Below are 55,139 nucleotides of genomic sequence, written 5' to 3' on the forward strand. Positions count from 1 at the left end.
GTAATTCTGAACCTGCGCCATGAAATCCATAGTCACGACGACAATGATCAAAAGTGAAGTGCCGCCGAAGTAGAACGGTACGTTGTACTTCAGGATAAGGAACTCCGGCAGCAAGCACACCAGCGTGATATAGATTGCACCTGCAAACGTCAAGCGAAGCAGAATCTTGTCGATGTACTTGGCCGTTTGATCTCCCGGACGAATACCTGGGATAAACGCACCACTCTTCTTCAGGTTGTCTGCTGTTTCGCGGCTATTGAATACCAATGCGGTATAAAAAAAGCAGAAAAATATGATCGCAGCGGCGTAAAACATCACATAGATGGGTTGTCCTGGAGACAACGAACTGGCGATATCTTTCAACCAGCGCATCGACTCACCTGCACTGAACCACCCTACCACCGTCGCCGGTAACAAAATAATCGATGACGCAAAGATCGGAGGAATGACACCCGCCATGTTCAACTTCAAGGGAAGGTGCGACGACTGCCCACCATATACCTTGTTGCCAACCTGGCGCCTTGCATAATTCACCAGAATCTTTCGCTGTCCACGTTCGACAAACACGACAAAGAACGTGACGAGAGCTACCAGAACGACGATGAACAGGGCGATGATGATGCTCATCGCACCGGTACGGACCAATTCAAGCAATCCCCCGATCGCATTCGGCAAACCCGCCGCGATACCAGCAAAAATCAGGATCGAGATACCATTTCCCAAACCGCGCTCTGTAATCTGTTCACCCAACCACATCAGGAACAATGTTCCAGCAGTCAAAGTCACGACGGCGGTCATGCGAAATCCGAAACCCGGGTCAATCACCAGCCCTGCCGAACTTTCCAGCGCAATCGCGATACCCATCGACTGAAACAGGGCAAGACCAAGCGTCCCGTAGCGCGTGTACTGTGTAATCTTGCGCCGACCAGCCTCGCCCTCTTTCTTCAACTGCTCGAAAGCAGGAAGCACATAAGTCAGCAATTGCATGACGATCGAAGCCGAAATATACGGCATGATCCCCAACGCAAAAACAGTAAAGCGGGACAAAGCACCACCAGAGAACATGTTGAACATGCCCAGAATGCCACCTTGCTGACCTTTGAAGAACTGCGCCAACTGCGCGGGGTCAATACCTGGAACAGGAATGTGCGCGCCCACACGGTACACGACCAGCGCGAGCAGCAAGAAGACAAGCCGGCGCCGAAGGTCGCCGAATTTGCCAGTCTTTGCCAGTTGAGCCGCGTTAGTTGCCACTTGTGAAATCTTTCAATTACCGGCTTAAACCAAGCTTCCGCCGGCCGCTTCGATGGCGACCTTGGCAGCGGCTGTTGCCCCAATGCCCGTGAGTTTCACGGCCTTGGTCAACTCACCCGTCTTGATAATTTTGACGACCTTGGCCAGCTCACCCACCAAACCAGCCTGCTTCAGGGTCACCAAGTCCACCTCAGCGGCACCGAGCTGCTCCAGCGCACCCAGAGTCACTTCAGCATTGAACTTCAACAGATGGGATTTGAAACCGCGCTTTGGCAGACGGCGATGCATAGGCATTTGACCGCCTTCAAAACCAACCTTGTGATAGCCACCTGCGCGAGACTTCTGACCCTTGTGACCGCGACCTGCAGTCTTTCCGATGCCTGAGCCAATACCACGACCGACACGACGCTTGTAGTGCTTCGCACCGTCAGCGGGCTTGATGCCATTGAGTTCCATCATCAACCTCTTAGAGCACTTTGATCAGATAACTGATCTTGTTAATCATGCCACGGACCTCGGGCGTATCGACCAACTCGCTTGTGCTGCGAATTTTGCGAAGACCCAGTCCACGAACGGTGGCGCGGTGCGATTCCTGGCAGCCGATAGGGCTACGAACCAGTTGCACTTTGACTGTTTGTTTTGTTGTCATGTGTAAAACTCCTGATTAAACGAAGAGTTCTTCAATGGTCTTGCCGCGCTTGGCCGCCACTTGCGACGGGGTCGTCGCATGCGACAGGGCATCCAGCGTGGCGCGAACCATGTTGTACGGGTTAGTCGACCCATGGCTTTTCGCCACGATGTCAGTAATGCCGATAACTTCGAAGACCGCGCGCATAGGACCACCAGCAATGATGCCGGTACCCTTGGGGGCTGGCGCCATCATGACTGCAGCAGCACCGTGCTGACCCATCACCTTGTGGTGGATCGAACCGTTCTTGAGCGAGATCTTGGTCATGTTGCGACGGGCTTCTTCCATCGCTTTTTGCACAGCTGCAGGCACTTCCTTGGACTTGCCTTTACCCATGCCAACACGGCCTTCGCCATCACCGACCACGGTCAGAGCCGCGAAACCAAGAATACGGCCGCCTTTGACCACCTTGGTAACGCGATTGATCGCGATCATCTTCTCGCGCAGGCCATCTTCAGGCCCTTCAGCCCGACCCTGCATTTTCGCTTGAACTTTAGCCATCTTAATTTCCGATCTGCTTAGAACTGCAAGCCAGCTTCACGCGCTGCATCTGCCAACGCTTTCACGCGGCCATGGTACGCAAAGCCTGCACGATCAAACGCAACTTTCTCAACACCAACCGCCTTGGCTTTTTCAGCCAGACGCTTGCCAATAGCTTGGGCAGCGGCAACATTGCCACCTTTGCCCGAACCGCCCAATGCCTTGCGCACTTCAACCTCTGCAGTTGACGCGCTTGCCAACACCTTGCCGCCATCGCCAGAGATAACGCTGGCGTAAATATGCAAGTTGGTGCGATTTACCGTCAGACGTGCGACACCTTGAGTGGCGATACGAATGCGGGTTTGACGAGCTCTGCGCAGACGCTGTTCTTTTTTGGTCAACATGTTGCAGCTCCTTATTTCTTCTTGGTTTCTTTGATCGTGATCTTTTCGTCCGAATAACGGATACCCTTGCCTTTGTAGGGCTCGGGAGGACGAATTGCACGGATCTCGGCAGCCACTTGGCCCACCCGCTGACGATCCGCACCCTTGATCACGATTTCCGTGGGAGTGGGCGTTGCAACGGTGATGCCAGCTGGCATGTCTTTGTTAACCGGATGGGAGTAACCCACCGTCAGATTCAGCTTCGCGCCCTGGGCCTGAGCTTTGTAGCCCACACCAACGAGACTCAGCTTTTTCTCGAAACCCTTGGTCACACCGACCACCATGTTGTTCACCAGCTGACGCATGGTGCCGCTCATGGCATTTGCTTCACGGGAGTCGTTGGCAGGCTGAAAACTCAGCGCGCCAGCATCAGTGGTTACTTTGACCAAAGCATTCTGGGTCAAGAACAAGGTTCCACCAGAGCCTTTGACGCTGATCTGGTCTTGCTTGATTGACACATCCACACCGGCCGGAACGGCGACGGGCATTTTTCCTATACGGGACATCTTCTATTTCTCCTCAATGTCACGCTTTAGGCGACGTAGCAGAGCACTTCACCACCGACACCGGTAGCGCGCGCCTTGCGATCAGTCATGACGCCCTGAGGGGTTGTGACAATTGCCACACCCAGGCCGTTTTGAACTTGCGGAATGGCATCACTGCCACGGTAAACGCGCAGACCAGGACGACTGACGCGCTCAATGCGCTCAATCACAGGCCGTCCAGCGTAATATTTCAGGGCGATTTCCAATTCAGGCTTGCCATCCTTGGCATTCACCTTGAAACCGTCAATATAGCCTTCGTCTTTCAACACCTGTGCAATCGCCACCTTCACTTTGGAAGAGGGCACGCTGACAGTGGTTTTTGCCACCATCTGCGCATTGCGAATACGTGTCAACAGGTCGGCGATGGGATCACTCATGCTCATATCTATGTCTCCTACCGCTTACCAGCTGGCCTTGACCATGCCGGGGATTTCCCCTGCAAAAGCCATTTCACGAATCTTTGCACGCGCCAGACCAAAATGCTGGAACGTACCACGGGGACGTCCAGTGATGGCGCAACGATTGCGCTGACGTGTCGGGTTCGCGTTGCGTGGGAGCTTTTGCAGACCCAGGCGGGCTGCAGCACGCTCTTCATCGCTGCGCTTTGCGTCGTTTGCGATTGCCTTGAATTCCGCATGTTTTTTTGCGTACTTGGCAACCAGGTTGTCGCGCTTGATTTCGCGCTGTATTAAAGCCATCTTAGCCACAGGTCACCTCAGTTCTTGAACGGGAAACGGAAACCCGTGAGCAGTGCCTTGCACTCTTCATCGGTCTTGGCCGTTGTGGTGATACTGATATTGAGACCACGCAAGGCATCAACCTTGTCGTATTCAATTTCAGGAAAAATGATCTGCTCTTTGACGCCGATGTTGTAGTTACCGCGACCATCAAATGCCCGACCAGAGATACCACGGAAGTCGCGGACACGCGGCAGAGCCACCGTCACGAAGCGATCGAGGAACTCGAACATCTGGACGCCGCGCAGGGTAACCATGCAACCAATTGCCTGATTCTCGCGAATCTTGAAGCCAGCAATGGCCTTCTTGGACATGGTGACAACGGGCTTTTGGCCAGCGATCTTGGTCAGGTCACTGACTGCGTGGTCCATGACCTTCTTGTCGGCCACGGCCTCACTCACACCCATGTTCAGGGTGATCTTGGTGAGACGCGGGACCTGCATCGGAGATGTGTAGCCAAACTTGGCCATCAGCTCTGGCGCCAGTTTTTCGCGATAGTGTTGTTGCAGACGAGCCATGCTTATGCCACCTTGATTTCTTCGCCGCTAGACTTGTAAACGCGAACACGCTTACCGTCAGCCGCCAGCTTGATACCAACACGATCAGCCTTACCAGTAGCAGCATTGAAGATGGCTACGTTGGACTGATGAATTGGCATGGACTTTTCAACGATGCCACCAACCGCACCCTTGAGGGGATTTGGCTTGGTGTGCTTTTTCACTACATTGACGCCCTCGACGAGCACGTAGGAGTCGTCTTTGCGCAAGGCAATCTTGCCGCGCTTACCCTTGTCGCGCCCCGTGAGCACGATAATGTCGTCGCCTTTGCGAATCTTGTTCATGGCGCGTCCTTACAAAACTTCAGGAGCCAGGGACACGATCTTCATGAACTTCTCAGTGCGCAACTCACGCGTCACTGGGCCGAAGATACGGGTGCCAATTGGCTCCAATTTGGCATTCAGCAACACTGCCGCATTGCCATCGAATTTGACCAGTGAGCCGTCGCTACGACGAATACCCTTGGCCGTACGTACCACTACCGCACTGTAGATCTCGCCTTTTTTGACGCGACCGCGCGGAGCAGCCTCTTTAATACTAACTTTGATGACATCACCAACGCTTGCATAGCGACGCTTGGACCCGCCGAGCACCTTGATGCACAGAACGGATTTGGCGCCGGTATTGTCGGCAACTTCTAATCGAGATTCAGCTTGGATCATTTCAATTTTTCCCAACTTGCACCAGAAGCATCAAACACCAGCCTTGCAGCCAACGCCTAACAACTTTCCAGTCAGTCTTGGGCCCGTCGTCCGTAACATGAACCACTCACATTACATTCTTTGGGCAGACACTTCATACTTTTTCAAGCGAAGCCCACAATTATGCATGACTTTGGACCGACCGTCAACCGCATTTATTCGGGCAAGCGCAAATATTGTTGCGCCAGCTCCTGAAAGGCTTCGACTTGCGGGTCCAGACCTGTTTCCTGGCGCAGGATCTCGCCCACCCGAACAGCCAGGGAACTTGCCAGTCGTGCATCCAGAAAAAGGAGTCGGGATCGTCGCGCTAGGACGTCTTCCACGTGAATGGCGTACTCAAAACGGGCAGCGAATCGAACCATGGCTTCAGTCAGGCCATCAGCGAGCGTCGTACTGGCGCCCGGCAAATTCAGCACCACAGACTGCTCGTCACCATAAGAATGCAGGCCGGGTAACTGACAAATCGAATGTCCGTGTAGTTCTGATGAATCTGCCCCGATGAGCTTCAAGTGAACAGTCACACTGTCTTTAGGCCCGTCTAGCAGCGACTTTTCGAGGCATGTCGTCAGCACATCTTCGGCCATCGCGCGGTAAGTTGTCCACTTGCCGCCGGTGACCGTCACCAAGCCACTGCGACTGACCAGAACGGTGTGTTCGCGACTCAACCCCTTGGTGCCTTCCCCGTCATCGTCAGGGGGTTTGACCAGTGGGCGCAGTCCAACCCAGACACTCCTGACATCTGCGCGGACCGGCGCACGACGCAGGTAGCGGGCGGACTCATTCAGGATGAAATCCACCTCTTCCCGGAACGGCAGGGGTTCGCGCGGCAAGTCTTTGCGCGGGGTATCGGTGGTACCAAGGATGACTTTCCCCAGCCACGGCACAGCGAACAAAACGCGTCCATCCGCCGTGTTGGGCACCATCAGGCCGACATCAGACCCCAGAAATTCGCGGTCCACCACGACATGGACGCCCTGACTGGGTGCCACCATGGGTTTGACGAGGTCGCGGGCGCCCTCCCCATTGACCCTCCCGTCTTTTTGCCGGAGCTCATCCACCCAGACGCCGGCGGCGTTGACGATACACCGGGCATTGATCCGGTATTGCTTGCTGGTCTCCGTGTCTTCGCAGACAAGCCCCACGAGCCGCCCAGCCTCATGCACAAGATCGACCGCGCGGCAGTAGTTCACCAACAGGGCGCCGTGGGTTGCAGCAGTGCGGGCCAATGCCAGCGCCAGCCGCGCATCGTTGAACTGGCCGTCCCAATACCTGACCCCGCCCTTGAGCCCGTTCGGCTGCGCCGTTGGCAACAGGGCAAGGGTTTCGTCGCGAGTCAGGAATTCGGTCTTTCCCAGGCCGGCCTTGCCTGCCAGCGCGTCGTACATCTTGAGCCCCATCCCGTAGAAAGGCGTCTCCCACCATCGATAAGACGGCATGATGAACGACAAGGGCTGCGCGAGGTGCGGCGCATTGCGCAGCAACGTCGTGCGTTCATGCAGCGCCTCGCGCACCAGGCCGATATTGCCCTGTGCCAGATAGCGCACACCGCCGTGAACCAGCTTGGTGGAACGTGATGAGGTTCCCTTGGCAAAATCATGGGACTCCACCAACACCACACTGAGTCCCCGCGCCGCGGCGTCCAGCGCCACACCCAGGCCGGTAGCCCCGCCCCCCACAATCGCAATGTCATAGTGACGGTTCGCGGCCAGTCGCGCGATTAGCTCATTTCGTTCGGTGAGCAGAGGCGTCGGCAGTGTGGGCATAAGTCGGAATCATTGAATGTTTCTTTTAGCAGAGGCAAGTATTATTCGCCACTATATGAGGCATCCATGACTTACCTGCTCGCCCTGGACCAGGGCACCTCCAGCTCACGCAGCATTGTTTTTGATCCCGCCGGGCATATCGTGGCACAGGCGCAGCAGGAGCTGGCGCAGATCTACCCGCAACCCGGCTGGGTAGAACACGACCCGCAGGAAATATGGCGTACCCAGCTCGCCACCGCGCGCGACGCCCTGGCCAAGGCAGGCATCCAGGCCCGTGACGTACGCGCGATTGGGATCACCAACCAGCGTGAAACGACCATCGTCTGGAACCGGGCCACCGGCGTGCCGATTCACCATGCCATCGTCTGGCAGGACCGCCGCGCCGAGCCCACCTGCGTCACCTTGCGCGAACGCGGCCTGGCCGGCATGATCCAGGCCAAAACCGGGCTCCTGGTCGATGCCTACTTCTCCGGCACCAAGCTCAAATGGCTTCTGGACCACGTGCCTGGCGCCCGGCAGCAGGCAGCCAATGGCGAACTCGCCTTTGGCACGGTTGACAGCTGGCTGATCTGGCGCCTCACGGGGGGCGCAGTGCACGCCACCGACGTCAGCAACGCGTCACGCACCATGCTGTTCAATATCCACACCAACCAGTGGGACCCCGAGCTGCTGCAGGCGCTGGACATTCCGGCCAGCATGATGCCTTCTGTGAAGCCCTCCAGCGCGCTGTATGGCGAGATCCACCCCGACCTGCTGGGCCACGCCATTCCGATTGGCGGCGTGGCGGGTGACCAGCAAAGCGCCTTGTTCGGCCAGGCCTGCTTCAAGGCCGGCATGGTCAAGAACACCTATGGCACCGGTTGTTTCATGCTGATGCACACCGGGCAGAAGTGCGAAACCTCACACAACGGACTGATCACCACCAGCGCCGCGCAAGCCACGGCACAGACCGAATTCGCCCTGGAGGGCAGCGTGTTTGTCGGTGGCGCCGTGGTGCAATGGCTGCGCGATGGCCTGCACGCCATTCCGAACAGCGGCGAGGTGCAGGCACTGGCCCAAAGCGTGCCTGACTCCGGCGGCGTGATCGTGGTGCCGGCCTTCACCGGACTGGGTGCGCCTTATTGGAAGCCGGACGCCCGCGGCAGCATCACCGGCCTGACCCGCGGCAGCACCGTGGCGCACATCGCTAGGGCCGCGCTGGAAAGCATTGCTTTTCAGAGCGCCGCCCTGCTGCAGGCCATGAGCCGTGACGCAGTGGCAGCTGGCGGCGCCACCGTGGCCGAACTCCGGGTCGATGGCGGCGCCAGTATCAATGACCTTCTGATGCAGTTCCAGGCGGATCTGCTCGGCATTCCGGTGGTCCGGCCAGCAGTCACAGAAACCACCGCGCTTGGCGCCGCCTACCTGGCCGGCCTGGCAACCGGGGTCTATCACAGCACGGATGAACTCACTCATCTGTGGCGATCCGAGCGGCGCTTCCTGCCCACGCTCGCCACCGAGCGCGCCCGGGAACTGATGGAACGGTGGGAGCACGCAGTCAGGCAGACGGTGCTGTAGCACCAGCGGTGTCGCTTTGCGCCGTCGCGGTTTGCCTGCCCCGGTACGGCGTGGGTCAGACGTTTGATTAGACTCAAGGGCTTGGCCACATTGTTGTTGGCGACCTACCTGCGGGAACATTCATGAGCAAGCGCATTGCATTTATTGGCGGCGGAAACATGGCCAGCGCCATCATCGGCGGCTTGATTGGCCAGGGCTTCGCGCCGGACCACATCGACGTCGTGGAGCCGTTTGCCGAGGCCCAGGAAAAGCTGAAGAACCTCTATGGCATCGTGGCGCAGGCCCAGTCCGGTGCATTTCTGGCCGGGGCAGCCATGGTGATTTGGGCCGTCAAGCCCCAGACCTTCAAGGAAGCCGCGCTGCAAGTGCGACCTCACACCAAAGATGCCCTGCATTTGAGCGTCGCCGCCGGCATCCGAAGCGACAGCATTGCACGCTGGGTGGGCACCGAGCGGGTGGTGCGCGCCATGCCCAACACGCCAGCCCTGATTGGCAAAGGCATCACCGGCCTCTTTGCGCGACCCGCAGTGACGGCCGAAGACCGGGAATGGGTGAGCCAGGTGGTCGCCACCACCGGCGAGTCTCTTTGGCTGGAAACAGAAGACCAGCTGGATGCGGTCACCGCCCTGTCCGGCTCGGGCCCGGCCTATATGTTCTATTTCATGGAAGCGATGATGGACGCGGGCACCGACATGGGCCTGTCCCGCGCGCAAGCCTGCCAACTGGCGGTGGCCACCTTCATTGGCGCCGGCGAGTTGGCACGCAGTTCCGGCGAGGCGCCCGAAATACTGCGCCAGCGCGTCACATCCAAGGGCGGCACCACACACGCCGCCATCTCAAGCATGGAAGACGACAACATCAAGGCCCAGTTTGTCCGGGCCATGCACGCGGCGCGCCGCCGGGCGCAAGAACTGGGCGATGAATTCGGCGACGCCTGAAAGTCAGCCGATCACCAGCAGGCCGTCAACGGGCGCCGGCAGCAGCGCGTTGAAAAACGGCAGATCTGCGGCCATCCGCCAGCGAGCATGCGACACGTCGTCACCCCAAAGGACTCATTGATGAAGAAACTGTTTTCCGCGCTGATCAGCGCCGCCCTGATCGCCATGCCCCTGGCCGTGATCTCCACCCCCGTTGCCGCCAAGACCGCAACGCAGGTCAAGAGTGAGAAAAAAGCCACTCATGCCAAAGGTGCAGTCAAGGCCAAGGCGGTTGCCAAGTCAAAGTCAACGTCCAAGGCGAAGGCGAAGCCCAAAAAGAGAGCGAAAGCGAAAGCAAAGCCCAGGACCACGAAGAAAGCGGTCAAAAAGAAAATCTGACCGCCGGGTCGCCAATGCAGCATCCAGGAATTGCTGCCTGGACCAACACAAGCCGCCCGTCCACAGGCGGCTTTTTCATTTCAGGGCATAACTTGCGGCAATGCCCGCAAAAAGGGTGAACCCGAGCCAGTGGTTGAGGCGGAACGCCTTGAAACAACCCGCGCGCGCACGCGTGCGGATCAGGGTGTAATGCCACACCACCTGCGCCGCCGCGAGTACAAGCGCTATATAAAACATAGCATCAAGCGCATATTCTGCGAGGGCTACAGCCCAAATAGCCATATAAACAAGATAGCAGAGCATGATCACCGGCACGTCCAGCCGCCCCAGCGTGATGGCCGATGTTTTCATGCCGATGGCCAGGTCGTCGTCCCGGTCCACCATGGCGTACTCGGTGTCGTAGGCCAGCACCCAAAACAGATTGCCCAGCAACAGCACCCAGGCCAGCAGCGGCACCCTGGACTGCACAGCGGCAAAGGCCATCGGAATACCAAAGCTGAACGCCACGCCCAGCACCGCCTGTGGCATGGAGACAAAACGTTTGGCATACGGGTAGACCAGCGTGACCGCCAGCGCGGCGAATGACCAGCCGATGGCGGCGGCGTTGGTGGTGAGCACCAGCGCAAACGCCAGCAGCGCCAGCACCGCACCAAGCAGCAGCGCCTCCTTCACCGACACCGCGCCGGTGGTCACCGGGCGACCGGCCGTGCGTTTGACGTGCCGATCGAACTCACGGTCGGCCACGTCGTTGACGCAACAGCCCGCGCTTCGCATCAGGATCGTACCCAGCACGAACACGGCCAGCAAATGCCAGCCGGGGAAACCGTGCGCGGCGATCCACAGCGCACTCAAGGTCGGCCACAGCAGCAGCAGCCACCCGGCCGGGCGGCTCCAGCGAATGAGATCAAGGTACAGCGCGACGCGAGGTCGAAGTGCGCTCACGGCCCACCCCCTCAGGACAGGCGAATCACGCCAGGCAACTCGCAGGCGTAGATGGCATTGCGCAGTGCCGCAATGGCCTCGTAACGGGTGAAACTGCGGCGCCACACCAGCACCACCCGGCGGGTCGGCGGGTCCCCCACAAACGGCAGGTATTTGACATAGGGATCTTCATCGCGCTTGCGCCGGGGCTTGGCCTGCAGCGCTTCTTTGGGAACGCTCAGGCGCGGCACCAAAGTGACACCCATGCCGGCGGCAACCATGTGCTTGATGGTCTCCAGGGAGGAGCCTTCAAAGCTCTTGCGGATGCCCTCGGCATTGCTGGAAAACCGCGAGAACTCCGGGCAAACCTCCAGCACGTGGTCGCGGAAACAATGACCGCTGCCCAGCAGCAGCATGGTCTCGCGCTTGAGTTCTTCGGTCGTGACCGAGTCTTGCGCCGCCAGCGGATGATTGATCGGCACCGCGGCAAGGAAAGGTTCGTCATACAGGGCGGCGACGGCCAGCCCGGCATCCGGAAAAGGCTCGGCCAGGATGGCGCAGTCAATTTCACCGGTGCGCAGCATCTCAAGGAGCTTGACGGTGAAGTTTTCCTGCAGCATCAGCGGCATTTGCGGCGTGTGCGCAATCATCTGGCGCACCAGATCGGGCAGCAGATAGGGGCCAATGGTGTAGATCACGCCCAGCGTGAGCGGCCCGGCCAGCGGGTCTTTGCCGCGTTTGGCGATTTCCTTGATGTTGGCTGCCTGCTCCAGCACGCTCTGGGCCTGGCGCACGATTTCTTCCCCCAGCGGCGTCACCGTAATTTCAGCTGCATTGCGCTCGAACAGCTTGACGTCCAGCTCTTCTTCCAGCTTCTTGACGGCGACCGACAGCGTCGGCTGCGACACATAGCAGGCGTCAGCCGCCTTGCCAAAATGCCGCTCACGGGCGACGGCGACGATGTATTTGAGTTCGGTCAGTGTCATGGTGTCATTGTGGCATTCAACGCCGCAGAAAAACAGCTTACGGCGCCAATACCCGAAGCTGAATCAGCTGCCGTGACTCACTTACCGCCGCGCTGCTGTAGACCCCGGGTTGCGCGCTGCCGCCAGTCGTCGCAATCGTGACCCATTGCCCCAGAGGCGCGCTGACCGTGGTGGCCAGCTGGCTGCGTGACTGGGTCGGCAGCTCGCTGCCGGTGCGATCACCAACCGCGGCCGACTGCACCTCGATCTCCACCGTGACAGGTTGTTTCGCGCCGGGCCAGCGTGGTTGGACCGTAAGGCCCTGACCGGCATCCATCCACGTCACCGCATTGACCACCGTGCCCCTGGCGCTGGCGGCCTGCACCCACTGCATCGGCATCGACTGCCCCAGGCGCAGGCTGGCCTTGGCGCCATTGCGCACCCGGATCTGCTGCGGCGCGAGCATGGGCTCGCGTGACTGCGTGCTGACCGTGAGGCCCGTCGCGTCTTGCACCTGCCGCAATTCGACCGTCAGGTCACGCTGGGGCAACTCCGCGAGGACGGGCTGCGCCAACAGCACCGAAAGGGCGGCAAGACCAAGGAGCTTTGAAGCAAGGTGTTTCATGATGCTGCCCATTGTTCCACGGTTGAGTTTGGCGGCCAGATTCGAGCCCCTACTGACGTGACACAATTTGACTGCTCGCTGACCAAGACACCAGAGACACATGCCCACACCTTGAGGAAACCCACCGTGAGTCAACTGTTTTCCCCTTTGAAGTTATCGTCCCCGCGCGGTGGCCTGGCGCTGGCCAGCCGGATTGTCATCGCCCCCATGTGCCAGTACTCCGCCGTCAACGGCGAGGCGACCGACTGGCATCTGGCGCACTGGACCAGCCTGCTCAACAGCGGGGCGGCCCTGTTCACCATCGAGGCCACGGCCGTGACGGCCGAGGGTCGCATCACACCCGGCTGTCTGGGCCTGTGGGACGACCGTACCGAAAAGGCGCTGGGCGACACCCTGAAGCGCGCCCGCAAGCTGGCGCCCCCCATGCCGGTGTGCATCCAGCTCGCGCATGCCGGGCGCAAGGCGTCAAGCGCGGCGCCCTGGCACGGCGGGCAATTGCTGTCCGCCGAGCAGGGCGGATGGCAGCCGCTGGGCCCTTCGGCCTTGCCGCAGCTGCCAAGCGAGCCGCCGCCCACCGAGTTGACCGTTGCGCAGATGGTGCAGATTCGCCATGCCTTTGTCCTCGCCGCGCAGCGGGCTGACCGCCTGGGCATTGATGCCATCGAACTGCACGCCGCGCACGGCTATCTGCTGCACCAGTTCCTCTCGCCCCTGGCCAACCAGCGCAGCGACAACTACGGCGGCAGCTTCGACAACCGCGTGCGCTTTCCGCTGGAAGTATTTGCCGCTGTGCGCCAGGTCTTTGACGGTGTGCTGGGGATGCGGGTATCGGCCACCGACTGGGTTGATGGCGGCTGGGACCTCGACCAGACAGTGGAACTTTCGCGTCGCCTGAAAGCCATGGGCTGTGACTTCATCCATGTGTCATCGGGCGGGGTGTCGCCGCAGCAAAAGATAGCCATCGGCCCGGCTTATCAGGTGCCCTTTGCGCGTCAGATCCGCCAGGCATCCGGCCTGACCACGATGGCCGTGGGCCTGATCACCAACCCCCAGCAGGCAGAGGCCATCCTGCAGGCCGGCGACGCCGACCTGATCGCCGTGGCCCGGGCGATTCTCTACAAGCCGCGCTGGCCCTGGGAAGCGGCTGCCGCGCTGGACGGCACAGTGACGGCCAGCCCGCCGTACTGGCGCTGCCTGCCGCGGGAAGCGGCAACCATTTTTGGCGACGTGCGAATCGGCCAGCGCTGAAGAATTGAAGAGTTGAAGCCGGCGACGCCTACTGCCTGACCAATACCGCCGGCAATTCCAGCGCCTTGATCTGAAGGGCAGCCTTCTCGGCCTCGCCCTTGCTGTCAAACGGCCCCGCCCGGACCCGGATCAGCCGCCCGGCCGGCGTGTCAGACGGTTCTGCCGCTGACGGCAGACCTATCGCTTCAACTTTCGTCCGCACGTTCTGCGCATTCACATCCTTGGCAAAGGCTCCCACCTGGACGAACCATTTGTGCGTGGCATTGGTTGCCTTTGGTTTTTCATCTGTGCCGGCACTGGCTACCGAGACAACGGGTTTGTCTTGCGCAGTGGTACTGACGGGTTTGTCGGTGTTGGTGACTGCCATCCGAACTGGCTCGGGAGGCATGGGCGTCAGAGACGCTGGCGACAGCGCCACCTTCGTCGTCAACTCTTCAGTGACTGCCGGACTGGCGGCGCTGGCCGATGCGCTGATCCCCGTAACAGGCGCCGAGGCCGGCTGGGTCTGTACCTCGGGCACAGCCATGCTGACCACTGCCAGCGCCGGCTGCGCCGCAACCGCCAGATCGCCGGCTGCCGGCGCGTCCAGCTTCGTCTGCGCCAGAGGAACACCCCCCTGACCGAAGTCCTGTACAAAGTTCACCCCGCCCGCAACCAGCGCCAGGGCCGCTGCGTTGACCGCGGCCACACCGGCCATCCGCCGCCTCGTGCTGGCCTGCCCGGACAGCGCCTCACAGGCCTCCTTCACCGTGGCGGCGTTGCGCAGGGCGGCAGAAATCTTCTTGCTGCAATCGGTGTAGTACCAGGCATTGGCATACAGGCCGGGCAGCACAAATGCAACCGTGAGAAACAGCAGGAACAGCATCAGCGCCGTGGCATCGGAATAGCTGAACGCCAGCTTGCCGACGCCAAAAATCATCAGGGCCAGCCCCAGCAAGGCCACCGCATAGACCAGCGCCCTGCTCCACATCTTGCGGAAAACAAGCCAGCCAAACGTGGCCCAATAGGCGGGCCAGTGCCAGGTTGCGCTCGTCTTGCCGTCGGCATCGAACTTGAGAAAATGACGCAGGTAGTAGTCCTGACCTTCGGGGCCAATGGCGGCCTTGTACAGCTCGGCGGTCACGCCAGTTGCAAGGGGATTCACGGGTTCGGAGGCCATCAGGGTTGCAGTGCTTGGCTGCCAGTAGCTACGACAGCGACAGTCTAATTCACCTTGGCGGCCGGCAGCCGCACTAATCCTTCAGACCATCCGTTTTGCCACTGATGGCGTTTGTCTGCCTCTTCTCAAGGATGACCAGGGCAATGCCGCCAAGAATGGCGCCGGACGCCAACGCCATGCGCCAGCTGATGGGCTCACCCAGCAAGACAATACCGCCCACGGCGGCGAGCACCGGCACACTGAGCTGCACGATCGCCGCCTGCGTGGCTTTCAGGGCGGGCAAGGCCTGGTACCAGATGGCGTAACCCAGGCCGGAAGTCAGCGCGCCCGACAAGACCGCATACCCCACCCCGGCACGGTCGATTGATAGCTCGTTGACCATGAGCAGGCTCAAAGCCGCCGTGATCGGGACGGCGCGCAGGAAATTCCCCGCCGTCACCTGCGTCGGATCGCCCGCGCCCTTGCCGCGCAGGGAGTAAATGCCCCAGGCGAGGCCCGCACCCAGCATCAACAAGGCACTGACCAGTGGCGGCGCCGCCAGACCCGGCAGCATCAGGCCCACCAGCCCGCCCAGTGCCAGCAAAAAACCAGCGAGCTGTAGCCGGGCCAAACGCTCACCTCGCCACACGCCATAACCGATCATCGTGGCCTGTACCGCACCAAACAACAGCAGCGCACCGGTGGCCGCCGACAGACGGACATAAGCAAAGGAAAAGCCCGCCGTATAGACGAACAAGGCGAACGCCGACGGCCAGTTGCCGCCAACGACCGCGCTGCGGCCGCGCCATCGCAGCAGCAGCCCCAGCATCAACGCGCCCGAAATCAGGCGGATCGTGGTGAAGCTGGCGGCGTCAATAGCGGTCTGCTTCAGCGCGATGCGGCAGAGCAGCGAATTGCCGGCAAACGCCAGCATCGCCAGCGCGGTCAGGAGAACAATGCGTGCCGGGGACATGGAGTTATTTTTGGTCATTCAGCCTGTGAAGCGTGCGGGCCGTCAGAGATCACCGCGGCATCCAGGCCGCACAGTTCCAGCACTGCTCGAAGCCGCCTTCCACCAGTTCACCGCAAGTACAGAGCCAGCGATGTTGCGGCACATGCTGCAAGTGATGCAGCAGTTCGCGCGCCCGTGCCTCCTGGGCCGGATGATGAATCCAGACCTCCGGCAGGCACTGGTCCGGCGGCAATTGGCCTGCCACGCCAGCCAGATACTGGCGTTGCACACTGGCGGCGATGCCTTCCACCACGAGCGCGTCAGCCCACAGCGTGGCAATCGCCAGGTTGGAGGCTTGGGTCAGGCGCAGCATGGGGAACGAGCATACGCCGCTTTGTGGTTCTGGGGCGATAGCGGTCAATGCGAAACGCTCAAAAATAGGTGGCACGCTCACCTCGTTTTTGGGCGTCAACAATACAACCGTTTCGGAATAGCCTGCATTTTCTCTGCCAATGAATAAACGTAGTTTCTATTCAATCTACTGCTTTTGAATCATCTTCGCCAGTCCACGCGCGATAAAAAGCGAGCCTTGCACGGATAAATGGTTATTGTCACGATACAACATCTGATTGTCCTTCATGGCCCAGCACCACTGGAGATCGCACAGTTCCGTGGCAGCATCGAACACCTTGATCTGTGGATATTTTTCTAGAATGGAACGAACTAGGCTCCGATAGTCGCGGTTGCGATCATCGAACTCTTGTCGCGGTACTGCGCAGGGTTGCTTAATTCGGTTAGTCAAGCGCGCAGGTCGGTTGTCGACGCACGACTTGGGATCAAAATCAAGTTCAGGCACATCAAGTACAAAAATAATCGTTTTATTTTTTGCTAACAATCGCTCAATGGTTGCCTTCATCGCTATTTCAAAAACAGCCGACGAGTTGGTAATTTCAGAATTGCCTGTTAGATTGATAGCTAAGTGCTTTTTAACTTCCACGTGAGGGCTGTAATCCTTTCCGGAAATGTAGATGGGCCATCTGGCTGCAAGGATCACAGTACGAACAGACTCGATGTTCTCCGCCAATTCCAGTGCACGATTGCGAAGTTGAGTGCAAAAAACAGGCTGCCCCTGTATCGCTGTGGTTACATCAAAAAATGGCACGCATGAATGCTCCGAAAGATGCAAAACAGTGTCTCTGGTTGGAAGGGTTACTTCCGCCAATCCCGGGTACAAGTGATTACTGTGTGAATCACCCACTAAGAAAATTGTGGGTTCTGTTGGTTTCGATTTTGCGCAGTAAGACGTTGAAAAATCTGGATAGGATTCTTTGCAGCCAGCGTTTCCATTGTTCGATCCCCAATCAAACTGAGCATTGTTGGCCGTCAATTGCTGATAACGAAACCTGAATCCATCATGTTTAAAGGTCATGTAACCCACACATCCGACGAGGGAGATTAAGGCGCACAAAACAGCGGTTGTTCGCCAAGTTTTTTCGCCCCTGCGTAGCGGTCGCTCAAGCATTCGGTAAGTCAGCCAGGCCAACACAAAACTCAACGCGACCACTGCCATCCGGATGTTGCGCGAAGGCGTTTCGCCTTCCATGAGGCGGGCAAATGACAGCAGCGGCCAGTGCCACAGGTAGAGCGGGTAACTGATCAGCCCGACAAAAACAACCCATCGATTGGCCAAAATCTTGCGGTTCACCCAGGCGCCCGACCCGGCCAGAATGAGCAGGCAGGCGCCTAGCACCGGAAACAAGGCCCATCCGCCCGGATACAGCTTGCCTTTGTGCAAGCCAAAAACGGCTGCCACGATCAGCAATAGGCCGCCAAACGCGAGCAAATTGTTCAGGATCGCGTCACGGCGTTCGGCAGCAGGCGGGTGCCGAAAAACAAGGGGATGGAAGACACAGCGTTGCAGCCAATAGGCCAACGGCGCGCTCTTGAACAGCTGCACATACGCCAGCACCGACCCCGCCAGCAACTCCCAAAACCGGGTATGCGGCATGAAAAACACCTTGGTCGCGTTTCTTTCGATGCCGCCGAGGTTCAAGCCGAACGACAGAAGGATCAACAGGAGCGCCACGCTCAGGGCGTTCAAACCCAGTCGCCAGGCACCCCAGATCAGCAGGGGGAAGACCAGATAAAACTGCTCTTCAATTGACAAAGACCAGAGGTGCATTAGCGGCTTTAGTTCGGAGGCCGTATCGAAGTACCCTGCCTCCTGGTGCAGCACAATGTTCTGGACGAAGCCGGCGCCAGCGGCCATGTGCTTGCCCAATTGCTTGAATTCGTCTGGCAACAGCACGAACCAGCCGATGGTGTACGACGCTGCCAGTACGAGGATCAGGGCCGGGAAGATGCGCCTGACGCGGCGGGCGTAGAACTCGCCAAAACTGAAGTCGCCTCGCTGCAGGCTCCGGAAAATGATGCTGGAAATCAGGAAGCCGGAAATGACGAAAAAGACGTCAACCCCGACGAAGCCGCCACGGAGGTGGGTGGGGAATGCGTGATAAATGACGACCGACAAAATGGCGATGGCGCGCAAGCCGTCAATGTCGGGCCGGTAAACAGGATGGGCGTTGTGCATGGATGATGTGCTGTGCTCCCTCTGCCGCAGCAGAATCCATCAGCGAAAAATACTTAAAAAAAGCAGCCATTATCAGTTGTAAACGGGTGTTGGGAAACGCTGAATTCCTGGCTTGACTGCGCGGTTTGAAGTCGGCTGTGCGAAGCAATGCGTGACTGCCAAGCGCTTGGGCTGTAATAGCCCCACCCCAAAGTAGGCGGGCACAGCGGCGGTTCCCACTGGCAAAGTTTGTTCCGACCGCTGTGACCGTCACCGTGTTGATAACGAGTGCAGCGTGATTGATGCAATCTTGGGCGACTCACGTCCAGCACACCTTTGGTTTGCCAGAGGTGCTAATGCAAGTCCATTTCGCCCGACAACCAACTTTCACCCTCCGTCTTCTTCCAGAAGGAAACGCAACAAGTTTTGCCGTTGAGAAAGTGTATGTAAACGAATCCTTTGTTGAACAGCAAGCAACCCGCCACCCCTTTACTTAACGCCTGTATCAATCAAGTGGGAAACCGTAGCACCCAATGTCGGCAATCTGGCAGGCAGATCAGCATCTCTAATGATCGCCAAGCTTTTAAGCAGCCCATCACCGAGGCGTGGTTGGGCTTCAGCGACCATCCAGCCCTGCGCAATCGATTCCACTCTCGCGACAAGATATACAGGGCAGCGGTTCATCGGCGCGATGCCAAAGGGCCGGCACAGGGTCCTGCATCAGGAATAGCAACCGCCTGAATTGCTATCAATTAAATCGCGAAAGGCGCAATATCGACGTGGGCTACAGCCCAGTTCTTCATATTAAATAGGCAAGCCTTCGGCTGCTATGCCTTCAAAAACTCCGCCTTGCCGCCCAGCCAGCGCTGCACGTGTTTCTCGGCCAGCGCCGGATGCTGATCGAGCATCACCGGCGCCCAGCGGCGCGCCCAGGCCAGCAGCGCGGTGTCGGTTGCCAGATCAGCAAAGCGCAACATCGCCGCACCCGACTGGCGTGCGCCCAGAAACTCGCCGGGGCCGCGAATCTCCAGGTCGCGCCGGGCGACAGAACCGACCTCCGGTTTGAAAGGGCAGAAAACTCAACAGATGCTGGGAAAGACGGTCATTCCAGCCGAGCCACTGACGTTTCAGAGAATAGCGACGGCCGGAACAGTTGCTCTGCGTCGCCAGGATCCCGCGCTGCCCACAAGCCCAGGTCATGGGCACGCATCGGTTTGGCGAACAAATACCCCTGCAACTCATCGCAGCCCATACTGACCAGCATATCTCTTTGCTTTTGGGTTTCAACCCCTTCGGCGACTACCTTCAGGTTAAGGGCATGTGCCATTTCCACGATCATATTGGCAATGAACTCCGCGTGTTCACTGACGCCGAGGTCAGTGACAAAGGCGCGGTCAATCTTCAACTCCCCAGCCGGTAGTCGCTTAAGCGAAGCGAGACTGGAATGGCCAGTACCGAAATCATCAATGGATACATGAACGCCTAGCATGCCAAGGCGACGAAAGGTCTGCACCGTCGCCAATGTGTCCTCCATTGCGATTGATTCGGTGATCTCACAGGTAAATCGTGACGGCGGCGTTTGGGTACGTATCAGCACCGCTTCAAGGTGCTCTATGAAGTCATCCTGATGCATCTGATGACCTGAGATGTTGACGGCAATTCTCATGCGCAAACCTTGATCTCGCCACGTTTTTGCCTGCCGGCATGCCTCTTCGATCACCCAACGCCCAATGCTTTGAATCACCCCATAACGCTCTGCCAGACCAATAAACCGATCTGGGCTGATCATGCCAAGCTGTGGGTGGCACCATCGCACTAGCGCCTCAACGGCAGTGATCTGAAGTGTATGGGCATCGACTTTAGGCTGGTAAAAAAGCTCCAGCTCGTCTCGTTCGACGGCACAACGCAAATCATGCAACAACCGTGCGGACTCGCGTCTCCCATCAGCGGCCTGTTGGTCGTACTCGGCAAACCCATCTCCACCTTGCAGCTTGACAGTGCGCATGGCTGCCGAAGCTTTTTCAACGATGTTGCGTCTCGACCCTTGGCTTGGATAGGCAGCAATACCAATCGAGCAGGTCAGTCTGACCTTGCCCACCCGGAGTGCAATTGGCATCGCAAGCCTCGCCAGTAGACTTGCTGCCACCGCTTTGGCACCTTCTAGTGGCAGCTCGACCAGCACTGCAAATTCATTGCCAACAAGCCGTGTTACCGAGCCTCCTGTTTTGAGGGCCGATGTGATGCGCCTCGCTACTTCTTTGAGAACCACATCACCGGCAACTCGCCCGTAAGCATCATTGGTCGAACGGAAATGATCGATATCCAAGTACAACACGCACGCTGGATTGCCTGATGCGTCGCATCGCAAGCATGCTTTTTCAAGTTCCTCGTCAAACCATTTAGGTGTGAAGACACCGGTAACCGGGTCACTTGCCTGGACGCTGCGTAATGCCAAGGAAACCTGATCCAGTTTGGCGCCAATGGAGATTGAACGCTGCCTCAGACGCCAATAGGCTGCCGATGCTACGAAGGCGACAACAGTGCTGATAGCGGTCGCAAACAATAGCAAAGAGGAGTCAAAATTCATTACCAGGCAATTCTGGCATAAAGCCACTCCCTTCAAGGCGCATATTTTCGTGATCGACAACCCGATGCAAATGGCGTACAACGCATTGAAATTCTCGATTTTGGTGAAGGCTGGGTACGACAGCTATCGAGTAACGCGAGTGCAAGATGTCAGTCTTCAAAAGCCCGTCACCGCCGCGTGGTTGAGGATCAGCAACTATTCCACCATGCGCAAACGATCCCACCCCCGCAACAGGATATACGGGGCGATGGGTCATCGGTGCCATACCAAAGGGCTGACAGCGGGGTCCTACGTCGGGAATGATCGTGGCGCGATTTGCTATCATTTAAGTAGCAAGCGGCACAATAACGACGTGAGCTACAGCCCAATTTCTCATATGCAATAGCCAACCATTCGGCTGCTACGCCTTCAAAAATTCTGCCTTGCCGCCCAGCCAGCGCTGCACGTGTTTCTCGGCCAGCGCCGGATGCTGATCGAGCATCACCGGCGCCCAGCGGCGCGCCCAGGCCAGCAGTGCGGCGTCCGTCGCCAGATCGGCAAAGCGCAGCATCGCCGCACCCGACTGGCGAGCGCCCAGAAACTCTCCGGGGCCACGAATCTCCAGGTCGCGCCGGGCGATCTCAAAACCGTCATTGGTCTCGGCCATGGCTTTCAGGCGCGCGCGGGCCGTTTCGCCCAGGCGCGGGGCGTCGCCGGTGGAGTAAAGCAGCACGCAGGCAGAAGCCGCCGCGCCGCGCCCGACCCGGCCGCGCAACTGGTGCAGTTGCGACAGGCCAAAGCGTTCGGCGTGCTCGATCACCATCAGCGAGGCATTGGGCACATCCACGCCGACTTCAATCACCGTGGTGCTGACCAGAACCCCCATCTGGCCGCTGGTGAACAAGGCCATCACCGCCTTCTTCTCGGCCACCGGCATGCGCGAGTGCAGCAGGCCGACCATGACGCCGGGCAAGGCGGCGCTCAGCTGCGCGTGGGTCTCGGTGGCGTTGGTCAGGTCCAGTGCCTCGCTCTCTTCAATCAGGGGGCAGACCCAGTAGATTTGCCGGCCCTGCGTCAACTGGGCGCGGATGCGCTCGATCACTTCATCCCGCCGCGTATCGCTCACCACCTTGGTGATGATGGGCGTGCGCCCCGGCGGCAATTCGTCAATGGTGGAGACATCCAGATCCGCGTAGTAGCTCATGGCCAGCGTGCGGGGAATCGGGGTGGCCGTCATCATGAGCAAGTGCGGCTCCTGCTCGCCATCGGTCAGCTTGCTGCGCAGGGCCAGGCGCTGGGCCACGCCAAAACGGTGCTGCTCGTCAATGATGGCCAGCGCCAGATTCTTGAACACCACTTTGTCCTGAATGATGGCGTGCGTGCCCACCACCAGCGCGGCCTCGCCACTTTCAATCAGCGCCAGCATCTCGCGCCGCTCGTTGGTCTTCTGGCTGCCGGTGAGCCAGGCGGTTTTCACCCCCAGGGGCTCCAGCCAGCTCACCAACTTGGCGAAATGCTGGGTCGCCAGGATCTCGGTCGGCGCCATCAGGGCGCACTGCCAGCCCGCATCCATGCAAATCGCGGCGGCCAGCGCGGCGACGACGGTTTTGCCGGAGCCCACATCGCCTTGCAGCAGGCGGTGCATCGGCACCGGCCGGGCCAGGTCGTGCGTGATCTCCATGCAAACCCGGTGCTGCGCCGCCGTGAGCTGGAAGGGCAAGGCATCGCGCAGCCGGTGGTGCAGGCTGTGCGTGGCGGGGCGCAGGGCGGGCGCGCGCAGGCGGGCGCGCTCGCGCTTGGCCTGCAGTTGCGACAGTTGCTGCGCCAGCAGCTCCTCGGCCTTGAGCCGCTGCCAGGCCGGGTGGCTGTGGTCTTCCAGCGTGGCCAGCGACACGTCCGGCGTCGGATGATGCAAAAATGATAGCGCCTCACGCAGATTCCACGAGGGCTGCAGGCCAATTTCATGCAAAGACTCTGGCACCAGGGTGTCGGTCAGATCAGCGCGGGCCAGCCCACTCTGCACCGCCCGGCGCAAGTACGACTGCGGCAGACCGGCGACCGTCGGATAGACGGGCGTGAGCGCGGTGGGCAGGTCGCCACCGGCGGCATGGAACGCAGGATGCATCATCTGCCGCCCCAGGAAACCACCTCTCATCTCGCCGCGCGCCCGGATGCGATTGCCCACTGCCAGCGCCTTTTGTTGTGAGGGATAAAAACTGAAGAAACGCAACGTGCAGGTGTCCGAGCCATCGTCCACCGTCACCAGCAGCTGGCGCCGGCCACCCAGGGTGACTTCACAGTGGGTCACGGTGGCCTCGATTTGTGCCACTTCGCCCTCGCGCGTGTCGGCCAGGCGGGTGATGCGGGTTTCGTCCTCGTAGCGCAGCGGCAGGTGCAGCGCCAGGTCGATGTCGCGTGTCAGGCCCAGCTTGCGCAAAGCCTTCTGCGGTGCAGACAGGGGTTTGTCGGCTTTCGTCTTGGCGTTATCGGAGGACATGGGCTGATTGTGCTGCCCGGCAAGACGCTGCCGGGCCGGACCGGCAAGGTCTTGCTGCCAGAGTCGACTTACTGCGGCTCAATCTTGGCGTCGCGGATGGCCTTCGCCCACTTGGCAGTTTCCAGGCGGCTGCGCTGGGCCAGTGCGTCGGGCGTTCCGGGGTCGACGGCAAAACCAATCGGCGCGAACTTGTCCTGGATGTCCTTGCTCTGGGCCGCGGCATTGATGGCCTGGTTGAGCTTGGCAATGATGTCAGGCGGCGTTCCGGCCGGTGCAAACACGGCGAAGTAGGCAATCAGTTCATAGTCCTTGAGGCCCAGCGCCTCGTTGACCGTCGGCAGTTCGGGAACCGCAGGTGAGCGCTTGGCCGATGTCACGGCCAGGCCGCGGATCTTGCCGCCCTTGACCTGGGGCAACATGACGGCAAAGTCGGCGCTGAACATCATCACCTGACCGCCGATGAGGTCGGTCATGGCAGCAGGGCCGCTCTTGTAGGGCACATTGGTCATCTGGATGCCGGTCATGCCGGCCATCATTTCCGAGGACACCAGTTGCGAGGTACTGGCGCTGGCGAAGGTGACATGGTTCGGCTTGGCCTTGGCCAAGTCAACGAATTCGCGCAGGGTCTTGGCCGGCACATCGTTGTTGACGGCAACGATCAGCGGCACCGAACCCATGTAGCCCACCGGCGCGAAGGCGGTGTCCTGGTCGTAGGGGAGCTTTTTCATCAGGCTCTTGAGCGCGGCGTTGGTGCTGTTGGTGCCTATCAGGATGGTATAGCCGTCAGGTGCCGACTTGGCCACCGCGTCGGCGCCCAGCATGCCGTTGACGCCTGCCTTGTTCTCCACCACGATGGTCTGGCCCAGCGTTTCCGACATTTTGGCGGCGAACGCGCGTCCGATCTGGTCGGTGGCGCTGCCCGCGGCAAAAGGCACGATGGCCTTGATGGGCTTGCTCGGATAGGGCTGGGCCAAGGCCGCAGAGCTGCAGAGCACGGCACCGGACAGCACGGCGAACCAACGGAAAGTAAAACGCATGGGAGTCTCCTTCAAAGTTTTTGTCAGACAAGTTTAGGGCAGATCAAGGTCGAGCGAGACGTCAAGAATGGCGGCACTCAAGGTCTTGCCATGCGCATCCAGCGCCAGTGAGCGGGTCACGCCACCGCCCAGCGCGTCGTTCATGACGAAGTGCACAGCCCCCAGATGGTGCAGCGTGTAGCGCTGCACCGAACCGCGGACGATGTCGCGGTAATGCGCCTGCACGCGCTCTGGCGTGAGGGTGCGTTCCAGCAAGGGGTAATCCGCCAGGTCGTGCGCGATCACGCTGAGCGTGGCCCGGTTACCCTTGTCGCCCGAACGGGCCAATGCAATGTCGCGCACTTTCATGTCACAACTCCAGGATCTGGCATTCAGGGCGAACAGCATCACGGGGAATCAGCGCCGAGGCTACCGCGATCACCTCGCGCACCGACTGCGTCACGCCACCGCCGCCCGCCGGACCATTGAGGTACAGCGCCTCCACCTCCTGGCCCACCTGCCCGGCCTGCGTGCGGGTTGCCGTTCGCACGGCCAGCCGCACCCGCACCTCATACGGTTCCCGGTCCGCGCCCAGCAAGGGGCCGTGCATCGCATTGACGCCAATCAGCTCGGCGCGGTAGTCCAGGGCCGCCAGGCCCCGCCGCTGAAGACGGCGCTCAAGCACGGCCAGCGCCAGCTCGCCGCGCGCGCGGGCACCGGGGCCGGCATAGGAAATCTGCCCCTCGCCGATGAAACCTTCGCGGTAGCCCAGCGTCACCTTCAACTGGTCGGGCCGGGCGTGTCCGCTGGCGCCTTCAATCGATACCCGGTCGGGGCCGACTTCCTGCAGACGCACAGCGGAAAAATCGGCCACCACATCCGGCTGCAGATAGCGGCTTGGGTCTTCCAGTTCATAGAGCAGCTGGGCGGTGCAAGTGAGGCGATCGACGCGCCCGCCGGTTCCCGCCAGCTTGGTGATCACGGCCCGGCCGTCGGCCTGCACCTCGGCCAGCGGAAAGCCCACTTCGGCCAGCCCGGGCACGTCCACATACCCCGGGTCGGCGATGTAGCCACCACTGACCTGGGCCGCGCATTCGAGCAGATGGCCAACCACGATGCCTTGCCCCAGGCGCTGCCAGTCGCCGGCGTCCCAGCCGAAGTGGTGCATGAGCGGCGCCAGGAACAGCGCCGGATCAGCCACCCGCCCCGTGATCACAACATTGGCGCCAGACTGCAGCGCGAGCAGCAGCGCATCCGCGCCGAGGTAGGCATTGGCCGATATCAGCCGGCCATCAAGGCTGCGCACGGTTTGATCGGAGTCCATCAGGGGCACGTCGTGCGCCAGCATCCAGGGCAACACGTCGTCACCCAGCACGACCGCCACGCGCAAACGGGGAAGCTGCAACTCGCGTGCAACCTCCAGCACCGCCTCGCCGGCGGCGCGCGGGTTGGCTGCGCCCATGTTGGTGATGATGGTGACGCCCTGTTGGACGCAGGCCGGCAGCACCGCACGCATGCGTTCTTTCAACAACAGGTCGTAGCCCTGCTGCGGATCGAGGCTGCGTCGCAGCTGCGCCAGGGCAATCGTGCGTTCGGCCAGGCACTCGAAAACCAACACATCGAGTTCGCCGCGCTCGGCCAAATCCTGCGCAGGATCGATCCGGTCGCCGGAATAGCCAGCCCCTGATCCGATGCGAAATGCTTTCATGTCAATGATTATTTCACCCCCATCCCGCCAGCAGCATAGGACCAACCCGTAGCCATGCGAAAATTCAGGCCCATCCCACTTGGCACGGGTCTGTCCGACCCTCAAGCACCATGCAATCTGTATCTTCGAGCGCCCCGCGCGCATTCACCTTAAGCGATTTCGATTTCGTCCTGCCCCCTGAGTTGATCGCCCAGCACCCCGCGCCCGAGCGCAGCGGCTCGCGCCTGCTGGACGGCACAGGCGCCACCCCAACCGACCGGATTTTTCGCGATCTGCCGTCCCTGCTGCGCACCGGCGACCTGCTGGTGTTCAACGACACCAAGGTCATCAACGCCCGCCTGTTTGGCGAAAAAGCGACCGGCGGCAAGCTGGAGCTGCTGGTTGAGCGGGTATTGAGCGGCAACCAGGTGGCGGCCCACATGCGCGTGAGCAAGAAGCCAGAGATTGGCGCCACGGTCGCCCTGGTGGGCGCGCCCGGCATGCATGACAACCTGCGCGCCACGCTGCTGGGCCGATGGCCCGATGCGGATGGGCCGCTGTTCCGCTTTGTGCTGTCCAACGACGCGGGCGACGACCCCTACACGCTGATGGAACGCCACGGCCATGTGCCGCTGCCGCCCTACATCACGCACGCCGATTCTGCGGAAGACGCCGCGCGCTACCAGACCGTGTTCGCCAAAAACCCCGGTGCGGTGGCCGCCCCCACCGCCGCACTGCATTTTGACGAAGCCCTGCTCGCCGCCATTGACGCCATGGGCGTGCAGCGCGCCCATGTCACGCTGCATGTGGGCGCGGGCACCTTTCAGCCGGTCAAGACCGAAAACCTGGCGGAGCACCAGATGCACAGCGAGTGGTACGACGTGCCCGCAGCGACACAGCAGGCGATTGCCGACTGCCGCGCGCGCGGCGGCCGCATCGTCGCGGTGGGCACTACCACCGTGCGCACACTGGAGTCCTGGGCCCAGACCGGCCTGGCGTCGGGCGACACCCGGATCTTCATCACGCCGGGGTTTCATTTCAAGCTGGTGGACCTGCTGGTGACCAACTTTCACCTGCCCAAGTCGAGTCTCATGATGCTGGTGAGTGCCTTTGCGGGCTACGAGCACATCATGGCCTTGTACCGCCACGCGATCGCTGGGCAATACCGATTTTTCAGCTATGGCGACGCCATGCTCCTGACGCGCCAGACCGCAGCAACAACCACTGGGTCCATCCAGACGCCCTGATTTCCGGGTCTTGCCAGGGACTCAGGGTTCCGTATTGGGTGAAAACTTTGATATACCGCAACTCCTGCGCCCGGGGGCGAACCATACTTACGTTGCGGTGCGCCTGTGGACTTCAGGCCAGCTGTGGTTCGAGTCTGCCGTCTGTCCGGTTGCGCTGCCAAACGTCATCAACTGAAGGAAACCGACTCATGAAACAAGGAAAAATCACCCGTGCCATCGTCCTGTCCGCTTTGGCCGCAAGCACAGTACTTGGCGCGGGTTGTAGTTCCATTCCACCCGTGGCAACCAGTATGGCAGCGACGCCGGCAGGTACCCAGATGGCATTCCATCGGAAGAGTTCCGGTAGCTTGGGAAACTTTGACGGCCAGGTGGCCTGGACTTTCAGCAATACCACGTGGCAGGGCCAGCCGGCAGTCGTTATGAGTTCGGCCGAAGGTGGCGCAACCGTATTCGACCCCACAACGCACGCCACGATCGCCACACTGGATCGTGCCGGCAAGCCCTTGATGTCATTTGAACCCCCGGTCGGGTACCAGTGGCCACTCGAAGTGGGCAAGACCTGGACTTCGACCCACACAGTCACCATGCATGCCAGCGGGAAAAAGGTGCCCCTGAACATTGGCTGGAAGGTGGAATCCTATGATGATGTTACCGTGCCAGCCGGGACTTTCAAGGCCTACAAAGTGGTGTCAACCACCGCTGAAGGCGAGGTGGAAGCCCGCTGGGTGAGTCCGAGAGACGGGTTGGCTACCGTCAAGCGCAACACGGTCAGACCAGCGACCCATCCTCAGGGTCCCGGCGTTCTGGATGGTGAATTGCTCTCTCACACGCTGCCTGCGAAGTAAGTCCTTGCGCGGTGTGCTGGTGGCTGGAAGGTGAGAGGCTCATAAAATGCCGCACCTTCTGGAACTTTCATGCTGCAATTCGACCTCCTCACCACCGATCCCACCAGCCACGCCCGCCGTGGCCGCCTCACGCTCAACCACGGCGTGGTCGAAACACCGATCTTCATGCCGGTCGGCACCTACGGCACGGTCAAGGGCGTGACGCCCCGCTCGCTGGAAGACATGGGTGCGCAAATCATCCTGGGCAACACCTTTCACCTGTGGATGCGCCCGGGCCTGGACGTGATGGCGCAATTTGGCGGCCTGCACCAGTTTGAAAAATGGGACAAGCCGATCCTCACCGACTCGGGCGGTTTTCAGGTCTGGAGCCTGGGCGAGATGCGCAAGATTGCGGAGGAAGGCGTCAAGTTTTCCTCACCCGTGAACGGCGACAAGCTGTTTTTGACACCCGAGATCTCGATGCAGATCCAGACCGTGCTCAACAGCGACATCGTCATGCAGTTTGACGAATGCACGCCCTATATCTCGGTCGAGCCCAAGACCAAGGGCCAGCTCACCACCGAGGCCGAGGCACGCAGTTCCATGGAACTCAGCCTGCGCTGGGCCAGGCGCTGCCAGACGGAATGTGACCGGCTGGAGAACCCGAACGCGCTGTTTGGCATCGTGCAGGGCGGCATGTTCGAGCACCTGCGGCAAGAGTCGCTGGAGCAGCTGGTGGCAATGGACTTTCCCGGCTACGCCGTGGGTGGCGTGAGTGTGGGCGAGCCCAAGGACGAGATGCTGCGCATCATGACGCACACGCCGCACCGCCTGCCTGCCCACAAGCCGCGCTACCTGATGGGTGTCGGTACGCCGGAAGACCTGGTGGAGGGCGTAGCGCAAGGCGTGGACATGTTCGACTGCGTCATGCCCACGCGCAATGCGCGCAACGGCACGTTCTTCACCCGCTTTGGCGACCTGAAAATTCGCAACGCCCGTCACAAGACGGATGAACGGCCGCTGGATGAGACCTGCACCTGCTACGCCTGCGCCGGCAATCCCGCCGGGCCGGCAGGCACTGACGCAGCGGTGTCATATGCCAACGGTGGCCGCGGGGGCTTCAGCCGTGCCTACCTGCACCACCTGGACCGCTGCGGCGAGATGCTGGGCCCGATGCTGGCCAGCATCCACAACCTGCACTACTACCTGAACCTGATGCGCGAGGTGCGCGAGGCACTGGACGCCGGCAGCTTCGGTGAATTCCGGGCGAAGTTCAAGGCGGAGCGCGCGCGCGGGGTGTGAAACCGTCCGCTATTAAATTAATAGCTGCCTACGCATATCCGGCGATGGCCAGCGGTCATTTTGACGTATGAAGCACCTTGGCCACCGGGTTGTTGCGCAGCCTGAAGGCATCGGGCATGTCCGAACCCAATAGCGGACGGAGGTACATCCGGAAAGCGTCGGTCACATCGGTACCGCTCGCAGTGATGAATTCGTCTTCCATCACGCGCGTCTTGCCGGCCACGGCGTCAAGTGGCAGCAACTCATAGTCCACCGAATAGAAGCCGGTGCGCTTGATGGCGACCGAGCCGTCGCGCGCGCCCCACATCGCAAACTGCACCGCCTTCTCGCCCACTTCGCGCGCCTCGCGCTGGTCCACGTCGGAGACGCAGCCGATGAACGAGCGCTGCAGGTAGCCAAAGGTGTCGCCGCGCACCCGCTTGATCTTGAGTTTGGACTTGATCTCTTCGCACAGCAAATCGGCCAGCGCGCCATTGCCCGAGAGCTGCACATTGCCGTGCGCGTCGTGCTCCAGGTCTTTCGCCAGCAAGGTGGCAATCGGTGCGCCGCTTGCGTCGTGAATGCCCTCCGAGACCGCGATGACGCAACGGCCATATCGCTCGTACATGCTCTTGACGTCAGCCAGGAATTTCTCCAGCACAAAGGTGCGCTCCGGCAAGTAGATCAGGTGCGGCCCATCGTCAGGAAATTTTTTGCCCAGGGCCGATGCGGCCGTCAAAAAGCCGGCATGGCGGCCCATCACCACGCCCACATAGACGCCGGGCAGGGCCGCGTTGTCCAGATTGGCGCCGGCAAAAGCCTGCGCCACAAAGCGTGCGGCTGACGGGAAGCCCGGTGTGTGGTCGTTTCCCACCAGGTCGTTGTCGATGGTCTTGGGGATATGGATGCAGCGCAACGGATAGCCGGCTTTTTGCGCCTCCAGGCTGACGATGCGCACGGTGTCTGAAGAATCGTTGCCGCCAATGTAGAAGAAGTGCTCGATCTCGTGCGCCTGCAAGACCTTGAAGATCTCCTGGCAGTAATGCATGTCCGGCTTGTCGCGCGTCGAGCCCAGCGCCGAGGACGGTGTCTTGGCCACCAGCTCCAGGTTGTGACTGGTCTCCTGCGTGAGGTCGACAAAATCTTCATCCACGATGCCGCGGACACCGTGGCGCGCGCCGTAAATGTGCTCCACCTGGCCAAAACGCCGCGCCTCCAGGGCCACGCCCACCAGTGACTGGTTGATCACCGCGGTCGGGCCACCGCCCTGGGCCACGAGTATTTTTCCGGATGCCATGACACTTCTCCCTGGTTCTGCAACGTAGCCCCATTGTGGCTTCGGATCAGGCCTGCGGTTTGTTGCGGATCAAGGCATCAATCGGCGAGGTTGTCGGCCACGAGTTCGAGCAGGCTCTCGGCTGGTTTGTCCCAGTTGGCATGTTTGGAGCCCATCTCGAGCGTGATGCGGCACTGGCCGCAGCTTGTGACGAAGCGCTTGGCGCCGGTTGCCTCCACCTGCTGCTTCTTCATCTCGAACACCTGGTAGCGCAAGGGCGTCGCACGCTGGTTCGACACCACGCCGCCGCCGCCGCCACAACAGTAACCCGTCACCCCATGGTCCTTGAGCTCGATCAGCTCGAAGCCGAGTGCCGCCAGCACGCGGCGCGCCGCTGCCTCCAGCCCGCCGCGGCGCACGATCTGGCAGGGGTCGTGGAAGGTCACGGTCTCACCAATCCGGTTGACGCGAATCTGCTGGCTCGCGATCAGCTCGTCCAGGAACTCGGTCATGTGGATGACGCGCACCGGCAGTGCCTCGCCATACCACTTGGCCGCCTCCCAGCGCGCCGCGCCGTAGGCATGACCGCATTCGGGCAAGATCACCGTCTTGGCGCCGATCTTCACCGCGGTATCGATCAGCGCGCGGGTGAGCTTCTCCTGCAGCTCCAGGTCGCCGTTATTGAAACCGATGTTGGAGGCGTCGAAGCCGCCCTGGTGCATGGTCCAGCTGGCACCAATGCGGTTGAGAATCTTGGCGGCGTCCGCCAGCGCCTTGGTGTGTTCGCCCAGCTCGGCCGGCGCGGCGGTGACCAGGATGTCCGCGGCCGCCAGGTCGCAGGGAATCGCGACGCCATGCTCGGCGGACACCTCGGCCAGGATGTCGGGCAGGTCTTCGCCCGGCGTTGCGGTGCTGCCCCACTGCCGCGCCGCGCGGTCCATCAGCGCGAGCCGATCCGGCACCAGCCCGGCCTTGAACATGCCGTGGCGGGCTTCCTTCACCAGTTCGGCGATATCAATACCCATCGGGCAGACCACGGTGCAGCGGCCGCACATATTGCAGGAGTCGTAGAGCAGTTCCTGCCAATGCTGCAGGTCGGTGATGCTTGGCTTCTTGACCAGGCCGAGCGCGCGCACCAGTGGCGCAAACGGACTGGCCTCACGCAGGTAGGCGCGGCGAAAGGGCTCCAGCTTGTAGATCGGCGTGTACTTGGCGTCGCCAGTGGCCACATGGAAGTGGCAGGCCTGCGCGCACAGGCCGCAGCGTACGCAGGACTCCATGTGCAGCGCGGCGGTGACGCCGAACTCGGACACGAAGCTGCGCATGGCGGCATCGACCCGCACTTCGTCGCTTTGCTCGCCCTGCTGGTCGAAGGCGGGCGCAGTGGTGGTCACGGTGTTCATAACTTGACTCCCCGATGGCTGAAGCGCATGCCGGTGGCGCCGCGCGAGAAGGCGAACAGGAAGGCATGCATCAGCTTGCCGAACGGAAACCAGATCAGCAGCAGTTCCAGCGTCAGCAGGTGCACGGCCAGCGGGCCACCGTAGATCACGTGGTCGCGCGCCAGAATGATCGCAGAGGGCTCACCCACCACCGCCATGCCGGTGACAAGGGGCAGGAAGGTGACGGTCCAGGTGATCATGTCGTCGGCGTTTGAGATTTTCTTCAGCACCGGGTCGGTCAGGCGGAACAACAGGGCCAGCAGCAGCGAGACGATGGTGGCGCCAGCAGCGAGGTACATCACCATGTCAGGCAAGGCCGGCCACGACAGGCCGGTGAGGCGATGCATGAACGCGATATGCGGCGCGTAACCGAAAAACACCAGTGCCAGTCCGATGTGGAAGACGTAGCCGTTGATGCTCGTGACCATCGCCGCCTGACCAAACTCCTTGCGCGGCCACATGCCGCGCACGATCGCACGCAAGGCGCCCATCCCCTTCGACGGCGCGCCGGCGCGTGGCGGCGAGAGGTCCCGCATGCGCGGTCGTCGAAAAATGCCGACCAGACGCCACAGCGTCCCCAGCACAAAGACAACGAGGGCGACGGTGAGCGCCGGGCCGCGGGCAAATTCCAGCAGTGTCATGGTTCGATCCTTCTTCGTGTCTGTCGCATTGAAACTATGCCGCGCGCATCAGAGCGAACAACCCAGGGCAGCCAGCCTGTCCCGATCGCCCAGCAGCTCGAACGCCGCGCGGTGTGCCGAGTGCAGCTCGCGACGGGAGCCGTCGGCAAAGGTCACCGTTACCTCGCATTGTGCGATCTTGGAGTTCAGGCAGATTTTCACGCCGCCCGGCGGGTTCCGGTATTCGAGCGGCGCAAACGCCCACGCCGGTGCCGTCATCCTGCCTTTGACGCGCACGTGCTCATCGTGCCCCTCGAAGTGCCACTCGAAGTTGTCGAAAGAACCGCGTGCGGCCCAGAGATGCGACGGCGTATTGAGCGCAAACACGTCGCTGCCCAGGCGCAATACGATCGGGGTCATCGGCGGCGCCAGCCATGGCCCGAGCTTCACCCGCGCCGTCGCCACTTCCAGGAATGCCCGGGGCTCATTGTCAAAGCCGCTCACCTGACCCCAGGCATACAGATCGGTGTGCTTGCTGCCCCAGTTGTGGTTCTGGCTGCCGGGCCATTCGGAGATGTCATGGGTTGTTCCGTCAACGGCGACGGTGCCGGAGTAAAGGGCATGCGGGCTGCCAACCAGGACTTTCGCCTTGGGGAACGCGCGTTCATAAAAGCTCTCCGGAAACAGCAGCAGCGGCTCGACCGGACTGGTGTACTGCAGGTCCCAGCTGATGCCCTCGGCGCTTCCCTGCAACGCACCCTCGGTCAGATGGGCGTGGCCGATGTGCATCCGCAATGGCCCGCCAGCGCCGGCACACTGGGCCCATGGAATCGCCCGATAAGCCTTGTGCACGCGCTTTTGCTCGCCATCGAACCACATGGCCCACAGCTCCCCCTGGGCTTGCTCCGGATGGCCCTTGGGAGAAAAGACGGTGTAGCGAATCCAGAATGCCAGCGGTCGCTGCGGGTGGTTGGCGCGCTGAAAGTAGCTTTCATAGTGCCCCGCCGGGCTGTCTGGCACAAATCGCAGGTCGTTGCATTCGAGTCTGTTCATGGTTGGCAGACCTGTTGACCGAGCGACCCGACTGCTACTTGACGCATTGCATGAGGTTCGCGTTTTTTCCTTTTCCGGTGTGCTCGCTGATGACACAGGAGATGCCGCCGCACAGGCAATGAACGACATTGGTGGACAGACTGGCGATGGCGGTCGGGGCCGAGCACTGGCACGCCGGAGCCGACATGACGCCCTGCGCCTGCACCTGCCCCCCGCGCAGGCCCAGCAGACCGAGGAGAACTACGGCCACGGAGCCGAGAACGATGACGGCAAGGCGTGTATGGCGTGCTGAACGTATGTGCATAGAGCCTCCTTTGGGGGACGAGCGGGTAAACCTGTTCCAGCTTAGCGTTTATCGAAAACAAAGTACAGGGCGGGCACCGGGGTGCCGGCCCTTTGGGTCGCAGCGCGGGCAATCGTCAAGCCGACTTCTTTCGACGATCAATTGTCAATTGACACAAACATGTCAGAATATGTCGGATGAGTGAACCCACAGACCCTTGGCACTTTTCCCGCCCGGACTTGGCGCAGGCCTACCTGCAGGGTTTTGACCTCGGATTGACCTCCGCGCGCGGTCTGTTTGCGCGCCGGCGCATGGGCAAGAGCGAGTTTCTGAAGCACGACCTGCTTCCTGCGGCGCTACGCGCTGGCTACCTGGCGGCCTACACCAATCTCTGGGATGACACGGACCACCCGGGACAGGCCCTCGCAACCGCGATTGCGCAGGCAACCCAGCCCAAAGGATTGGGCAAGTTCTGGGAAGACCTGAACACCCCGATTCGCAAACTCAAAGGCGGCGGCAAGCTGCCGCTGGGCATCGAAGGCTCCCTCGAGCTGGACCTGGCTGACAAGGAGAAGGCGGCGGTACCCGCCATCCAGGCGGCCTTGCAGGCGGCCGACAAGGCACGGACACGGTTGCTGCTGGTCATCGACGAGGCGCAGGTGCTCGCAGCCCCTCAACACAAGGCGGTGGCGCACTCGCTGCGCGCCGGTCTGGACATTCGCAAGCCCGGCATCAAGGTGCTGTTTGCCGGGTCATCGGAGGCGGCCTTGCGCGAAATGTTCTCGCGGGCCGCCGCGCCTTTTTATAACTGGGCGCCGCTGGAGCCGTTTCCGTTGCTCGGGCGCGAGTTCGTTGAGGCCATGGTCAAACAGCTGGCCGCCGTGGCCCGCCAACCCTTGAAGCTGGACGACGCCCTGGCGGCGTTTGCCGCGCTGAAGGAAACACCCGAGTTCTTTCGCTGGTACATCGAACGCTACCTGATGTACCAGCAGCAGGGGTCTGAGCAAGCGCTCAAGTACACGCAAGCGCGTGTGCACGACGACTCAAGCTACGCCAGAGTCTGGAAGGAGCTCAGCCGTGCCGACCGGGCGGTATTGTTGTTGGCGGCCCGCGGAGTGCAGGACCTTTACGGCGCCCAGGCACTCAGGCAGCTGCAGGAGCTGCTGGACTCTGCCGACGTGACGGCCAGCGCGCCAAGAACGTCCATCCGCAGGCTCACCGGCGCCAGGCTGCAGCTGATGGCGCGCGTGGACCACGGCGCCTACCGCTTTGAGGACCCCGAATTCCAGACCTGGGTCGCCGCGCGGCGCACCATCGACTGACGGGCCATGCCGCCTTCGGCGACGACGACCCGGATTGCGTCAAACTGCTATTGACTGGTAAACACCGTCAACACCCCGGTGTAACCATAAAGGTGGTGCCGTGCGATTTCGCCCCCGGCGAAGAAGCCCACCAGCGGCACGTCGCCCAGTGCCCGGCGCACGATCTGCAGTTCGGCACTGGGCCCGCCAAAGTGCGGACCACCGCGCCCGGAACAGCTGACGTAGATGGCGCCGGCAATGCCGCGCGCCGGATGCGGCGCTGACTCGGCCTCGGACGCCGCCAGTGCGGTGGCGGTCTCCACCGGCAACTCCTGCGGCTCCAGCTCTTCGCGGATCTCGGCGCAGACACGGATCAAATCGGCCTTGGCCGCCTGCACATTGCGCTGGCAAAAGGCCAGTTGCATGCCCACTTCCAGCTGGTCAGACACGGCCACGCCACGCCGGGCCGGGTCCAGTCCGATGATGTGGCGCACGAGCACATCGCTGCCAAAGTTGCCGGTACGCCCGACGGCCACCGCGTCGCCGGACGGGCCGCCGCTGTCCGCCGGGTGCATCAGGCCCACCAGCGTGGCGCGCACGGCTGCGAGCGCTGTTTCAGGCTGCTCCAGCGACACATGGAGTTCGCGCAACATCACATCCAGCGCCGGCTCGCCATCGAGCCGGGTCACCACATTGGTCTCGGCCGCGGTCACGTGATGTGCCCGGGCCAGCGGCAAACAGCCCTGCGTGACGCGTGACACCAGATTCACCCCAGCCCCAAATGCCACGCCACTCAAGCCGCCACTGAACACACCACTGGCCGCTCCGTGGCCGCTGATGTTGCCATTGCCTGCGACGGCAAACTGCACCGCTTTTGAACGGCTTGACGACAAACCGCCGAACAGGTAACCCGACGCCGTGCGCGACGCCATCTCGACAAGGAGTTCAGGCAGGTCCGGCGTTTCGGCATCGGCATGAATCAGGGCCGTGTGGGCCTCGAAACCCAAGCTGAGGGGCGCCACGCCGGAGAACACCCGGTACTGGTCGCTCGGCAGCTCGCACAGCATCACCGCCAGCGCCGGCTCATCAAAATACTCCACGTTATTGGCCGCGATCCCCACCCCGACCGTGCCCGACCAATCGGTGATTTCGGGCAACTCGGCGCTCAGGTGCTCCAGAATATCCTGGGCCTGGTCTGCGTAGTGGTCGGTGATGTAGAGCAGCGCCAGCGTGGGTGCACTTGCATAGCCATGCAATGCCATCTGGGCCCGCAGCTGCGCCAGCACCAGGCCGGCCGCCATGCGCCACTGCGGGTGCGTGGCGTGACCATAGGGAAACAGCTTCATCGCCGGACTCGCAGGTGCCGCATCAGCCGTTTCGACCGGTCGTCTTGTGTGCTGGTTTTTTCACCGTTTTTTTCGCGGCTGCCCTGGACCTGACTGCGTTGCCTGCGGCTTTTTTGGTCGCCTTGACCGCTTCTTTGGCGAATCCAGCGGCCATGTTTTTGGTGACATCCATGGCCGTGTTCTTGCCCGCTTCCTTCATGGCGCCCGCGGCGATTTGCTGAAACTGCTGCGTCAACGCGCCCCACAACTGCATCGGATCAACCAGGCCCACGGCGGCCGTCGTGGCGGGCTTGGCCGCCTTGCGCACTTTTTCAGCCACAGACTCGGCGCCGGTTGCCACATCGGAGATGGTCTTGGCGGTGGACGCTGCTGTTTCAGTGACCCGCTGCACGCCGGAGTAAACCGAATCGGCGGCCTTGAGCTTGAGCGCGTTGGCCACGTCGCCCATGTTGAAATTCATGCCCTTGAGTGTGGCCAGGGTCATCTTCTGCACCTCAAGCGCCTGCACGGTGGCGCCCAGTGCCCTGGAGTTTTGCTCCAGCCAGAAATGCACCGCCTTGAGTTCATCAATCCGTTTCTCCAACTCTTCCACGTTGAGGGTGGGCGCAATCCAGTTGGCCAGATTGGGCATCTGCGGAATGCTGTGTGTTGCCCCTTTGGCCAGGTTCTGGAGAAAATCAAAGCCGGGGACATATTTGCCGAAACCAGTGCTCTCTGAATCACTCATGTTCGCTCCTAAGGGGTTGTCAACATTGAACTGCCGACAGCTTACCCCAATGTGGCGCGGATGGCGATGCCTGTCTGCCGGCGTTCAGGTCACAGGATCGCGCGTGGCGGACCGCGCGGTGGCGGCGCTGGCGCGAAGTCGGTGAAGAAGAAAAACGCCTGCCGGACCGTGGGTGCCTCGTGTTCGCCCAACCGGACAAAGAGGTGAACCAATGCGTGAGGCGCAGGCGCCGCACGGTCCGTGAATGGCAGGCAAAACGGGCAATGAACCAACGAAGGAGCGGATTCCTGCCCGTCAGGGGAATCCGCCGCAAAACGGGTGGCCACCCAGCGTGGCCCGGCGCTGGTACACACCTCCACCACCGGCACCGCGCCACCCTGCGACCACACGAGTGCGTGGGACAGCGTGGGCACGAGGGCACCAAACATTGCAATCAACACGGCGAGCCACAGCGCCAACGGGCGACGCAGCGAGGCAAAGTGCAGTTTCGGTGACATCAGCAATCTCAGGGGGTGCGGGGTGGCTTGCGCCAGCGGTCAACTGGCGCGGCTCAGGGTTTGTGTTTGCCGTGGTCCATGGCGGGCATGTCGCCGGCCTTGGCCGCGGGGGCACCAGGGGCGACTGCAGCCACCGGCACTTTCAGTTCGACTTTGCTCTCCACGCCCTTGGCGTCCTTGAACACCAGGGTCAGCGGCACCGTGCTGTCTTTGGCCAGCGGCGCCTTCAGGTCCATCAGCATCACGTGGTAGCCGCCGGGTTTGAGTTCCACCGTTTTGCCAGCCGGCAGATCCAGACCACCGGCCACAGCACGCATCTTCATGACGTCGCCGTCCATCTTCATCTCGTGCACCTCGGTCACACCAGCGACGGGCGACGAGGCGCCCACCAGTTTGGCGCCGTCCTTGGCGGTGACTTTCATGAAGGCGCCGGTGGCCTTCTGGCCCGGCACCGTGGTGCGGACCCAGGCGTCCTTGACCTCGACAGTTTGGGCATACAAGGTGCCGCAGGCCAGTGCAGCGATAACGGCCAGTGCTTTCAGTTTCATGGTTTTTCCTCGGTTAAAAAAAGTGAATCAAATCAGGACAGCCAGGCCTTGAGCATGGCGGCGTCGGGGGGGCCGATGGTGCGCTGCACGGTGCCGCGGCGCCCAATCAACACGACATATGGGGTGACGTTGCGCCATTTCGGGTCCACCGCCTGGCGAATCTCCGGCTCGAAGCCGTCGAACGCGTAAATCCGGGTCGCACCCTGGTAATGGCGCGCATGGGTCAGGGCATGCTCTCCCTGCACGTCCATCACCACGGCTGCCAGCACCACCTGCTGGCGCGAGGCCACGACGGCTGCATGCAGCTTGTCAAACGCATCGGGGCAGGTGGAGCAGTAGGTGGTGGTGAACACATAGGCCGCCGGCCGCGGGCCCTGGCGCAGCAGGCTGGCCCAGGTGGAGGCATCGAATGGTGCTACTGTTTTGATAGCTACCCGCGCTTTATGAACGAGGGCCAGGGCCCGATTTGGCATATAAAGCCAGGCGGCGACAGCAGCCACCAGCACGGCGCGGCGTCGCGCCGGCGGGCCGCCAACGCGGGGCATCGCGGGTTTAGAAACGGATTTCATGGACTTGCACCTCTTTTGCGTTACGCCAGACGGCGACCATGCGCCCGCCCTGCTGTGCCAGGCGCGGGTGGTCGTTGTCACCCATCACGCTCCCCAGCACCGCCAGGCGGAACGTCTGGCCGCTGTCGGTGGACAGCCAGGCCTTGAGGGTGCTGTGTGCGCCGTCCACACTACGCCAGACCACGGCGACACGATCACCCCAGGCCAGCACATCGGCATGTTCGGCACGCTCGTCGGGCAGCATCCGCACGGTGTCAAGCTGCGGGTTGCCGTCCGGGCGCAGCCGCGCATAGCGCACGGCCGCCACATCTTCTGCGCCCTGCTTTCGGATGCCAAACCACACGGCATGAAAACCGTCGTCGGCTGCCAGCGCCAGGCCCGGCCCGTGGTGCGGACAGGCGTCGATGTGCCAGTCATCAAAGGTGGCGCGCACCACCTGGCCCGACCCTTGAGGCGCCAGCACCGCAAAGCCGTGGTCGCGCACATTGGGCTCGAACACATGGCGCCACATGGCGCGCAACACACCGTCCCGCCCTGGCGCCAGCGCAATGCGGCAGCACTCGCAGGAGTGGTCGGCGACCCTGAGGTCGGGGCCAAAGCTGGCACCACCGTCGCGCGATTCGTTGCGGTAAATCGCTGCGCCTGCATAGCTCGATTTTTTGCCGACTTTGGGGGCGCGTTCCATGTCGCGCTTGTCGATCCAGACGGTGTGCAGCACGCCCTGCGCGTCAAAGGCAACCGAGTCAAAGCGGTGCGTGATCTCCTGCCGGTCGGCGTGCACGGTGAAAGGGGCCGAGAAAGTCTGTCCGCCATCTGTCGAGCGCAACATACGGATCATGCCGGTGTAAGGCTTGGCCAGCGGCTGGGTGTAGCTGATGACGGCCCAGCCCGTTGGGCCGAATGCCAGCTTGGGACGGTTCTCGCCATCGGCCGACAGCGCATCACCCGCCGTGGCGATGACGCGCGGCGCGTCCCAGCGACGCAGGTCACTGGCCGGGGCGGATTGCACAAACAACTGGCCATGCTCATTGAGGCCGGCCAGCCACAGGCGGCCATCGGGCGCAAAGGCGACACCGCTGGCCAGATGAGCACGCCCGTGACGCGGCGACACCGGCGCCTGCTGGGCCCAGAGACTGGCCGCCGCCAGGGCCAGCCCCGCGAGGGCCAGGATCCGCCTCAGACGGATCACCATGTCGCGTCCATTCCGACATAGAGCGCCCGCGGCAAGGCCGGTGAGAAAACCGGCGTGCTGGACGACACGGATGCGCTGTCGGCATAGCGCCGGTCGGTCAGGTTCATGAGCCGGGCAAACACATTGACACCCTTGCTGACCGACTGACTGACGCGCAGGTTGAACACCTCATGCCCCGGGTACTTGCCATAGGTGGCCGAGTTGCCGGCTTCCAGCCAGTAGTCACCCAGGCGCACCCACTCCAGCTGCGCCATGGTGCCGGCGCGCGGGGTCCAGCGGATGCGGGTGTTGGCCATGACGCGTGGGGCGTTTTCCATTTCATTGCCCGAATAGTTGGCGGTGGCCGTGACCCAGTCCACGTAGCGGTGCCTGGCGTACGACAGGGCCGTGTCCAGCCGCCATTGGGGGCTGAGTGCCTTGCCCAGCGCCAGCTCGATGCCCTGGTGCTCCGTCCTGCCGGCATTGACGCTGGTACTGACATTCGTTGCCAAATCCCTCTGGCTCACCAGGTCATCCTGCTTGACCAGCTGGTACAGCGCCAGGTCATACGACCAGCCGTCCGCTGCGCCGCGCCAGCCCAGCTCAAACTGGTTGGCCTTGATGGGCTTGAGCGCCAGCGCAAGCAGAACTTTGTTCGCCACGTTGGCCGCCGTGTCGCTGCCGGCGCGGAACAACTGGCTTTCGGACGGTGCCCGGAACCCGTGGTTATACGAGGTGTACAGGCTGCTGGCCGGGCTCAGGGCCAGGGTCGCGCCGAGCTTGGGGCTCAGGTGCGAGTAGTCGACCGATGCCGACGCAATTTGACCGTAGTAGCGCGCTGTGGTCCCCGCCCGCGTGGTGGCGGTCGTGATGTGGTTCGTCATGTCGTAGCCGATGCTGTCAAAGCGCAGTCCGGCCGTTACCCGCAAGGCAGGCGTGGGAGACAGTTCACCCTGCGCATAGGCGGAGGCACTCTTGAACGTGACGTCGTAGTCATAGATCCGGTTGCCCAGGGTGTAGGCAGTGTAAAAGCGATCGGCCCCGGTGCCGGTAGACGTGAGATTCAGACTGTCCTCGGTGCGCGAGCCCGGGCTGCGTTCCAGATCCAGCCCAACGATCAGGCGGGCTTTCAGCGCACCGCTGAAATCCTGCCGCCATTTCGCCATCACGCCCAGCGACGTGACATCGGCTTTCTCGATGCGCGGGTCCGAGCTCAGGTTGAACGAGCCGTTGAGATCCATCGCATTGCTGCGCAGGTAGGGCGTGATGGTCAGCAGCGAGGCACCCATCTCACGCTCATACTGGGTTGACAGGCGCAGCGCATCAACTTTGCGGTAGGCGATCGACAGGTTGTTTTTGGTCGGGTTGTTGAGGTAATCGTTGTAGGTCAGCGCGGTGTTGGCACCGGTCTGCTGGTCAATCCTGGTATAGCCCAGGATGGTTTTCAGCACCGCGCCATCGGCCAGCGCCTGGTCGTGGCGAAAGCTGGCGCTCTGCCGGTCATAGGCCGTCTGGTCGCGCCAGCCGTCGGTGTGGGTCAGGTTGACGGCGGCGCGCACGGCACCGTCCGGACCCGTCGCCGTGGTGCCATCCACCAGCAGGCGCCGCCAGCCAAAGCTGCCGGCCTCGCCGGACACCGAGATGCCGGGCGTGGCAGCAGGGGCCCTGGTCAGAATGTTGACCGTACCGCCAATGGCGTCCGAACCGTACAGCGCCGAACCCGGACCTTTGACCACCTCAATGCCCCCGGCCTGCGGGATGTTCACCTCGTACAGCGCGTTGTGGTTAAAGAAGCCGGTGGCCCGGATCGGGATGCCGTCCTCCAGATACAGGTAGAGCGGGCTGGTGGTGAAAGGATGGCGGATCGCCGTGCTGTGGCCTTCGCCATTGGTCACGGCAATCGCGACGCCGGGCACCTGTCCCAGAATTTGCTGCGGATGCATCGGGCCGGTACGCTGGATGTCCTGCGCGCTGATGACACCAACCGACGCCGGCGTCTGCAACAACAGGGTCTGCTCCCGGCTGCCCGTGACGGTGACCACACTCAGTGCGGACGGCTCTGTCACAGCTTGCGTCTGAGCGGCAGGCTGCGTCTGGGCGGACGCCGGAAGAACAAAACAAACAGATACGGGAAAGGCCAGTGCAAGCGCCACGGCGATACGATTTTTCCGCATGGGAAATCTCCGAAAATATCAATCAAATCTGCGTGCCGCCCTTATGAAACGGGCGACAGGCGCTATGAATTCAATAGTTCAGGAGAAAACGGGTGGCCCGCGCGCCGGCAAGGGTGCGGCGGTGAGAGAAGCGATATGGGCCGCCGGAATGCTTTGCAGTACATAGGCCAGCGGTTGAATCGGCTCGGCGGTCAGCTGCGCGGCCGCGGGCGGCGGCGCACTGTTGGTTGCGCACAAGGGGCAGTCGAGCGTGTAGCTGACGACTTCCCTGGTGCCGTCATCCGTTTTGACCAGCACCTTCATCACGCCCGAACCCGAGCAGATCAGTTCCATGGCCTGCGGCTTGACAATCGGCGAGGCAATGGCCACCCCGATGGACAACGCAAACCACACCAGCACGAAGCGGGCGAGAAGGTGAGCGTTGCGCAGGAACTGCATGGGCCGGATTATGCTTGATCGGGATTTCAGGCCTGGGGTTACGCGACCACAACCTGGTTTCTTCCCTTGTTCTTGGCCGCATAAAGCGCAGCGTCGGCGCGGCGTAGGGCCGATTGTTCGTCATCGGACGCCTCCATGTGGACCAGGCCGATGCTGATCGTGATGGTGCGCGTCCGTCCTTCATCTTCAAACGGTGCGGCCTCGACGGCGCGGCACATCCGCTCGGCGGCCAGCGTGGCTTTTTCGGGATCGGTCAGCAAAATGACACCGAACTCTTCACCCCCCATGCGGGAGACCAGTTCGCCCGCACGAACCTGGGCCCGCAGAATCGACGACACATGGCACAGGGCCCGATCGCCCGCGTCGTGACCCCATTCGTCGTTGACGCGTTTGAAAAAGTCGATGTCTGCCATGGCAAAGCTCATCGGGCTGAATTCCCGCTGCCGGCGCGCCAGCTCGCGGGAAAATGCCTCGCGCAGGGCCAGCCTGTTGGGCAAACCCGTGAGCGGGTCGGAGCTGGCCAGTTGCTGCAACTGCCATTCACTCAGCGCGGCCGAGTACTCGCTGATCATGACCAGGGCAACCACCAGCACCAGGCAGCTTCCCAGCACGGCCTGACGCACCAGAGCCTGGCTGGCGGCGTCGATCAGTGCCAGCGCCGGCGACGCCGCCACGCCATACAGATCGACATAGGCAAACAAGGCCGCATTGATGATGAACAGGAAGACGCCCGAGCGCCAATGGCTGACTGGAAACAGCAGCGGCGCCACGAGCGCAAACACCAGCAGGAAGTAGTGCAGGAACAGCTGCGTCCCCTGCACAAAAAATATGCCCATCAGGATGTCCGCCATGACCAGCAGAAAAAGCACCCAACTCGCGAGGAATGATCGGCCGCGACGGTTGAGCAGCCACACCAGCGAGAACGCCAGGACAAATGGCAAATTCAGCCAGGCGCCCCGGACCAGCGCGGCGTTGCCGGTGCGCCAGAACACGAGACTGGTCAAGGCCGCGGCCGCCATGGCCATCAGCGCCGCCACGTTGACTTGCGTCACCTTGCGCTGCTGGCTGGCCAGCGTTGCATGCTCGCGCCCCATCGACAGCCAGCGCATGGCCCAGCGCCACAAGCGCTCCGGCAAGCGTCGGTCAGCCGGGTCGAACTCGTCAGCGGCAGCCATAGTTCAGAACTTGAGAGCCCTGTGTCATGCGTTGTCCATGATCGGCTTTCTTCGATGGGTAACGGTAAGTTGTGTGGAACGGTTGCCGACGATTCTCCCCCAGTTTCCACAGGCTGCCACCCGAGTTGACCGCTGACCCGAAAACTTGACTTTCGTCAAAGACGCGACGAGTTTCACGGAGCATGATAGGCTGCATACAAAACACGGAGGCTACTCTTATGACCACGAAACTCACCGCCCCTTTCAAGGCACAGCTGCTCGCACAACGCGCCAGCCTGCTGGATCAACTGGCCAGTCTGCGCGGTGGCACGGTCAGTCGCGCCGAGGCATCGGCCGATCATTACGGGCGAACGGAAGATTCCACCGCGCAGGTGCGTACCGAGCGCGATCTGGAATTCGCACTTGACGCGCGTGAAACCGCCGAGCTCAGCCTGGTGGACGCGGCGCTGAGCCGCATTGAGGCTGGCACCTACGGTCAGTGCGTCGACTGCGGCGTGGAGATTCCCGCGGCCCGGCTGCATGCAGCACCAGAGGCACCCCGCTGCATCGCCTGCCAGGAGAAGGTGGAATAAGAAGACCGAATGGGCCTGCTATCCTGACGGGATGCGCAGCCTTTTTCATCTCGCCTTCAACGTCACCGATCTCGCCCAGACCCGCCGCTTTTACGGCGGCGTTTTGGGCTGCAAAGAGGGCCGCAGCGCGGCCACCTGGGTCGATTTCGATTTCTTTGGTCACCAGCTGTCCATGCATCTGGGCGAGCCCTTCAAGACCGCCTGCACCGGTCAGGTGGGCGACAAAATGGTCCCCATGCCGCACTTCGGGCTGGTGCTGGCCCTGCCTGACTGGCAAGCCCTGGCGCAACGGCTGCAAGCCGAGAAAATAGAGTTTGTGTTGGCCCCGCAGGTGCGCTTTGAGGGCGAGCCGGGCGAGCAATGGACCATGTTCTTTTGTGATCCGTTTGGCAATCCGATTGAGATCAAGGGTTTCCGATCGCTGGACACGCTCTACGCCACCTGATTCGCTCGCCGAGCCCCAGTGCCATGAATTACACCTTTGTCTCGGCCACCATCCTGTTGATTCTGATCACCGACCCGATCGGCAATATCCCCATCTTCGCCAATGCGCTCAAGAATGTGGCCGTCGAGCGCCGCCCCTGGGTGATTCTGCGCGAGGTATTGATTGCCTTTGTTCTGTTGCTGACATTCATGTTCGTCGGCGACGGCTTTCTGCGGGTAATGAATTTGAGCGAACTGTCGCTGCAGATCGGCGGCGGCGTGATTCTTTTCCTGATCGCGCTGCGCATGGTGTTTCCACCACCCAATGCTGCCGCACCCGAGATGGTGGGTGAACCCTTGATCGTACCCTTGGCGATTCCCGCCCTGGCCGGGCCGTCGGCATTGGCCACCGTGTTGCTGCTGGTGTCCCAGGCGCCCGGCCGGCGCATGGAATGGATTGCCGCCCTGTGCGTCACCATGACGGTGAGTGCCGTCGTGCTCGTGCTGGCCGAACGCATTCAGCGCGTCGCAGGTGACCGGTTCGTCGTGGCGCTGGAGCGGCTAATGGGTCTGGTGCTGGTGGCGGTCTCCATTGAAATGATGCTGCGAGGCATCAAGACCTTTGCCCGGCAACTCGCGGCCGGGGTTTGAACTTCAGCGCGGCATTAACGCGAGTTAAACCGAGGTTCAGCGTTTGGCAAGGTCTTTTTCAAGCGGCACGATTTCCTGCTCGATCGCGCCAAACATGGTCTGACCGTCACGACCCTTCATTTCGATGCGGATCGTGTCGCCGTACCTCATGAATTCGGTCGATGGTTTGCCATCCTGAATCGTCTCGATCGCGCGTTTCTCGGCGATGCAACTGTAGCCATGGCTCCAGTCCTTGTTGCTGACCGTGCCCGAACCAATGATGGAGCCCGCGCGCACATTGCGTGTCTTGCAGATATGGGCAATCAGCTGCCCAAAGTGAAAAGTCATCTCCGGGCCAGCGTCGCACATGCCCACCTTGCGGCCGTTCCAGGTGCTTTGCATGGTGAGGTGCAGACGGCCCTTGTCCCATGCGTCCCCCAGTTCGTCCAGGGTCACCGCGACCGGACTGAAGGCGGTGGCCGGCTTGCTCTGGAAAAATCCGAATCCCTTGGCCAGTTCGGCCGGGATCAGGTGGCGCAGACTCACGTCATTGGCCAGCATCACCAGACGAATGCCATCCAGCGCCTGCTCCGGCGTGGCACCCATGCGCACATCGCCGGTGATGACGGCCACTTCGGCCTCGAAGTCAATGCCGAATGCTTCACTGGCGCACACCACATCGTCACAGGGTCCGAGAAAATCATCGCTGGCGCCCTGGTACATCAGCGGGTCGGTATAAAAACTGTCCGGTACCTCCGAGTCACGCGCCTTGCGCACCAGTTCCACATGGTTGATGTAGGCAGAGCCATCCGCCCACTGGTAGGCCCGCGGCAATGGGGCCATGCATTGCCTGGGATCAAACGGGAAGGCGTGCCGGGCTTTGCCATTGTTCAGGGTTTCATACAGGTCCTGCAACTGGGGCGACATGAAGTTCCAGTCATCCAGCACCTGCTGCATCTGAATGGCAATGCCGGTCGCATAATGCGCGGTGCTCAGGTCACGTGAGACGACGACCAGTTGGCCGTCACGCGAGCCGTCTCTGTAGGTGGCTAGTTTCATAGGATCTGCTGGAAAGTGAAAAGTGGAGATGCCGTGTATTCAACGACGTGTCGTCAATTACGTATTGTTAAACTGATTTAACCAGTCATAACGCCTGAAATTCTAGTGGCCATGGAAAAAACACGCGCAGGCATCCAGTCAGTGGAAGTGGGCTTTGCGCTGCTGGACGCGCTGGCCAAGGCGGCCGGCCCGCTGATGCTGCGCGATCTCGCCGCGACCGCGGGCATGAGTGCGGCCAAGGCGCATCGCTACCTGGTCAGTTTTCAACGCCTCGGTCTGGTCGTGCAAGACACCGCAACCACGTTGTACGACCTGGGCCCTGCGGCCCTGAAGCTCGGGCTGGCGTCCTTGTCAAGGCTGGATGCAGTGAAGCTGGCACGTGAACGAATCGGCCCGCTGATGCTCCAGATTGGTCACACCCTGGCCCTGGCTGTGTGGGGCAACCAGGGACCCACCATTGTCCACTGGGAAGAATCCCCCAGTGCCGTCACCGTGAACCTGCGGCTGGGCGATGTCATGCCGCTCTTGTCGTCGGCCACGGGGCGCTGCTTTGCCGCCCATCTCTCCACTGAGGCGATCGCACCGATGCTGGCCATCGAGATGCTTCAGGCCCGGAAATCGGGTCGATTCGACCTGCCCCATTCAAAACGCGAAATCGCCCAGGTGCTCAATGAGGTACGTCAGCGCGGGCTGGCCCGGGTAGAAAACACCTTGCTACCGGGCGTGGTGGGGTTTTGTGCGCCGGTCTTTGATTTCGATGGCCACATGGTGCTGGGTATCGTCGCCCTGGGCTCGGTTGCGACCATCGACGCTGCCTGGGACGGCTCGGTGGCCACCGCCTTGCGCGCGGCAGCGGCACAATTGTCACGTGATCTGGGACAAATCAGTTGAGCTCCGAATCGGCCCGTATTTTGCCGCTCAAGGTGCTGGCTGTCCTGTCGGGAGCGGTACTGCTGGCACACCTGGCCATTTTGCGCGGCGCCCCCATGACCCTCGGCCTGAGTCAACCCGAGCCGCCCCGCGCATTCACCACGCGATCGATTGAACTCGTCCCGGCCAAGCCGACATCCGCAGAACAGCCCGTGGCGCCGCCAGCAATCGCGCCCCGTGAAAACACACCACCTGCCGCGCCCAAGATAGCACGGCAAAAACCGGCAGAGACGCGCACCAGTCACGACGATTCAGTGCCACCGCCGGCAACGGTTATCAATGAAGCAGAAATACCGGACCCGGCCGCTACCCCCCCGAAGGAACCGTCTTCCGAGGACGCTCAACTGGCGGCCGCGCCGCGCCCGCCTCCCGATCGGATATCCGCAGCGATGGCTTACACGGTACCCGGCTCGGTGATCATCAAATACAAGGTGGAATCCAACAAGTTCCCTTTTAGCGCCAGTGCCGAACTGGTGTGGCGACAGGACGGAGCGAGTTACGAAGCCCGTCTGGAGCTCAGCGCATTTGGACAAACCCGTGTACAAACCAGTCGCGGGCAGGTCACGCCAGAGGGGCTGGCCCCGACCCGTTTTTCTGACAAATACCGCAGCGAAGTCGCCGCCCACTTTGACCGGGAGAAGGGCAAAGTCACTTTCAGCGCCAACACGCCGGACGTGCCCCTGCTGGCGGGTGCGCAGGACCGGTTGAGCATCCTGGTACAGCTGGCGGCCATGATCGCCGGAGACCCCGGTCATTACCCTGAAGCCACCACCATTGCCATCCAGACCATCGGCCCGCGTGATGCCGACACCTGGCTTTTTACGGTGGGCCGTGAGGAAACACTCTCGCTGCCGGGTGGTGAACCGGTCACGATAAAGCTGGTGCGCAACCCTCGCGAAGAGTTCGATCAGAAGGTGGAGCTGTGGCTGGCACCCGCACTGGGTTACCTGCCCGTGCGCATCCGGATTACCGAGCCCAATGGCGACTTTGTTGACCAGAAATGGCTGGCGACCGAAGGCCAGTACTGAACCTTGGCCCGTCAAGTGGGTCTACCCTTGAAATTACCTACTGTGCTGCCACCTGCACAGAAAGACTGATTAAGGGATAATTCATCATGCACACGCTTTACGACTCTGACACCTATTCTGTGACGCACATGCTGGCCAATACGGCAGCGACAGATGGGGCGTCTGTCGCAGACGGCGAAGGCGCGGCGCCGGCGATTCCGGTGCCCACGCTGGCGCGTCATGGTTTTGAAATCGTGGACAAGCGCGCCAACAAAGAGGTGTATCTGGATGGCTCTTGGGCCGAGCTGTTTCAACAGCACATTTCTGCCTGGCAACAAAATACACCGACCCAGGAAGAAGTAGAAGACACGTTGGAACAATACGCCGAGCTGGCGCAAAACCCGGTGGTCGTTCACTGACGCTCCTGCACGCAATTTCAGCGTAGCGCGGGTTTGCTGATGATCGCCAGGCATCTCTGGGTCAGCGCGGTGGTTTTTTCCTTGGTGGGCTGTGCGGTTTCCAGCCGGGGGCCAGAAGAACCTGACCCGATCCACGATCCTGTTCACATCGCTCAACTCTCCCGGTTACTGCCCGCTGACGCAATCCTGCTGGGTGAGCAGCACGATGCGCCGGATCACCAGCGCATCCACCGCCTCATGGTTGAAACCCTGGCGGCCCGGCAAACGCTGGCCGCCCTGGCACTGGAGATGGCCAGCCAGGGCCAGTCCACCGAGAAACTTGGGCCGACCGCTGGCGAAGATCAGGTACGGGCCGCCCTGCAGTGGGACAACGCAGCCTGGCCCTGGACCGCCTACGGCCCGGTCGTGATGGCTGCGGTGCGTGCCGGGGTGCCGGTGGTCGGAGCCAACCTGCCCCCTGCGCGTTGGCGTGAGGCCATGACGGATACCGGATTCGACCGGCTGCTCAGTGGCCCGGCGCTCAAAGCCCAGCAGCAAAATATCCGCTTGGGCCACTGTGGCCTATTGCCTGAAAGCCAGATTTCACCCATGACGCGCATCCAGATTGCCCGCGATGTTTCCATGGCTCAGACTGTCACCCGGGCAGCTCTGGCCGGAAAAACCGTGCTGCTGCTGGCTGGCAGCGGCCATGTGGATCGCATCCTGGGCATACCGCAGCACCTGCCGCCGGGTTTCAAGGTGAAAACTGTTCTTCTCCACGCGGAACAAGCATCAGTCGCTACAAATAGCGTAGCGCAATTTGACCACTTCTGGCCCGCCAGGCCCGCGCCGGTGATCGACTATTGCGCCAATCTCACGGCGCGCCAGCTGACGCAGCCTTTTTGATGGCGTCTTTGACTCCTGCGGGATCGCCGCTGGTGTCCTGCGACAATTAACGCCATATGCAACCTACTTACATCCTGACTCTGTCATGCCCGGACCGCTTGGGGCTAGTGCACGCGGTATCCGGCTTTTTGCTGGAACGTGGTGGCAACATCGAGGAAGCGGCTCAGTACAACGACCATGACACCGGTCTGTTTTTCATGCGGGTGCAGTTTGCCTGCTCCCAGCTGACGCATGAGGACCTGAAGGCGCAACTGAGCCTGTTTGCGCAGTCTTTTGTCATGCAGTGGTCCCTGCACGCGCGGGCACAGCCCATGCGCACGGTGCTCATGGTCAGCAAGGAGGGCCATTGTCTCAACGATCTGCTGTTTCGCTGGAAAAGTGGTTTCCTGGGGCTCGACATTCGCGCCATTATTTCCAACCACCGCGAGTTCTACCAGCTCGCCGCCAGCTACAACGTGCCATTTCATCATTTCCCGGTGACTGCTGCCACCAAGGCGCAAGTGGAAGCCAGGCAATTTGAAATCATCCAGAGCGAAGAAGCGGAACTGGTGGTGCTGGCCCGTTACATGCAGGTGCTCAGCGATGACTTGTGCCGCAAACTGTCAGGGCGCGCCATCAACATTCACCACTCATTCCTGCCCAGCTTCAAAGGGGCCAAACCCTATTACCAGGCGCATGACCGCGGCGTGAAACTGATTGGGGCGACCGCTCACTACGTGACCGCCGACCTGGACGAAGGCCCCATCATTGAACAGGACGTGGCGCGCGTCGATCACAGCAAAACAGTGGAAGACCTGACGACGCTAGGGCGTGACACCGAAAGCCAGGTGCTGGCCCGCGCCGTGAAATGGCACAGCGAGCACCGCGTGCTGATCAACGGCCACAAAACCGTGATTTTCAAATAATCGACGGTCCCTGCGTGTACTGCGCGTGGCGCTTCTCCAGAAAGGCCTTGATGCCTTCCTGGGCGTCCGGTGTCATGGCCGCCGAGGCCATCAACTCGACAGCGAATTTGTAGGCCTGAGCCTGCGTCATGTCGACCTGCTGGTAAAAGCCCTGCTTGCCCATGGCCTTGGACAACGCGCTGCCACGGGTGGCGCGGCTGATCAGATCAAGCACCGCCGCATCGAGCTGATCGGCCGGCACGGCCCGGTTGATCAAGCCCCACTCGGCGGCAGTGGCGGCGTCAATCGCATCCCCAGTGAGCGCCATCTCCAGCGCCCGCTTGCGGCCGACATTGCGCGCCACCGCCACCAGCGGCGTATGACAGAACAAGCCCGCTTTTCCACCGGGAATGGCAAACGAGGCGGTGTCGGCGGCGATGGCCAGATCGCAGCTTGCCACCAGCTGGCAGCCCGCCGCCGTGGCTAGCGCATGAACCTTCGCAATCACCGGCTGCGGCATCGCCTGGATGGTGTCCATCATCTCGGTACAAACGCCAAAGAGTTCGCGCGCCTGTACCAGCGTGGCGCCTGCCAAATTTCCGAAGTTGTGGCCGGCGCTGAAGACCGGCCCATTGGCCGCCAGAATCACCCCCAACGCGTCGCTCTGTGCCACCTCGCGCAAGGCTCGTGTCAACTCCAGCATGACATCCATGGCCAAGGCGTTACGCTTCTCGGGACGGTTCAGGGTGACTGTGGTGATCAGCCCATCGAATGAGACCAGCAGGTGTTCGTAATTCATGCGCGCATTGTGGCAGCCCAGCCGTAGCTAAACCCGCTGACTGGCCATCGCCTCGCCCAGCCGAATGGCGCCTCCCGGCGACCATGCCGGGTTGAATTGCAGCGGGCCTTTCGGAAACAGCATCACCACCGTGGAACCCAGCAGGAAGCGGCCCATTTCCTGGCCCTGCTGCAGGACAACGGGTTGGTCGTCATAAAGCCACTCGCGCACCTCATGGCCGCGCGGCGGATTCACCAGACCGTGCCAGACGGTGGCCATGCTGCCCACAATGGTGGCGCCCACCAGGGCCAGCACAAACGGCCCCCGCGCCGACTCAAAGACACAAACCACACGTTCATTGCGTGCGAACAGCCCCGGCACGCCGCGGGCGGTGGTCGGGTTCACCGAAAAAAGTTCTCCGGGCACGTGGATCATGCGGGTCAGGCGCCCGTCGCACGGCATGTGGATGCGGTGATAGTCCTTCGGGCTCAGGTACAGCGTGGCAAAACTGCCATCAACAAACTGTGCCGCCAGCGCCGCATCACCCCCCACCAGCGCGGTGGTGGCGTAATGGTGACCCTTGGCCTGAAATATCTGGTCGCGCTCAATCGCGCCAAACTGGCTGATGGCGCCATCGACCGGGCAAATCAGGTCGGCGCTGGCCAGTGGCCGGGCACCGTCTTTCAGGGCGCGGGTGAAGAAATCGTTGAAGGTGGCGTAACTGGCCACATCGGGGTTGGCCGCCTCGTTCATGTTGACGCCGTAGCGCCCCACAAACCATTTGATCAGGCGGGTGGTCAGGCGCCCGCCGCGGGCGCCGGCGATCCAGCCCGCAAACACCGTCAGCGCCTGCTTGGGGAGCAGGTACTGCGGCAGCACTGCAAAGCGATCGGACATGAATGGCTACCGGTGGTGAGAATGGCCGGGATTGTAGTGTGACAATGTCACCATGACCGCCGCACGCATCCCCCCGATTCAATGCCTGCTGACTTTTGAAGCGCTGGCCCGCCTGCGCAGCGTGACCCAGACCTCGGAAGAGTTGTGTGTGACGCCCAGCGCCGTGAGTCACCGTGTCAAGCAGCTCGAACAGATCATTGGTACCAAGCTGTTTGGACGCGCCGATTTTTCTCTCACCACCGAAGGCAGCGAGTACCTGGCCCATGTCCGTGAAGGTCTGGCCATGCTGCAAAAATTTCCGTCGTCAGCGGCGGCGCCCGGCAAGCGCAAGCTGCGCCTGGCCGTCACGCCCACATTTTCGCGCTCCATCCTCATCCCGCGCCTGCGCCAGTTCACCGAGGCCTATCCCGAGATTGACCTCACGCTGCAGGTATCCATCCCCTTGCTGGACGTGGTCGCGGAAGACGCCGACCTGATCGTCCGTTTTGGCAGCGGGCGCTATGCCGACCTGGAGCATGTGTGCCTGATCAAGGATGAGGTCACGCCGCTGGCCTCCCCCGCCTATGTGCGCGAACACGGGCCGTTCGTGGTGCCGGAAGACCTGGAAGGCGAGAACCTGTTGCGCAGTCCGCTGGAGCCCTGGCGCACCTGGTTTGCCGCCAACGGCCTCGACTGGCCGGAACCAGTCGACGGCTCGCAGTTCAATGACATTGGCCTGATGTGCGATGCGGCGGCCGCCGGCATGGGGGTGGCGTTGGTGCGCCTGAAACTGGGCGCGCCCTGGCTGGAGCATGGCTCGCTGGTGCGCCTGGGAAGCAATGCTGTTTTTACACATAACGTGCCCAGCCCGCACGCGCACTACCTGTGTTGGCGCACCGGCATGATGGACCGCTGGGAGTGCGCGGCGTTCGCTGACTGGCTGAAAAAGAGCGTGGCTTAGGCTCATCGGCACGAAATCGGCCCCTAGCCCCCGAATCCATTGCGCGAGTAGCTATTATTTTTATAGCATTCTGGTTTTCACGGTTATCTGAAAAAATGCTCACACCAACTGCGACCACTTCACCCTACAGTTGGACACACTTCAAATTGATGCGTGGAACCCCCCATGAATGCACCGATCACTCCTGAACAGCAAGATTTGCTACAAAGAACAGAGCGCCAGGCGCAAGTCGTTCGAGGGTTGCAGGCCTGCTTGCCGTCACACGCGCTGCTGTGGCACAAGGAGGACACCACGCCCTATGAATGCGATGGCCTGACGGCCTACCGGCAACGTCCGCTGGTTGTCGCCTTGCCCGAAACCGAGGAGCAGGTCCAGGCGGTGCTGCGAATCTGCCATGCGCTGGACGTGCCGGTCGTGGCACGGGGTGCCGGCACCGGCCTGTCGGGTGGCGCCATGCCGCATCGCCTGGGGGTCACGCTGTCACTGGCCAAGTTCAACAAAATCCTCAGCATCGACCCGGTGAGCCGCACCGCGGTCGTGCAATGCGGCGTGCGCAACCTGGCCATCAGCGAGGCCGCCGCCATTCACGATTTGTACTACGCACCCGACCCCTCCAGCCAGATTGCCTGCACCATCGGTGGCAACGTGGCGGAGAACTCGGGCGGCGTGCACTGCCTGAAGTACGGACTGACCGTCCACAATGTGCTGAAGGTCAAGGGCTTCACGATGGAAGGCGAGGCACTGGAATTCGGCTCCGATGCGCTGGACACGGCCGGTTTTGATTGCCTGAGCATCATCATCGGTTCGGAGGGCATGCTGGCGGTCACCACCGAGGTCACCGTGAAACTGATCCCCAAGCCGCAACTGGCACGCTGCATCATGGCCAGCTTTGACGACATCCGCAAAGCCGGCGACGCGGTGGCCGCCATCATTGCCGCCGGCATCATCCCCGCCGGCCTGGAAATGATGGACAAGCCCATGACGGCGGCGGTGGAAGACTACGTGCACGCGGGCTACGATCTGACGGCCGAGGCCATATTGCTGTGCGAAAGCGACGGCACGCCCGAAGAAGTGGAAGAAGAAATCGGCCGCATGAGCGCGGTGCTGCGCCATCACGGGGCGACGGCGATTGCGGTGAGCAAGGATGAGGCGGAGCGGCTGAAATTCTGGAGCGGCCGCAAGAATGCATTCCCGGCAAGTGGCCGTATCAGCCCGGACTACATGTGCATGGACTCCACCATTCCCAGAAAGCGCCTTGCCGACATCCTGCTGGCCATCCAGGAGATGGAGAAAAAATACCAGCTGCGCTGCGCCAACGTGTTCCACGCCGGAGACGGCAACCTGCACCCCTTGATATTGTTTGATGCCAATGACCCCGACCAGCTGCATCGCTGTGAGCTGTTCGGCGCTGAGATCCTGGAAACCAGCGTGGCCATGGGTGGCACCATCACCGGCGAGCACGGCGTGGGCGTGGAGAAGCTCAATTCCATGTGCGTGCAGTTTTCCGCCGAAGAGAAC

59 protein-coding genes and 1 pseudogene (1 of these 60 running past the window's edge) are annotated in these 55,139 nt (G+C 61.5%); 18 read left to right on the forward strand and 42 right to left on the reverse strand.

What is annotated here, in order from left to right; genetic code table 11:
* From secY to Q7T10_RS16540, 12 genes are all read right to left on the reverse strand, one after another.
* Positions 1-1,254, reverse strand: a 1,254-nt coding sequence (secY, locus tag Q7T10_RS16485; RefSeq protein ID WP_304750376.1) for a preprotein translocase subunit SecY, incomplete at its 3' end; no start/stop codon positions are given.
* A gap of 24 nt (positions 1,255-1,278) precedes the next feature.
* Positions 1,279-1,710, reverse strand: coding sequence for a 50S ribosomal protein L15 (rplO, locus tag Q7T10_RS16490; RefSeq protein WP_304750377.1), 432 nt, complete (start codon positions 1,708-1,710; stop codon positions 1,279-1,281).
* A 10-nt stretch (positions 1,711-1,720) separates the two neighbouring features.
* Complete coding sequence (gene rpmD, locus Q7T10_RS16495) at positions 1,721-1,903, reverse strand: 50S ribosomal protein L30 (protein WP_304750379.1); 183 nt, start codon at positions 1,901-1,903, stop codon at positions 1,721-1,723.
* Between the two features lie 15 nt (positions 1,904-1,918).
* Positions 1,919-2,443, reverse strand: coding sequence for a 30S ribosomal protein S5 (rpsE, locus tag Q7T10_RS16500; RefSeq protein WP_304750380.1), 525 nt, complete (start codon positions 2,441-2,443; stop codon positions 1,919-1,921).
* A 17-nt stretch (positions 2,444-2,460) separates the two neighbouring features.
* Entirely contained in the window at positions 2,461-2,826 is a 366-nt protein-coding gene (gene rplR, locus Q7T10_RS16505) for a 50S ribosomal protein L18 (protein WP_296697847.1), read from the reverse strand.
* Positions 2,827-2,837: 11 nt separating this feature from the next.
* Positions 2,838-3,371, reverse strand: coding sequence for a 50S ribosomal protein L6 (rplF, locus tag Q7T10_RS16510; RefSeq protein ID WP_304750382.1), 534 nt, complete (start codon positions 3,369-3,371; stop codon positions 2,838-2,840).
* Positions 3,372-3,397: 26 nt separating this feature from the next.
* The gene (rpsH, locus tag Q7T10_RS16515; RefSeq protein ID WP_304750383.1) at positions 3,398-3,793 is read right to left on the reverse strand and encodes a 30S ribosomal protein S8; all 396 of its coding nucleotides are present in this window, start codon (positions 3,791-3,793) and stop codon (positions 3,398-3,400) included.
* Positions 3,794-3,811: 18 nt separating this feature from the next.
* Positions 3,812-4,117: a 30S ribosomal protein S14 gene (rpsN, locus tag Q7T10_RS16520; RefSeq protein ID WP_304750384.1), complete on the reverse strand. Its 306-nt coding sequence runs from the start codon at positions 4,115-4,117 to the stop codon at positions 3,812-3,814.
* Positions 4,118-4,125: 8 nt separating this feature from the next.
* A complete protein-coding gene (gene rplE, locus Q7T10_RS16525) occupies positions 4,126-4,665 on the reverse strand; it encodes a 50S ribosomal protein L5 (protein ID WP_296445536.1) in 540 nt (179 codons plus the stop codon).
* Positions 4,666-4,667: 2 nt separating this feature from the next.
* Positions 4,668-4,988 (reverse strand): 50S ribosomal protein L24, encoded by a 321-nt coding sequence (gene rplX, locus Q7T10_RS16530; protein ID WP_304750385.1) that lies wholly within the window; start codon positions 4,986-4,988, stop codon positions 4,668-4,670.
* Between the two features lie 9 nt (positions 4,989-4,997).
* Positions 4,998-5,366 carry a 50S ribosomal protein L14 gene (rplN, locus tag Q7T10_RS16535; protein WP_114972526.1) on the reverse strand — a complete coding sequence of 123 codons (369 nt, stop codon included), beginning with the start codon at positions 5,364-5,366 and terminating at the stop codon, positions 4,998-5,000.
* Positions 5,367-5,560: 194 nt separating this feature from the next.
* Positions 5,561-7,168, reverse strand: coding sequence for a glycerol-3-phosphate dehydrogenase/oxidase (locus tag Q7T10_RS16540; protein WP_304750387.1), 1,608 nt, complete (start codon positions 7,166-7,168; stop codon positions 5,561-5,563).
* 66 nt (positions 7,169-7,234) lie between these two features.
* Between Q7T10_RS16540 and glpK the strand changes: the two genes are divergently transcribed.
* From glpK to Q7T10_RS16555, 3 genes are all read left to right on the forward strand, one after another.
* Complete coding sequence (gene glpK / locus Q7T10_RS16545; protein WP_304750389.1) at positions 7,235-8,725, forward strand: glycerol kinase GlpK; 1,491 nt, start codon at positions 7,235-7,237, stop codon at positions 8,723-8,725.
* Between the two features lie 122 nt (positions 8,726-8,847).
* The gene (proC, locus tag Q7T10_RS16550) at positions 8,848-9,663 is read left to right on the forward strand and encodes a pyrroline-5-carboxylate reductase (RefSeq protein ID WP_304750390.1); all 816 of its coding nucleotides are present in this window, start codon (positions 8,848-8,850) and stop codon (positions 9,661-9,663) included.
* A 120-nt stretch (positions 9,664-9,783) separates the two neighbouring features.
* Complete coding sequence (locus Q7T10_RS16555) at positions 9,784-10,041, forward strand: hypothetical protein (protein WP_304750391.1); 258 nt, start codon at positions 9,784-9,786, stop codon at positions 10,039-10,041.
* Between the two features lie 75 nt (positions 10,042-10,116).
* Here the strand turns inward: Q7T10_RS16555 and ubiA are convergent, their stop codons facing one another.
* From ubiA to Q7T10_RS16570, 3 genes are read right to left on the reverse strand one after another with little or no spacing between them, the layout of a single operon-like run.
* On the reverse strand, positions 10,117-10,983 hold the full coding sequence (ubiA, locus tag Q7T10_RS16560; protein ID WP_304750393.1) for a 4-hydroxybenzoate octaprenyltransferase: 867 nt from the start codon (positions 10,981-10,983) through the stop codon (positions 10,117-10,119).
* Between the two features lie 11 nt (positions 10,984-10,994).
* Complete coding sequence (locus Q7T10_RS16565; RefSeq protein WP_304750394.1) at positions 10,995-11,948, reverse strand: LysR substrate-binding domain-containing protein; 954 nt, start codon at positions 11,946-11,948, stop codon at positions 10,995-10,997.
* Between the two features lie 37 nt (positions 11,949-11,985).
* Positions 11,986-12,552, reverse strand: a complete 567-nt coding sequence (locus Q7T10_RS16570) for a hypothetical protein (protein WP_304750396.1) — start codon at positions 12,550-12,552, stop codon at positions 11,986-11,988.
* Positions 12,553-12,678: 126 nt separating this feature from the next.
* Between Q7T10_RS16570 and Q7T10_RS16575 the strand changes: the two genes are divergently transcribed.
* Positions 12,679-13,800: an NADH:flavin oxidoreductase/NADH oxidase gene (locus Q7T10_RS16575; RefSeq protein WP_304750397.1), complete on the forward strand. Its 1,122-nt coding sequence runs from the start codon at positions 12,679-12,681 to the stop codon at positions 13,798-13,800.
* Positions 13,801-13,828: 28 nt separating this feature from the next.
* Here the strand turns inward: Q7T10_RS16575 and Q7T10_RS16580 are convergent, their stop codons facing one another.
* From Q7T10_RS16580 to Q7T10_RS16625, 10 genes and pseudogenes are all read right to left on the reverse strand, one after another.
* Positions 13,829-14,959, reverse strand: coding sequence for an SPOR domain-containing protein (locus tag Q7T10_RS16580; protein WP_304750399.1), 1,131 nt, complete (start codon positions 14,957-14,959; stop codon positions 13,829-13,831).
* A gap of 73 nt (positions 14,960-15,032) precedes the next feature.
* On the reverse strand, positions 15,033-15,911 hold the full coding sequence (locus Q7T10_RS16585; RefSeq protein WP_304750401.1) for a DMT family transporter: 879 nt from the start codon (positions 15,909-15,911) through the stop codon (positions 15,033-15,035).
* 49 nt (positions 15,912-15,960) lie between these two features.
* The gene (locus Q7T10_RS16590; protein ID WP_304750402.1) at positions 15,961-16,263 is read right to left on the reverse strand and encodes a DUF2007 domain-containing protein; all 303 of its coding nucleotides are present in this window, start codon (positions 16,261-16,263) and stop codon (positions 15,961-15,963) included.
* 165 nt (positions 16,264-16,428) lie between these two features.
* Positions 16,429-18,480, reverse strand: a complete 2,052-nt coding sequence (locus Q7T10_RS16595) for an acyltransferase family protein (RefSeq protein ID WP_304750403.1) — start codon at positions 18,478-18,480, stop codon at positions 16,429-16,431.
* A gap of 806 nt (positions 18,481-19,286) precedes the next feature.
* A pseudogene (locus Q7T10_RS16600) lies at positions 19,287-19,505 on the reverse strand (ATP-dependent DNA helicase RecG); the annotation flags it as partial.
* 56 nt (positions 19,506-19,561) lie between these two features.
* Complete coding sequence (locus Q7T10_RS16605) at positions 19,562-21,046, reverse strand: bifunctional diguanylate cyclase/phosphodiesterase (RefSeq protein WP_304750405.1); 1,485 nt, start codon at positions 21,044-21,046, stop codon at positions 19,562-19,564.
* A 400-nt stretch (positions 21,047-21,446) separates the two neighbouring features.
* Positions 21,447-23,522, reverse strand: a complete 2,076-nt coding sequence (gene recG / locus Q7T10_RS16610) for an ATP-dependent DNA helicase RecG (RefSeq protein WP_304750406.1) — start codon at positions 23,520-23,522, stop codon at positions 21,447-21,449.
* A 68-nt stretch (positions 23,523-23,590) separates the two neighbouring features.
* Positions 23,591-24,559: a tripartite tricarboxylate transporter substrate binding protein gene (locus tag Q7T10_RS16615; RefSeq protein ID WP_304750408.1), complete on the reverse strand. Its 969-nt coding sequence runs from the start codon at positions 24,557-24,559 to the stop codon at positions 23,591-23,593.
* A 33-nt stretch (positions 24,560-24,592) separates the two neighbouring features.
* Positions 24,593-24,907: a hypothetical protein gene (locus Q7T10_RS16620; protein WP_304750409.1), complete on the reverse strand. Its 315-nt coding sequence runs from the start codon at positions 24,905-24,907 to the stop codon at positions 24,593-24,595.
* A gap of 1 nt (position 24,908) precedes the next feature.
* The gene (locus Q7T10_RS16625) at positions 24,909-26,246 is read right to left on the reverse strand and encodes an acyclic terpene utilization AtuA family protein (protein WP_304750410.1); all 1,338 of its coding nucleotides are present in this window, start codon (positions 26,244-26,246) and stop codon (positions 24,909-24,911) included.
* Between the two features lie 110 nt (positions 26,247-26,356).
* Between Q7T10_RS16625 and queA the strand changes: the two genes are divergently transcribed.
* From queA to tgt, 3 genes are all read left to right on the forward strand, one after another.
* On the forward strand, positions 26,357-27,472 hold the full coding sequence (queA, locus tag Q7T10_RS16630) for a tRNA preQ1(34) S-adenosylmethionine ribosyltransferase-isomerase QueA (protein ID WP_304750411.1): 1,116 nt from the start codon (positions 26,357-26,359) through the stop codon (positions 27,470-27,472).
* 188 nt (positions 27,473-27,660) lie between these two features.
* Positions 27,661-28,317, forward strand: coding sequence for a hypothetical protein (locus tag Q7T10_RS16635; RefSeq protein ID WP_304750413.1), 657 nt, complete (start codon positions 27,661-27,663; stop codon positions 28,315-28,317).
* Between the two features lie 69 nt (positions 28,318-28,386).
* Positions 28,387-29,598 carry a tRNA guanosine(34) transglycosylase Tgt gene (gene tgt, locus Q7T10_RS16640; protein ID WP_304750414.1) on the forward strand — a complete coding sequence of 404 codons (1,212 nt, stop codon included), beginning with the start codon at positions 28,387-28,389 and terminating at the stop codon, positions 29,596-29,598.
* Between the two features lie 55 nt (positions 29,599-29,653).
* Here the strand turns inward: tgt and Q7T10_RS16645 are convergent, their stop codons facing one another.
* The 5 genes from Q7T10_RS16645 to Q7T10_RS16665 form a co-directional block, all read right to left on the reverse strand.
* Positions 29,654-30,874 carry a 6-phosphofructokinase gene (locus Q7T10_RS16645; protein ID WP_304750415.1) on the reverse strand — a complete coding sequence of 407 codons (1,221 nt, stop codon included), beginning with the start codon at positions 30,872-30,874 and terminating at the stop codon, positions 29,654-29,656.
* 77 nt (positions 30,875-30,951) lie between these two features.
* Positions 30,952-32,256, reverse strand: coding sequence for a (Fe-S)-binding protein (locus Q7T10_RS16650; RefSeq protein ID WP_304750417.1), 1,305 nt, complete (start codon positions 32,254-32,256; stop codon positions 30,952-30,954).
* The gene (locus tag Q7T10_RS16655; protein WP_304750419.1) at positions 32,253-32,936 is read right to left on the reverse strand and encodes a hypothetical protein; all 684 of its coding nucleotides are present in this window, start codon (positions 32,934-32,936) and stop codon (positions 32,253-32,255) included. Before Q7T10_RS16655 ends, Q7T10_RS16650 begins: the two co-directional genes overlap by 4 nt.
* Before the next feature lie 48 nt (positions 32,937-32,984).
* Positions 32,985-33,968, reverse strand: a complete 984-nt coding sequence (locus Q7T10_RS16660; protein ID WP_304750421.1) for a hypothetical protein — start codon at positions 33,966-33,968, stop codon at positions 32,985-32,987.
* A gap of 34 nt (positions 33,969-34,002) precedes the next feature.
* Positions 34,003-34,272 (reverse strand): hypothetical protein, encoded by a 270-nt coding sequence (locus Q7T10_RS16665; protein WP_304750423.1) that lies wholly within the window; start codon positions 34,270-34,272, stop codon positions 34,003-34,005.
* Between the two features lie 176 nt (positions 34,273-34,448).
* Here Q7T10_RS16665 and Q7T10_RS16670 point away from each other — a divergent pair, with 176 nt between their 5' ends.
* Positions 34,449-35,573, forward strand: coding sequence for a hypothetical protein (locus tag Q7T10_RS16670; RefSeq protein ID WP_304750425.1), 1,125 nt, complete (start codon positions 34,449-34,451; stop codon positions 35,571-35,573).
* A gap of 47 nt (positions 35,574-35,620) precedes the next feature.
* On the opposite strand, the gene Q7T10_RS16675 is transcribed toward Q7T10_RS16670, so the two are convergent.
* From Q7T10_RS16675 to Q7T10_RS16715, 9 genes are all read right to left on the reverse strand, one after another.
* Positions 35,621-36,898: an FIST C-terminal domain-containing protein gene (locus Q7T10_RS16675; protein WP_304750427.1), complete on the reverse strand. Its 1,278-nt coding sequence runs from the start codon at positions 36,896-36,898 to the stop codon at positions 35,621-35,623.
* A 22-nt stretch (positions 36,899-36,920) separates the two neighbouring features.
* Complete coding sequence (locus Q7T10_RS16680) at positions 36,921-37,625, reverse strand: PhaM family polyhydroxyalkanoate granule multifunctional regulatory protein (protein ID WP_304750429.1); 705 nt, start codon at positions 37,623-37,625, stop codon at positions 36,921-36,923.
* An 89-nt stretch (positions 37,626-37,714) separates the two neighbouring features.
* Entirely contained in the window at positions 37,715-38,122 is a 408-nt protein-coding gene (locus tag Q7T10_RS16685) for a DUF2946 domain-containing protein (protein WP_304750431.1), read from the reverse strand.
* 53 nt (positions 38,123-38,175) lie between these two features.
* Positions 38,176-38,670, reverse strand: coding sequence for a copper chaperone PCu(A)C (locus Q7T10_RS16690; RefSeq protein WP_304750433.1), 495 nt, complete (start codon positions 38,668-38,670; stop codon positions 38,176-38,178).
* 32 nt (positions 38,671-38,702) lie between these two features.
* Positions 38,703-39,239, reverse strand: coding sequence for a hypothetical protein (locus Q7T10_RS16695; RefSeq protein WP_304750435.1), 537 nt, complete (start codon positions 39,237-39,239; stop codon positions 38,703-38,705).
* Complete coding sequence (locus Q7T10_RS16700; protein ID WP_304750436.1) at positions 39,223-40,431, reverse strand: hypothetical protein; 1,209 nt, start codon at positions 40,429-40,431, stop codon at positions 39,223-39,225. Before Q7T10_RS16700 ends, Q7T10_RS16695 begins: the two co-directional genes overlap by 17 nt.
* Positions 40,425-42,584 (reverse strand): TonB-dependent receptor, encoded by a 2,160-nt coding sequence (locus tag Q7T10_RS16705; RefSeq protein ID WP_304750437.1) that lies wholly within the window; start codon positions 42,582-42,584, stop codon positions 40,425-40,427. Before Q7T10_RS16705 ends, Q7T10_RS16700 begins: the two co-directional genes overlap by 7 nt.
* A 78-nt stretch (positions 42,585-42,662) precedes the next feature.
* Positions 42,663-43,022, reverse strand: a complete 360-nt coding sequence (locus Q7T10_RS16710; RefSeq protein ID WP_304750438.1) for a DUF2946 domain-containing protein — start codon at positions 43,020-43,022, stop codon at positions 42,663-42,665.
* Positions 43,023-43,060: 38 nt separating this feature from the next.
* Positions 43,061-44,197 (reverse strand): GGDEF domain-containing protein, encoded by a 1,137-nt coding sequence (locus Q7T10_RS16715; RefSeq protein WP_304750439.1) that lies wholly within the window; start codon positions 44,195-44,197, stop codon positions 43,061-43,063.
* 218 nt (positions 44,198-44,415) lie between these two features.
* Between Q7T10_RS16715 and Q7T10_RS16720 the strand changes: the two genes are divergently transcribed.
* From Q7T10_RS16720 to Q7T10_RS16730, 3 genes are read left to right on the forward strand one after another with little or no spacing between them, the layout of a single operon-like run.
* The gene (locus Q7T10_RS16720) at positions 44,416-44,769 is read left to right on the forward strand and encodes a TraR/DksA family transcriptional regulator (RefSeq protein WP_304750440.1); all 354 of its coding nucleotides are present in this window, start codon (positions 44,416-44,418) and stop codon (positions 44,767-44,769) included.
* Positions 44,770-44,800: 31 nt separating this feature from the next.
* Positions 44,801-45,214 carry a VOC family protein gene (locus tag Q7T10_RS16725; protein WP_304750441.1) on the forward strand — a complete coding sequence of 138 codons (414 nt, stop codon included), beginning with the start codon at positions 44,801-44,803 and terminating at the stop codon, positions 45,212-45,214.
* A gap of 23 nt (positions 45,215-45,237) precedes the next feature.
* Positions 45,238-45,843, forward strand: coding sequence for a MarC family protein (locus Q7T10_RS16730; RefSeq protein ID WP_304750442.1), 606 nt, complete (start codon positions 45,238-45,240; stop codon positions 45,841-45,843).
* A gap of 36 nt (positions 45,844-45,879) precedes the next feature.
* Here the strand turns inward: Q7T10_RS16730 and Q7T10_RS16735 are convergent, their stop codons facing one another.
* On the reverse strand, positions 45,880-46,881 hold the full coding sequence (locus Q7T10_RS16735; protein ID WP_304750443.1) for a fumarylacetoacetate hydrolase family protein: 1,002 nt from the start codon (positions 46,879-46,881) through the stop codon (positions 45,880-45,882).
* A gap of 111 nt (positions 46,882-46,992) precedes the next feature.
* Here Q7T10_RS16735 and Q7T10_RS16740 point away from each other — a divergent pair, with 111 nt between their 5' ends.
* The 5 genes from Q7T10_RS16740 (at position 46,993) to purU (ending at position 51,027) form a co-directional block, all read left to right on the forward strand.
* On the forward strand, positions 46,993-47,772 hold the full coding sequence (locus Q7T10_RS16740; protein ID WP_304750445.1) for an IclR family transcriptional regulator: 780 nt from the start codon (positions 46,993-46,995) through the stop codon (positions 47,770-47,772).
* On the forward strand, positions 47,769-48,839 hold the full coding sequence (locus Q7T10_RS16745; RefSeq protein WP_304750446.1) for a DUF3108 domain-containing protein: 1,071 nt from the start codon (positions 47,769-47,771) through the stop codon (positions 48,837-48,839). Before Q7T10_RS16740 ends, Q7T10_RS16745 begins: the two co-directional genes overlap by 4 nt.
* A gap of 86 nt (positions 48,840-48,925) precedes the next feature.
* A complete protein-coding gene (locus Q7T10_RS16750; RefSeq protein WP_304750448.1) occupies positions 48,926-49,237 on the forward strand; it encodes a DUF3567 domain-containing protein in 312 nt (103 codons plus the stop codon).
* 39 nt (positions 49,238-49,276) lie between these two features.
* Positions 49,277-50,122 (forward strand): ChaN family lipoprotein, encoded by an 846-nt coding sequence (locus Q7T10_RS16755; protein WP_304750449.1) that lies wholly within the window; start codon positions 49,277-49,279, stop codon positions 50,120-50,122.
* Between the two features lie 56 nt (positions 50,123-50,178).
* Positions 50,179-51,027, forward strand: coding sequence for a formyltetrahydrofolate deformylase (gene purU / locus Q7T10_RS16760; RefSeq protein ID WP_304750450.1), 849 nt, complete (start codon positions 50,179-50,181; stop codon positions 51,025-51,027).
* Here the strand turns inward: purU and Q7T10_RS16765 are convergent.
* Together Q7T10_RS16765 and asd are read right to left on the reverse strand one after the other, a co-directional pair.
* Complete coding sequence (locus tag Q7T10_RS16765; RefSeq protein WP_304750451.1) at positions 51,020-51,805, reverse strand: enoyl-CoA hydratase-related protein; 786 nt, start codon at positions 51,803-51,805, stop codon at positions 51,020-51,022. The two genes, purU and Q7T10_RS16765, sit on opposite strands and share 8 nt — an antisense overlap.
* A 27-nt stretch (positions 51,806-51,832) precedes the next feature.
* On the reverse strand, positions 51,833-52,681 hold the full coding sequence (asd, locus tag Q7T10_RS16770; protein WP_304750452.1) for an archaetidylserine decarboxylase: 849 nt from the start codon (positions 52,679-52,681) through the stop codon (positions 51,833-51,835).
* Positions 52,682-52,733: 52 nt separating this feature from the next.
* Between asd and Q7T10_RS16775 the strand changes: the two genes are divergently transcribed.
* Together Q7T10_RS16775 and Q7T10_RS16780 are read left to right on the forward strand one after the other, a co-directional pair.
* On the forward strand, positions 52,734-53,621 hold the full coding sequence (locus tag Q7T10_RS16775) for a LysR substrate-binding domain-containing protein (protein WP_304750453.1): 888 nt from the start codon (positions 52,734-52,736) through the stop codon (positions 53,619-53,621).
* A 165-nt stretch (positions 53,622-53,786) separates the two neighbouring features.
* Positions 53,787-55,139 carry the 5' portion of an FAD-linked oxidase C-terminal domain-containing protein gene (locus Q7T10_RS16780; RefSeq protein WP_304750455.1) on the forward strand. 150 nt of this gene lie beyond the right edge of the window, so the window shows 1,353 of its 1,503 coding nt (coding positions 1-1,353); it begins with the start codon at positions 53,787-53,789; the stop codon falls past the right edge of the window.

Origin of the sequence: Rhodoferax sp. (assembly GCF_030646845.1) — a bacterium.
Lineage (GTDB): Bacteria > Pseudomonadota > Gammaproteobacteria > Burkholderiales > Burkholderiaceae_C > Rhodoferax.

Excerpts from the sequence above, each read along its gene's own strand:
- rplE (WP_296445536.1), bottom strand. The coding sequence starts at position 4,665 with ATGGCTCGTCTGCAACAACACTATCGCGAAAAACTGGCGCCAGAGCTG.
- Q7T10_RS16625 (WP_304750410.1), bottom strand. The coding sequence starts at position 26,246 with ATGAAAGCATTTCGCATCGGATCAGGGGCTGGCTATTCCGGCGACCGG.
- Q7T10_RS16695 (WP_304750435.1), bottom strand. The coding sequence starts at position 39,239 with ATGAAATCCGTTTCTAAACCCGCGATGCCCCGCGTTGGCGGCCCGCCG.
- rpsE (WP_304750380.1), bottom strand. The coding sequence starts at position 2,443 with ATGGCTAAAGTTCAAGCGAAAATGCAGGGTCGGGCTGAAGGGCCTGAA.
- Q7T10_RS16735 (WP_304750443.1), bottom strand. The coding sequence starts at position 46,881 with ATGAAACTAGCCACCTACAGAGACGGCTCGCGTGACGGCCAACTGGTC.
- rpsH (WP_304750383.1), bottom strand. The coding sequence starts at position 3,793 with ATGAGCATGAGTGATCCCATCGCCGACCTGTTGACACGTATTCGCAAT.
- Q7T10_RS16620 (WP_304750409.1), bottom strand. The coding sequence starts at position 24,907 with ATGAAAGTGCGCGACATTGCATTGGCCCGTTCGGGCGACAAGGGTAAC.
- Q7T10_RS16660 (WP_304750421.1), bottom strand. The coding sequence starts at position 33,968 with ATGAACAGACTCGAATGCAACGACCTGCGATTTGTGCCAGACAGCCCG.
- Q7T10_RS16595 (WP_304750403.1), bottom strand. The coding sequence starts at position 18,480 with ATGCACAACGCCCATCCTGTTTACCGGCCCGACATTGACGGCTTGCGC.
- Q7T10_RS16555 (WP_304750391.1), top strand. The coding sequence starts at position 9,784 with ATGAAGAAACTGTTTTCCGCGCTGATCAGCGCCGCCCTGATCGCCATG.
- queA (WP_304750411.1), top strand. The coding sequence starts at position 26,357 with ATGCAATCTGTATCTTCGAGCGCCCCGCGCGCATTCACCTTAAGCGAT.
- asd (WP_304750452.1), bottom strand. The coding sequence starts at position 52,681 with ATGTCCGATCGCTTTGCAGTGCTGCCGCAGTACCTGCTCCCCAAGCAG.
- Q7T10_RS16775 (WP_304750453.1), top strand. The coding sequence starts at position 52,734 with ATGACCGCCGCACGCATCCCCCCGATTCAATGCCTGCTGACTTTTGAA.
- rplO (WP_304750377.1), bottom strand. The coding sequence starts at position 1,710 with ATGGAACTCAATGGCATCAAGCCCGCTGACGGTGCGAAGCACTACAAG.
- glpK (WP_304750389.1), top strand. The coding sequence starts at position 7,235 with ATGACTTACCTGCTCGCCCTGGACCAGGGCACCTCCAGCTCACGCAGC.
- Q7T10_RS16705 (WP_304750437.1), bottom strand. The coding sequence starts at position 42,584 with ATGCGGAAAAATCGTATCGCCGTGGCGCTTGCACTGGCCTTTCCCGTA.
- Q7T10_RS16680 (WP_304750429.1), bottom strand. The coding sequence starts at position 37,625 with ATGAGTGATTCAGAGAGCACTGGTTTCGGCAAATATGTCCCCGGCTTT.
- proC (WP_304750390.1), top strand. The coding sequence starts at position 8,848 with ATGAGCAAGCGCATTGCATTTATTGGCGGCGGAAACATGGCCAGCGCC.
- Q7T10_RS16675 (WP_304750427.1), bottom strand. The coding sequence starts at position 36,898 with ATGAAGCTGTTTCCCTATGGTCACGCCACGCACCCGCAGTGGCGCATG.
- Q7T10_RS16590 (WP_304750402.1), bottom strand. The coding sequence starts at position 16,263 with ATGCTGCGCCTGACCCAAGCCTCCAACCTGGCGATTGCCACGCTGTGG.
- Q7T10_RS16730 (WP_304750442.1), top strand. The coding sequence starts at position 45,238 with ATGAATTACACCTTTGTCTCGGCCACCATCCTGTTGATTCTGATCACC.
- Q7T10_RS16540 (WP_304750387.1), bottom strand. The coding sequence starts at position 7,168 with ATGCCCACACTGCCGACGCCTCTGCTCACCGAACGAAATGAGCTAATC.
- Q7T10_RS16565 (WP_304750394.1), bottom strand. The coding sequence starts at position 11,948 with ATGACACTGACCGAACTCAAATACATCGTCGCCGTCGCCCGTGAGCGG.
- Q7T10_RS16725 (WP_304750441.1), top strand. The coding sequence starts at position 44,801 with ATGCGCAGCCTTTTTCATCTCGCCTTCAACGTCACCGATCTCGCCCAG.
- Q7T10_RS16585 (WP_304750401.1), bottom strand. The coding sequence starts at position 15,911 with ATGTCCCCGGCACGCATTGTTCTCCTGACCGCGCTGGCGATGCTGGCG.
- tgt (WP_304750414.1), top strand. The coding sequence starts at position 28,387 with ATGCTGCAATTCGACCTCCTCACCACCGATCCCACCAGCCACGCCCGC.
- purU (WP_304750450.1), top strand. The coding sequence starts at position 50,179 with ATGCAACCTACTTACATCCTGACTCTGTCATGCCCGGACCGCTTGGGG.
- Q7T10_RS16580 (WP_304750399.1), bottom strand. The coding sequence starts at position 14,959 with ATGGCCTCCGAACCCGTGAATCCCCTTGCAACTGGCGTGACCGCCGAG.
- Q7T10_RS16670 (WP_304750425.1), top strand. The coding sequence starts at position 34,449 with ATGAGTGAACCCACAGACCCTTGGCACTTTTCCCGCCCGGACTTGGCG.
- rplX (WP_304750385.1), bottom strand. The coding sequence starts at position 4,988 with ATGAACAAGATTCGCAAAGGCGACGACATTATCGTGCTCACGGGGCGC.
- Q7T10_RS16765 (WP_304750451.1), bottom strand. The coding sequence starts at position 51,805 with ATGAATTACGAACACCTGCTGGTCTCATTCGATGGGCTGATCACCACA.
- Q7T10_RS16700 (WP_304750436.1), bottom strand. The coding sequence starts at position 40,431 with ATGGTGATCCGTCTGAGGCGGATCCTGGCCCTCGCGGGGCTGGCCCTG.
- Q7T10_RS16685 (WP_304750431.1), bottom strand. The coding sequence starts at position 38,122 with ATGTCACCGAAACTGCACTTTGCCTCGCTGCGTCGCCCGTTGGCGCTG.
- rplN (WP_114972526.1), bottom strand. The coding sequence starts at position 5,366 with ATGATCCAAGCTGAATCTCGATTAGAAGTTGCCGACAATACCGGCGCC.
- Q7T10_RS16665 (WP_304750423.1), bottom strand. The coding sequence starts at position 34,272 with ATGCACATACGTTCAGCACGCCATACACGCCTTGCCGTCATCGTTCTC.
- Q7T10_RS16655 (WP_304750419.1), bottom strand. The coding sequence starts at position 32,936 with ATGACACTGCTGGAATTTGCCCGCGGCCCGGCGCTCACCGTCGCCCTC.
- Q7T10_RS16615 (WP_304750408.1), bottom strand. The coding sequence starts at position 24,559 with ATGCGTTTTACTTTCCGTTGGTTCGCCGTGCTGTCCGGTGCCGTGCTC.
- Q7T10_RS16570 (WP_304750396.1), bottom strand. The coding sequence starts at position 12,552 with ATGAAACACCTTGCTTCAAAGCTCCTTGGTCTTGCCGCCCTTTCGGTG.
- Q7T10_RS16755 (WP_304750449.1), top strand. The coding sequence starts at position 49,277 with ATGATCGCCAGGCATCTCTGGGTCAGCGCGGTGGTTTTTTCCTTGGTG.
- recG (WP_304750406.1), bottom strand. The coding sequence starts at position 23,522 with ATGTCCTCCGATAACGCCAAGACGAAAGCCGACAAACCCCTGTCTGCA.
- Q7T10_RS16650 (WP_304750417.1), bottom strand. The coding sequence starts at position 32,256 with ATGAACACCGTGACCACCACTGCGCCCGCCTTCGACCAGCAGGGCGAG.
- rplR (WP_296697847.1), bottom strand. The coding sequence starts at position 2,826 with ATGTTGACCAAAAAAGAACAGCGTCTGCGCAGAGCTCGTCAAACCCGC.
- Q7T10_RS16715 (WP_304750439.1), bottom strand. The coding sequence starts at position 44,197 with ATGGCTGCCGCTGACGAGTTCGACCCGGCTGACCGACGCTTGCCGGAG.
- Q7T10_RS16750 (WP_304750448.1), top strand. The coding sequence starts at position 48,926 with ATGCACACGCTTTACGACTCTGACACCTATTCTGTGACGCACATGCTG.
- Q7T10_RS16740 (WP_304750445.1), top strand. The coding sequence starts at position 46,993 with ATGGAAAAAACACGCGCAGGCATCCAGTCAGTGGAAGTGGGCTTTGCG.
- Q7T10_RS16720 (WP_304750440.1), top strand. The coding sequence starts at position 44,416 with ATGACCACGAAACTCACCGCCCCTTTCAAGGCACAGCTGCTCGCACAA.
- rplF (WP_304750382.1), bottom strand. The coding sequence starts at position 3,371 with ATGTCCCGTATAGGAAAAATGCCCGTCGCCGTTCCGGCCGGTGTGGAT.
- Q7T10_RS16635 (WP_304750413.1), top strand. The coding sequence starts at position 27,661 with ATGAAACAAGGAAAAATCACCCGTGCCATCGTCCTGTCCGCTTTGGCC.
- Q7T10_RS16645 (WP_304750415.1), bottom strand. The coding sequence starts at position 30,874 with ATGGCATCCGGAAAAATACTCGTGGCCCAGGGCGGTGGCCCGACCGCG.
- Q7T10_RS16710 (WP_304750438.1), bottom strand. The coding sequence starts at position 43,022 with ATGCAGTTCCTGCGCAACGCTCACCTTCTCGCCCGCTTCGTGCTGGTG.
- Q7T10_RS16690 (WP_304750433.1), bottom strand. The coding sequence starts at position 38,670 with ATGAAACTGAAAGCACTGGCCGTTATCGCTGCACTGGCCTGCGGCACC.
- Q7T10_RS16605 (WP_304750405.1), bottom strand. The coding sequence starts at position 21,046 with ATGAATTTTGACTCCTCTTTGCTATTGTTTGCGACCGCTATCAGCACT.
- rpmD (WP_304750379.1), bottom strand. The coding sequence starts at position 1,903 with ATGACAACAAAACAAACAGTCAAAGTGCAACTGGTTCGTAGCCCTATC.